The 55,101-nt window shown below is 70.0% G+C and carries 59 protein-coding genes and 2 pseudogenes (2 of these 61 running past the window's edge); 29 read left to right on the top strand and 32 right to left on the bottom strand.

Annotated features, from left to right (window positions below; all coding sequences use genetic code 11):
- The 8 genes from AB0K07_RS11910 to AB0K07_RS11875 form a co-directional block, all read right to left on the bottom strand.
- Positions 1-729, bottom strand: partial view of an adenosylcobalamin-dependent ribonucleoside-diphosphate reductase gene (locus tag AB0K07_RS11910; RefSeq protein ID WP_363753707.1) — the beginning only. It extends 1,140 nt beyond the left edge of the window; 729 of the gene's 1,869 nt are visible here — the first part of the coding sequence; it begins with the start codon at positions 727-729; its stop codon lies beyond the left edge, outside the window.
- A gap of 111 nt (positions 730-840) precedes the next feature.
- On the bottom strand, positions 841-1,392 hold the full coding sequence (locus AB0K07_RS11905) for a GTP cyclohydrolase I (RefSeq protein WP_363753705.1): 552 nt from the start codon (positions 1,390-1,392) through the stop codon (positions 841-843).
- A gap of 54 nt (positions 1,393-1,446) precedes the next feature.
- Positions 1,447-1,848 (bottom strand): NUDIX domain-containing protein, encoded by a 402-nt coding sequence (locus AB0K07_RS11900; RefSeq protein WP_363753702.1) that lies wholly within the window; start codon positions 1,846-1,848, stop codon positions 1,447-1,449.
- Positions 1,833-2,885, bottom strand: coding sequence for a hypothetical protein (locus AB0K07_RS11895; protein WP_363753699.1), 1,053 nt, complete (start codon positions 2,883-2,885; stop codon positions 1,833-1,835). The genes AB0K07_RS11900 and AB0K07_RS11895 overlap by 16 nt, the downstream gene beginning before the upstream one ends.
- Entirely contained in the window at positions 2,882-3,466 is a 585-nt protein-coding gene (locus AB0K07_RS11890; RefSeq protein ID WP_363753697.1) for a hypothetical protein, read from the bottom strand. The genes AB0K07_RS11895 and AB0K07_RS11890 overlap by 4 nt, the downstream gene beginning before the upstream one ends.
- Entirely contained in the window at positions 3,466-3,972 is a 507-nt protein-coding gene (locus AB0K07_RS11885) for a hypothetical protein (protein WP_363753694.1), read from the bottom strand. The genes AB0K07_RS11890 and AB0K07_RS11885 overlap by 1 nt, the downstream gene beginning before the upstream one ends.
- Before the next feature lie 5 nt (positions 3,973-3,977).
- The gene (locus tag AB0K07_RS11880; protein WP_363753692.1) at positions 3,978-4,283 is read right to left on the bottom strand and encodes a hypothetical protein; all 306 of its coding nucleotides are present in this window, start codon (positions 4,281-4,283) and stop codon (positions 3,978-3,980) included.
- Between the two features lie 73 nt (positions 4,284-4,356).
- Complete coding sequence (locus tag AB0K07_RS11875; protein ID WP_363753689.1) at positions 4,357-5,280, bottom strand: LLM class flavin-dependent oxidoreductase; 924 nt, start codon at positions 5,278-5,280, stop codon at positions 4,357-4,359.
- 350 nt (positions 5,281-5,630) lie between these two features.
- Here AB0K07_RS11875 and AB0K07_RS11870 point away from each other — a divergent pair, with 350 nt between their 5' ends.
- Complete coding sequence (locus tag AB0K07_RS11870; protein ID WP_363753686.1) at positions 5,631-5,783, top strand: Trm112 family protein; 153 nt, start codon at positions 5,631-5,633, stop codon at positions 5,781-5,783.
- A 71-nt stretch (positions 5,784-5,854) separates the two neighbouring features.
- Here AB0K07_RS11870 and AB0K07_RS11865 read toward each other — a convergent pair whose 3' ends face one another.
- The 4 genes from AB0K07_RS11865 to AB0K07_RS11850 all read right to left on the bottom strand — a co-directional run bounded on the left by AB0K07_RS11865 (position 5,855) and on the right by AB0K07_RS11850 (position 8,414).
- A complete protein-coding gene (locus tag AB0K07_RS11865; protein ID WP_363753683.1) occupies positions 5,855-6,538 on the bottom strand; it encodes an HAD-IA family hydrolase in 684 nt (227 codons plus the stop codon).
- Positions 6,539-6,702: 164 nt separating this feature from the next.
- A complete protein-coding gene (locus AB0K07_RS11860) occupies positions 6,703-7,110 on the bottom strand; it encodes a cupin domain-containing protein (RefSeq protein WP_363753680.1) in 408 nt (135 codons plus the stop codon).
- 133 nt (positions 7,111-7,243) lie between these two features.
- Positions 7,244-7,708 (bottom strand): DUF1707 domain-containing protein, encoded by a 465-nt coding sequence (locus tag AB0K07_RS11855; protein WP_363753677.1) that lies wholly within the window; start codon positions 7,706-7,708, stop codon positions 7,244-7,246.
- A gap of 61 nt (positions 7,709-7,769) precedes the next feature.
- Positions 7,770-8,414 carry a methyltransferase domain-containing protein gene (locus AB0K07_RS11850; RefSeq protein WP_363753675.1) on the bottom strand — a complete coding sequence of 215 codons (645 nt, stop codon included), beginning with the start codon at positions 8,412-8,414 and terminating at the stop codon, positions 7,770-7,772.
- Between the two features lie 217 nt (positions 8,415-8,631).
- On the opposite strand from AB0K07_RS11850, the gene AB0K07_RS11845 reads away from it, so the two are divergent.
- Entirely contained in the window at positions 8,632-9,003 is a 372-nt protein-coding gene (locus tag AB0K07_RS11845; RefSeq protein WP_363753673.1) for a GNAT family N-acetyltransferase, read from the top strand.
- A 148-nt stretch (positions 9,004-9,151) separates the two neighbouring features.
- Here the strand turns inward: AB0K07_RS11845 and AB0K07_RS11840 are convergent, their stop codons facing one another.
- Both AB0K07_RS11840 and AB0K07_RS11835 read right to left on the bottom strand, forming a co-directional pair.
- Positions 9,152-9,625, bottom strand: coding sequence for an SRPBCC family protein (locus tag AB0K07_RS11840; RefSeq protein ID WP_363753671.1), 474 nt, complete (start codon positions 9,623-9,625; stop codon positions 9,152-9,154).
- 201 nt (positions 9,626-9,826) lie between these two features.
- Positions 9,827-11,350, bottom strand: coding sequence for a non-reducing end alpha-L-arabinofuranosidase family hydrolase (locus AB0K07_RS11835; protein ID WP_363753669.1), 1,524 nt, complete (start codon positions 11,348-11,350; stop codon positions 9,827-9,829).
- A gap of 332 nt (positions 11,351-11,682) precedes the next feature.
- Between AB0K07_RS11835 and AB0K07_RS11830 the strand changes: the two genes are divergently transcribed.
- Positions 11,683-12,291, top strand: coding sequence for a class I SAM-dependent methyltransferase (locus AB0K07_RS11830; protein WP_363754325.1), 609 nt, complete (start codon positions 11,683-11,685; stop codon positions 12,289-12,291).
- A gap of 81 nt (positions 12,292-12,372) precedes the next feature.
- Here AB0K07_RS11830 and AB0K07_RS11825 read toward each other — a convergent pair whose 3' ends face one another.
- The 4 genes from AB0K07_RS11825 to AB0K07_RS11810 all read right to left on the bottom strand — a co-directional run bounded on the left by AB0K07_RS11825 (position 12,373) and on the right by AB0K07_RS11810 (position 14,941).
- Positions 12,373-12,732 (bottom strand): hypothetical protein, encoded by a 360-nt coding sequence (locus AB0K07_RS11825; protein WP_363753667.1) that lies wholly within the window; start codon positions 12,730-12,732, stop codon positions 12,373-12,375.
- Positions 12,733-12,842: 110 nt separating this feature from the next.
- Positions 12,843-13,133 (bottom strand): hypothetical protein, encoded by a 291-nt coding sequence (locus AB0K07_RS11820; protein WP_363753665.1) that lies wholly within the window; start codon positions 13,131-13,133, stop codon positions 12,843-12,845.
- A gap of 173 nt (positions 13,134-13,306) precedes the next feature.
- Positions 13,307-14,122, bottom strand: a complete 816-nt coding sequence (locus tag AB0K07_RS11815; RefSeq protein WP_363753663.1) for an alpha/beta hydrolase — start codon at positions 14,120-14,122, stop codon at positions 13,307-13,309.
- Positions 14,123-14,275: 153 nt separating this feature from the next.
- A complete protein-coding gene (locus tag AB0K07_RS11810; RefSeq protein WP_363754323.1) occupies positions 14,276-14,941 on the bottom strand; it encodes a DUF4097 family beta strand repeat-containing protein in 666 nt (221 codons plus the stop codon).
- A 239-nt stretch (positions 14,942-15,180) separates the two neighbouring features.
- Between AB0K07_RS11810 and AB0K07_RS11805 the strand changes: the two are divergent.
- Both AB0K07_RS11805 and AB0K07_RS11800 read left to right on the top strand, forming a co-directional pair.
- Positions 15,181-15,387: pseudogene (locus AB0K07_RS11805) on the top strand (helix-turn-helix domain-containing protein); the annotation flags it as partial.
- A gap of 93 nt (positions 15,388-15,480) precedes the next feature.
- Positions 15,481-15,936: a MarR family transcriptional regulator gene (locus tag AB0K07_RS11800; RefSeq protein ID WP_363754321.1), complete on the top strand. Its 456-nt coding sequence runs from the start codon at positions 15,481-15,483 to the stop codon at positions 15,934-15,936.
- A gap of 188 nt (positions 15,937-16,124) precedes the next feature.
- On the opposite strand, the gene AB0K07_RS11795 is transcribed toward AB0K07_RS11800, so the two are convergent.
- Together AB0K07_RS11795 and AB0K07_RS11790 are read right to left on the bottom strand one after the other, a co-directional pair.
- Positions 16,125-16,472 (bottom strand): MFS transporter, encoded by a 348-nt coding sequence (locus AB0K07_RS11795; RefSeq protein WP_363753661.1) that lies wholly within the window; start codon positions 16,470-16,472, stop codon positions 16,125-16,127.
- On the bottom strand, positions 16,448-17,374 hold the full coding sequence (locus AB0K07_RS11790; protein ID WP_363753659.1) for a YbfB/YjiJ family MFS transporter: 927 nt from the start codon (positions 17,372-17,374) through the stop codon (positions 16,448-16,450). Before AB0K07_RS11790 ends, AB0K07_RS11795 begins: the two co-directional genes overlap by 25 nt.
- Before the next feature lie 16 nt (positions 17,375-17,390).
- On the opposite strand from AB0K07_RS11790, the gene AB0K07_RS11785 reads away from it, so the two are divergent.
- Together AB0K07_RS11785 and AB0K07_RS11780 are read left to right on the top strand one after the other, a co-directional pair.
- On the top strand, positions 17,391-18,038 hold the full coding sequence (locus AB0K07_RS11785; protein ID WP_363754319.1) for a TetR/AcrR family transcriptional regulator: 648 nt from the start codon (positions 17,391-17,393) through the stop codon (positions 18,036-18,038).
- A 2-nt stretch (positions 18,039-18,040) separates the two neighbouring features.
- Entirely contained in the window at positions 18,041-19,111 is a 1,071-nt protein-coding gene (locus AB0K07_RS11780) for a serine hydrolase domain-containing protein (RefSeq protein ID WP_363753657.1), read from the top strand.
- A gap of 221 nt (positions 19,112-19,332) precedes the next feature.
- Here AB0K07_RS11780 and AB0K07_RS11775 read toward each other — a convergent pair whose 3' ends face one another.
- A complete protein-coding gene (locus AB0K07_RS11775; protein ID WP_363753655.1) occupies positions 19,333-20,115 on the bottom strand; it encodes a hypothetical protein in 783 nt (260 codons plus the stop codon).
- 100 nt (positions 20,116-20,215) lie between these two features.
- On the opposite strand from AB0K07_RS11775, the gene AB0K07_RS11770 reads away from it, so the two are divergent.
- Together AB0K07_RS11770 and AB0K07_RS11765 are read left to right on the top strand one after the other, a co-directional pair.
- On the top strand, positions 20,216-20,653 hold the full coding sequence (locus tag AB0K07_RS11770) for an ankyrin repeat domain-containing protein (protein WP_363753653.1): 438 nt from the start codon (positions 20,216-20,218) through the stop codon (positions 20,651-20,653).
- Positions 20,654-20,756: 103 nt separating this feature from the next.
- Positions 20,757-21,491, top strand: a complete 735-nt coding sequence (locus tag AB0K07_RS11765) for a VOC family protein (protein WP_363754316.1) — start codon at positions 20,757-20,759, stop codon at positions 21,489-21,491.
- 191 nt (positions 21,492-21,682) lie between these two features.
- On the opposite strand, the gene AB0K07_RS11760 is transcribed toward AB0K07_RS11765, so the two are convergent.
- The gene (locus AB0K07_RS11760) at positions 21,683-22,510 is read right to left on the bottom strand and encodes an SAM-dependent methyltransferase (RefSeq protein ID WP_363754314.1); all 828 of its coding nucleotides are present in this window, start codon (positions 22,508-22,510) and stop codon (positions 21,683-21,685) included.
- A gap of 538 nt (positions 22,511-23,048) precedes the next feature.
- Between AB0K07_RS11760 and rph the strand changes: the two genes are divergently transcribed.
- The 7 genes from rph (at position 23,049) to AB0K07_RS11725 (ending at position 32,360) form a co-directional block, all read left to right on the top strand.
- A complete protein-coding gene (rph, locus tag AB0K07_RS11755; RefSeq protein WP_363753651.1) occupies positions 23,049-25,646 on the top strand; it encodes a rifamycin-inactivating phosphotransferase in 2,598 nt (865 codons plus the stop codon).
- 179 nt (positions 25,647-25,825) lie between these two features.
- Positions 25,826-26,509 carry a DUF4386 domain-containing protein gene (locus AB0K07_RS11750; protein WP_363753649.1) on the top strand — a complete coding sequence of 228 codons (684 nt, stop codon included), beginning with the start codon at positions 25,826-25,828 and terminating at the stop codon, positions 26,507-26,509.
- 152 nt (positions 26,510-26,661) lie between these two features.
- Entirely contained in the window at positions 26,662-28,116 is a 1,455-nt protein-coding gene (locus AB0K07_RS11745; RefSeq protein WP_363753647.1) for an alkaline phosphatase PhoX, read from the top strand.
- 370 nt (positions 28,117-28,486) lie between these two features.
- Positions 28,487-29,158: a DNA alkylation repair protein gene (locus AB0K07_RS11740; RefSeq protein ID WP_363753645.1), complete on the top strand. Its 672-nt coding sequence runs from the start codon at positions 28,487-28,489 to the stop codon at positions 29,156-29,158.
- Between the two features lie 187 nt (positions 29,159-29,345).
- Positions 29,346-30,281 (top strand): hypothetical protein, encoded by a 936-nt coding sequence (locus AB0K07_RS11735; RefSeq protein WP_363753643.1) that lies wholly within the window; start codon positions 29,346-29,348, stop codon positions 30,279-30,281.
- 147 nt (positions 30,282-30,428) lie between these two features.
- Positions 30,429-31,517 (top strand): hypothetical protein, encoded by a 1,089-nt coding sequence (locus tag AB0K07_RS11730; RefSeq protein WP_363753640.1) that lies wholly within the window; start codon positions 30,429-30,431, stop codon positions 31,515-31,517.
- A gap of 159 nt (positions 31,518-31,676) precedes the next feature.
- Positions 31,677-32,360, top strand: coding sequence for a hypothetical protein (locus tag AB0K07_RS11725; protein ID WP_363753638.1), 684 nt, complete (start codon positions 31,677-31,679; stop codon positions 32,358-32,360).
- Positions 32,361-32,442: 82 nt separating this feature from the next.
- Here AB0K07_RS11725 and AB0K07_RS11720 read toward each other — a convergent pair.
- The 4 genes and pseudogenes from AB0K07_RS11720 to AB0K07_RS11705 all read right to left on the bottom strand — a co-directional run.
- Positions 32,443-32,574: pseudogene (locus AB0K07_RS11720) on the bottom strand (tripartite tricarboxylate transporter substrate-binding protein); the annotation flags it as partial.
- Positions 32,575-32,630: 56 nt separating this feature from the next.
- Positions 32,631-33,200, bottom strand: coding sequence for a hypothetical protein (locus AB0K07_RS11715; RefSeq protein ID WP_363753636.1), 570 nt, complete (start codon positions 33,198-33,200; stop codon positions 32,631-32,633).
- Positions 33,201-33,430: 230 nt separating this feature from the next.
- Complete coding sequence (locus AB0K07_RS11710) at positions 33,431-34,576, bottom strand: hypothetical protein (RefSeq protein ID WP_363753634.1); 1,146 nt, start codon at positions 34,574-34,576, stop codon at positions 33,431-33,433.
- Between the two features lie 974 nt (positions 34,577-35,550).
- Positions 35,551-36,651, bottom strand: coding sequence for a CapA family protein (locus tag AB0K07_RS11705; protein WP_363753632.1), 1,101 nt, complete (start codon positions 36,649-36,651; stop codon positions 35,551-35,553).
- A 625-nt stretch (positions 36,652-37,276) separates the two neighbouring features.
- Here AB0K07_RS11705 and AB0K07_RS11700 point away from each other — a divergent pair.
- The 6 genes from AB0K07_RS11700 (at position 37,277) to AB0K07_RS11675 (ending at position 43,019) form a co-directional block, all read left to right on the top strand.
- Entirely contained in the window at positions 37,277-38,005 is a 729-nt protein-coding gene (locus AB0K07_RS11700; protein ID WP_363753629.1) for a hypothetical protein, read from the top strand.
- 91 nt (positions 38,006-38,096) lie between these two features.
- Complete coding sequence (locus AB0K07_RS11695; RefSeq protein ID WP_363753627.1) at positions 38,097-38,807, top strand: class F sortase; 711 nt, start codon at positions 38,097-38,099, stop codon at positions 38,805-38,807.
- Between the two features lie 352 nt (positions 38,808-39,159).
- Positions 39,160-39,489 carry a hypothetical protein gene (locus AB0K07_RS11690; protein ID WP_363753625.1) on the top strand — a complete coding sequence of 110 codons (330 nt, stop codon included), beginning with the start codon at positions 39,160-39,162 and terminating at the stop codon, positions 39,487-39,489.
- A gap of 463 nt (positions 39,490-39,952) precedes the next feature.
- Complete coding sequence (locus AB0K07_RS11685; protein WP_363753622.1) at positions 39,953-40,165, top strand: hypothetical protein; 213 nt, start codon at positions 39,953-39,955, stop codon at positions 40,163-40,165.
- 162 nt (positions 40,166-40,327) lie between these two features.
- Positions 40,328-40,897: a DM13 domain-containing protein gene (locus tag AB0K07_RS11680; protein ID WP_363753619.1), complete on the top strand. Its 570-nt coding sequence runs from the start codon at positions 40,328-40,330 to the stop codon at positions 40,895-40,897.
- 322 nt (positions 40,898-41,219) lie between these two features.
- Positions 41,220-43,019 carry a hypothetical protein gene (locus AB0K07_RS11675; protein WP_363753617.1) on the top strand — a complete coding sequence of 600 codons (1,800 nt, stop codon included), beginning with the start codon at positions 41,220-41,222 and terminating at the stop codon, positions 43,017-43,019.
- Between the two features lie 79 nt (positions 43,020-43,098).
- On the opposite strand, the gene AB0K07_RS11670 is transcribed toward AB0K07_RS11675, so the two are convergent.
- From AB0K07_RS11670 to AB0K07_RS11660, 3 genes are read right to left on the bottom strand one after another with little or no spacing between them, the layout of a single operon-like run.
- Entirely contained in the window at positions 43,099-44,043 is a 945-nt protein-coding gene (locus tag AB0K07_RS11670; protein WP_363754312.1) for an acyltransferase domain-containing protein, read from the bottom strand.
- 2 nt (positions 44,044-44,045) lie between these two features.
- On the bottom strand, positions 44,046-44,717 hold the full coding sequence (locus AB0K07_RS11665; RefSeq protein ID WP_363753615.1) for a response regulator: 672 nt from the start codon (positions 44,715-44,717) through the stop codon (positions 44,046-44,048).
- The gene (locus AB0K07_RS11660) at positions 44,714-46,369 is read right to left on the bottom strand and encodes an ATP-binding protein (protein WP_363753613.1); all 1,656 of its coding nucleotides are present in this window, start codon (positions 46,367-46,369) and stop codon (positions 44,714-44,716) included. Before AB0K07_RS11660 ends, AB0K07_RS11665 begins: the two co-directional genes overlap by 4 nt.
- A 99-nt stretch (positions 46,370-46,468) precedes the next feature.
- Between AB0K07_RS11660 and AB0K07_RS11655 the strand changes: the two genes are divergently transcribed.
- The 5 genes from AB0K07_RS11655 to rraA all read left to right on the top strand — a co-directional run bounded on the left by AB0K07_RS11655 (position 46,469) and on the right by rraA (position 50,748).
- Positions 46,469-47,476, top strand: a complete 1,008-nt coding sequence (locus tag AB0K07_RS11655; RefSeq protein ID WP_363753611.1) for a tripartite tricarboxylate transporter substrate binding protein — start codon at positions 46,469-46,471, stop codon at positions 47,474-47,476.
- Positions 47,477-47,655: 179 nt separating this feature from the next.
- Positions 47,656-48,210: a tripartite tricarboxylate transporter TctB family protein gene (locus AB0K07_RS11650; protein WP_363753609.1), complete on the top strand. Its 555-nt coding sequence runs from the start codon at positions 47,656-47,658 to the stop codon at positions 48,208-48,210.
- Positions 48,210-49,712: a tripartite tricarboxylate transporter permease gene (locus tag AB0K07_RS11645; protein ID WP_363753607.1), complete on the top strand. Its 1,503-nt coding sequence runs from the start codon at positions 48,210-48,212 to the stop codon at positions 49,710-49,712. Before AB0K07_RS11650 ends, AB0K07_RS11645 begins: the two co-directional genes overlap by 1 nt.
- Positions 49,709-50,107, top strand: coding sequence for a universal stress protein (locus AB0K07_RS11640; protein ID WP_363753605.1), 399 nt, complete (start codon positions 49,709-49,711; stop codon positions 50,105-50,107). The genes AB0K07_RS11645 and AB0K07_RS11640 overlap by 4 nt, the downstream gene beginning before the upstream one ends.
- A gap of 140 nt (positions 50,108-50,247) precedes the next feature.
- On the top strand, positions 50,248-50,748 hold the full coding sequence (gene rraA, locus AB0K07_RS11635) for a ribonuclease E activity regulator RraA (protein ID WP_363753603.1): 501 nt from the start codon (positions 50,248-50,250) through the stop codon (positions 50,746-50,748).
- A gap of 57 nt (positions 50,749-50,805) precedes the next feature.
- Here the strand turns inward: rraA and AB0K07_RS11630 are convergent, their stop codons facing one another.
- The 3 genes from AB0K07_RS11630 to AB0K07_RS11620 are packed head-to-tail and all read right to left on the bottom strand — an operon-like array spanning position 50,806 to position 53,818.
- Positions 50,806-52,311, bottom strand: coding sequence for a tripartite tricarboxylate transporter permease (locus tag AB0K07_RS11630; protein WP_363753601.1), 1,506 nt, complete (start codon positions 52,309-52,311; stop codon positions 50,806-50,808).
- Positions 52,312-52,332: 21 nt separating this feature from the next.
- On the bottom strand, positions 52,333-52,794 hold the full coding sequence (locus AB0K07_RS11625; RefSeq protein WP_363753598.1) for a tripartite tricarboxylate transporter TctB family protein: 462 nt from the start codon (positions 52,792-52,794) through the stop codon (positions 52,333-52,335).
- Between the two features lies 1 nt (position 52,795).
- Entirely contained in the window at positions 52,796-53,818 is a 1,023-nt protein-coding gene (locus AB0K07_RS11620) for a tripartite tricarboxylate transporter substrate-binding protein (RefSeq protein ID WP_363753595.1), read from the bottom strand.
- Between the two features lie 145 nt (positions 53,819-53,963).
- Between AB0K07_RS11620 and AB0K07_RS11615 the strand changes: the two genes are divergently transcribed.
- Both AB0K07_RS11615 and AB0K07_RS11610 read left to right on the top strand, forming a co-directional pair.
- The gene (locus AB0K07_RS11615) at positions 53,964-54,647 is read left to right on the top strand and encodes a response regulator transcription factor (RefSeq protein ID WP_363753592.1); all 684 of its coding nucleotides are present in this window, start codon (positions 53,964-53,966) and stop codon (positions 54,645-54,647) included.
- Positions 54,648-54,653: 6 nt separating this feature from the next.
- On the top strand, positions 54,654-55,101 hold the start of the coding sequence (locus AB0K07_RS11610) for a HAMP domain-containing sensor histidine kinase (RefSeq protein ID WP_363753590.1). Its footprint extends 1,034 nt past the window's final position; 448 of the gene's 1,482 nt are visible here — the first part of the coding sequence; it begins with the start codon at positions 54,654-54,656; its stop codon lies beyond the right edge, outside the window.

The raw sequence follows: 55,101 nt of genomic DNA, 5'->3' as shown, positions 1-55,101 counted from the left end.
CCGGACGGCCGCACCGGTACGCCGGTTGACCAGGGTCCACCCGGCGTCCGCCTCGACGGCCCGCATGAAGGCGTCGGTCACCCCCAGCGAGATGTTGGTCATGCTGAGCAGGCCGTCCACCCGCTTGGCCGTCACGAAGTCGAGCACGTCCGGGTGATCCACGTCGAGGATGGCCATGTTGCCGCTCTCGTACCGGCCGCGCTGCCGGAACAGTTTTGTGGCGTCGTCGAAGAGCTTGAGCAGCGCCACGGGGCCGATCGCCAGCCCGGGGTTGCCCCGAACCTCGTCGCCGCGGGGCCGGATGTTCGAGTAGTTGAAGCCGCATCCGCCGCCGTAGCTCTTCACGATCGACGACTCCGAGAAGGTTCGCAGGACGCTCTCCTGCGAGTCCTCCACAGGGAAGACGAAACAGTTCGCGAGTTGCGGCTGGCGGGTGCCGGCGTTGGCAAGGGTACGGCTGCCCGGGTGGAACTCCAGGCGTGCCATCACCTCGTAGAACGCCGCCTCCCAGTGGTCGGCGACGTCGGCCTGCTCTGCTCGGGCGAGGGCCCGCGCCACCCGCCGCAGCATCGCCTCCGGAGTCTCCGTGACCTGCCCGTCGGCGTCGCGGGCCAGGTAGCGCTCCTGAAGCAGCAGCTGGGCGTTCTGGCTGAACGCGGCCTGCCGGGTCCGGGTGGAACGGAGTTCGTGCAACGCTGATTCGAAGAGTCTGGACGTCTGGACGGGCATGGGGCTGACCTTCCCTGAAGCGGCGGCACGGAGATGCGCATGGAAGTCCGTGACGGCGGGGCGCGAACGGGTGGCGGGGCAGCGACGGCGGGAACGGAGGCGGAGACCCGCTCAACCGCGACGGACGACCGACCGGGGCGCGCCGAAGTCGGTCAGCAGCGCGGCGTCTCCGGCGACGAACGAGGTGTCGGTGATGACCGTCTGGTCCGAGGGGCCGCGACTGCACATGCACATGTGCCGACCCGTGGACGAGACCCGGACGGCCCGTGCGCCGCCGCTGTTCATGATCTCCAATGCGATGTCCTTGACCAGGTATTCCTGGATCTGGAACCGCTTGCTGTACGCCTGCACCAGCCGGGGGAACTTGCCGAGCCCGAGGATTCGCTGGCCGGGCACGTAGGTGATGTCCACCTTGCCGAAGAAGGGCAGGAAGTGGTGCGCGCAGATCGAGAAGTAGTTGATGTTGTGGACGTCGACGACGCCGGTGTGCTCGTCCTCCACCACACAGGTGGTCTTGAGAATCTTGGACGTGTCAGTGTCGTAGCCGCTGAGCAGTTCCTTGTACGCGCGGACGATGCGGGGTTCGCACTCGGGTCCGGTGTACCAGTCGAGCGCACGCTTGTCGGTGGTGATGTTCTGCTCGAGCCATTCGGCGATGGTCACGTCTCCTCCTGAGGGGGTGGGCCGCGCGCCCGGTGGGCGCGCGGCGGGTCTGGTCTAGAGGCGTCCCTGGTCGTGCAGGTGGTCGAAGATGATCTGGTCGACGGGTGAGGTCAGGTGTCGGTCCGCGTAGGTCAGCCAGGCCACCTCGGCGATCTCCGCCGAGGCCTGGATGCGGCCCTGGTACGCGGACTCGTAGCAGCGCATCCGCACCTCGACCCCGTCCGGGTGGGCGTCGGCCTGGGCCTGGAACTCGCCGAGGAAGGTGGCGGTGAGCGGGTCGAGGTCGATCGTCAGTTCCTCCTTGGCCTCGCGGACCAGAGTGTCGAGGTCGCTCTCGCCGGCCTCCCGCTTGCCACCCGGGAGGTAGTAGCGCTGGCGGCCATGTGACCTGGTGGAGAGGACCCGCCCGTCGGCGAGGTGGATCCATGCGATCTTGTCGATCAGGCGACTGGGCATCGTTGGGTTCGTCCTTTGGCGAGCTGTTCGTTCACGTGGTCGGCGGTGGCGGTCCTCTCGGCGTAGCCCAACGCGCGTGCGCCGAGGTCATGGATGAGGTCCAGGTCCACGCCGGATTGCGAGGCCCAGGGTAGGTGCCGACGCCACCGGGACGGCGGAAGCGCATAGTCGGACAGTCCCGCTGTCTGCCTCGCCAGGACCGACAGCGGGACGGCCCGGTCCACCACGGTCGCCCACCAGGAGGCACGGTCATCGACGTGGGCGGACGGGGTGAAGGCCCGCACGCCGCCGTCGTAGACGGCACAGCGTTCGAACAGGCTGCCGACCGAGGCCAGCCGGGCCGCCTCGTACTCCGGTGTCGAGCCGGCCGCCGACCGGAGCAGGTCGAAGGAGAACCGCGGGAACGGTGCGGTGGTGCCGGGGGCCGGCAGCGCGAACGAGGCTTCGAGCAGGATGATGGTGACCTCCGGCCGCTCGGACGGATCCCAGGCGGCGACGAACCGCTGAACGGCGTCGACGCCCGCGGCCGAGCCGATCGCCACCAGCACGACGGCGGTGGGCCGACGTCGCCGCGGGACGGCGGCGGCCCGGAGGCTCGACAACACCGCGGTCACCGTCCCGCCGGTGGCCAGGATGTCGCCGGCGAGGACCGGGCCGGAGCCGAGTTCCCAGCGCTCGTACACGATATTCGGGAGAGCCGACGCGGACCGTTCGGTGCCGACGAAGCTGACGTCCGCCTCCACGTCGCAGGCGGTCGTGACCGCTTCCTCGACGCCGAAGCTCAGCCCGCCCCGGAGGATGGTGACCACCGACATCTCATCGGCCGACAGCACCCGGGCGCCGGCCGCGTCGGCGCGGAACATCGCCAGGGCGTCGGCCACGGCGGAGCGCACCAGGCGGCGGTACGCGCTGCCGGTGACGGCGGGATCCGTCAGCAGCTGCCGAGACGGTTCGGTCGAGCAGAGCAGCACGCGGGCCGGCCCCGGATGGGGGTGCTCGTAGAGCGTGCCGCCGTCGCGGGTGATGATCAGTCTCATGTCTTGACCGCCGGTCGCCGGTACGCCACCCCACGCTGGCGGGCGACATACTTCTCGATCAGGTACGCGGACTCCACGCCGTCGATCGGCTTGGCCGCTGGCGGGGCGGGGTCGTCGTTCGTGACGTGACCGACCACGACCACCCCGGGTTCGGGGAGCTTCTCCGGCAGGTCCGCCGGCGTGCGGACGGTCACCACGGTGAGGCCTACCGCCCCGAAGAGCTGGCGCCAGTCCAGCGGGACGCCCCGGCTCGGCATCCCGCCCGCCGACTCGTAGAGCCCGTTGTCGACGATCGCCAGCGTGTGGTTGTCGAGCGTGGGCAGGCACGCGCCCAGTGCGGTCACCACCGAGAGGTTCATCAAAAAGCTGCCGTCGGTGTCGATGCCCGCGACGGTCAGCGGGCGGGCGCCGATGGCCAGGCCGGTCGACAGCGCGGCGACGTCGCCCATGGTGTCCGTGACCAGCGTCCTGGCTGCCGCGAGCCGGTACAGCTCCTCGCTGGTGCGGCCGAGGGCGGAGACGAGCAGGCTGTCCGGCGGGAGCCGGTCGAGCAGGGCGGCGAGGAACTCGGAGGTCTGCACTACCGGCCCCGCAGTTCCTCGACGAACGACGGATTCGCCACCAGCGCCACGGTTCGCTGACCGGTGTCGAGTGTGTCGTAGGCCCGCCGGAGCAGTCCGGGAAACGCCTCGACCGAGTCGACCTCCGCCGCCGCCACGGACAGCATCCGCAGGTGGGGATGCATGGTCTCCTCGTGGGGCAGGCCCCACCAGTTGGCCTCCCCGAAAGCGCCACGGCGGGCCAGCAGCAGCACGGTGTGCAGGCGGTGGCTGAGAGTGAATCGTGCCAGGGTCTCGCAGGCCCGGCGCAGCCCGGAGTTCTCCATCAGCACCAGGCTCCGGCTGCCCGCCAGGCGGGCGCCGGCGGCGATGCCGACGGCCGTCGCCTCGTCGCAGACCGGGAGGTACGCGATGTCGTCGCGCTCGGCGGCGCAGCGGTGCAGGGGGGCCAACAGGGAGTCGGGAACGGCCGTGATCAGGTCGACGTCACTGTCCACCAACGCCTGGTACGCGCCTACGGCACCCACGACCGTCACCGCCCGGTGGAGACGAGTTCGACGATGACGTTCGCGTACGGCGTGGTGCCCACGTTGCGCAGCAGGTGGGGCAGTCCGGCGTCGTGGTAGACCGCGTCACCGGTCTTGTCGTCGCCCGGCAGCACCGTCCCGTCGGTGCAGATGGTCTCCGTCTGGCCGGGGCTGAGCACGACGTACACGTAGTCGCAGGGGTGCTGGTGGACGATGGTCTCCTCCCCCGGGGCGAGGTCGAGCGTCCAGATGCGGACCCGGTCGTCCTGGTACACCAGGTTGGTGCCCACCTGAACAGTGTTGGATTGCATGAGGCTCCTCCGTGGAAGCGATGGCGGTTGGTCGAGGGCACCGCGGGAGAGCGGCCCGGGCGCTGCGGCCGCGTCAGAGCCGGGGAGGCCCGAGGGCGACCCGGCGGCGCATCTGCGGCAGGTCGCCGCGGAAGCCGTGCAGGTTCTCGACCCACCAGGTCAGGCCGGCGTCCGCGTACGTCTTCACCCGCTCGCGGTCGGCAGGCCCGCCGTCGCCGTCGGTGTAGCCGCCGATGGCGAAGTCGAAGGGCGCGTCAGTGGTTCGCCGGTCGGAGACGAAGGAGGCGATCTCCCGGTACTGGTCGACGGGGATCATGGTGGGCGTCCAGGTGCGTCGCCGCTCCAGGGAGAGTCGGCCGGGCAGTACGCCGTCCCACCGGGCCGCCCGCCGGAAGGGCGGTTGATTCGGCCAGTAGCCACCCACCCAGATGGGGATTCGGGGTTCCTGTATCGGCCGGGGCAGGAATGTGCAGTCCCTGACCTGGAAATGACGACCCGCGTAGCTGAACGGCTTTCCCGACCACAGTCCTTCGATGACGTCGAGGGCTTCGTCGAGTTTTTCGGCGCGAATGCGTTCGTCGCCGTCCTCGCCGAAGTCCTCGAATTCGGAATCGCGCGGATAGCCCAGCCCGACACCGAGGATCAGCCGCCCCTGCGACAGGTGGTCGAGGGTGACGGTCTCGCGGGCCACCTTCCACGGGCGACGTCTCGCCAGCGGCGTGACCATGGGCCCGATCCGTATGCGGGTGGTCGCCGTGGCAATGGCCGCGAGGCTGATCCAGGGGTCGACGATGGGGCCGTCGAACCCGCGCATGAAGGCGAGATGGTCCCAGAGGAAGAAACCGTCCCAGCCGGCATCCTCGGCTTCGCGGGCGAGTGTCGTCAGGAATCGCGGGTCACCGTAGTCCCCGTGCGGTGGAACGGAAATCGCGTACCTCAGCGAGCCGTCGGATCGGTTTTCCGGCATACGGTTCCCCCAATCATAGGCATGCGCCATAACGGAGACTGGGCGCACTAGCGGCGAGACCTGCCGCGGAACTTCCAGCGCCGGACCGACCATATCGATGATATTTACCACGGTCAACTCGCAGAACGCGGAGAGGTCGCACCTCCGGGATTTCCCATGGGATTCCCGGCGAGCAATATTTTTAACGCGTCAAAGTTCGGCTACGGCCGCCGCAATGGTTGGAAAGCGGGACGCGACTGCTAGCCAACGGCATCCGTCTGCCGCTACCGTTGCCCAGTGGCGGGACGGCCGAGGGTCGCCCGAATACGCGTCCAGCGCCGGGGGCATCAGGCCCGTCCGGCATGGCGCGACAACGCGCACGCCACCCCCTGGGAGGGACCATGCACCTCGATCAGGAGCTTCTCGACGTCCTGTGCTGTCCGGCGGACCACGGCGACCTCAGCTACTCGCCGGAGGCGGAGGAACTGCGCTGCGACCGGTGCGCCCTGGCCTATCCGGTGCGGGACGGCATCCCGGTGCTGCTGATGGATTGACCCGTCCACGGGCAGGGCCGGCGGGAAGACGAACCGGGGAGACCCGCCCCGCGACCGACCCGGTTCGCCCGCTACCGGTCGGACGTCGACAGTGAACCCTGCTCGAGTCGGTGGACCGCATCGACGATGTCAGGAAAGGCATCGATGAAGGCATCGACATGACGGTGGTCGAAGTCCGCCGGTTTCCGCACCCCGCTCTGCAGGCAGCCGACGAAGTGCATACCCGCGCCGCCCGCGGCCAGGGCGTCCCCCGGTGAGTCCCCCACGTACACACACTGGTCCGGTGCCAGTCCGGTCGTCGCCAGAAACTCGTCAAAGGCCCGTGGATCCGGCTTCCGAAAACGTGTGTTGCCGGCGTGGTAGATGCCACTGACCCGCTCGGCCAGAACGTGATCCGGCGCCAACATGTGGCGGACCTCGTCCTCGGTGCGCGACGTCAACAGGAACACCTCCCGCCCGGTCAGGACGAACTCGTCCAGCGCCAGCAGGTTCTCCGGCGGAATCACGTCCAGAAGACCATCGGCGATGTACCGTTCCAGCACGCTCTGGTAGAGAGCCGAGAACCGGTTCAGGTCGATGCCGGGCGACCGTTTGGGCATCGCGTCCAACAGCGGCTCGCCCCACGTCGCCAGATGCAGGGCCCGTGGTATCGGAGGCCGGCTCATCTCGGCCAGGACCTCGTTCTCGAGTGCGAACGAGGCGGCCTGCGTCAGGCACAGAGTGTCGTCGACGTCCACGATTACAGCCCGGATCACGAGGCCAGCTTAACGACCGCGAGCATGAATCTGGATGTCTGGTGGCCCTCGGTCGAGTTTTGATCGATACCACGGCGGGTTGCCCTGCTGGTGGTGCCGCGCTCCGGCCGGTCGGGCTGCGGCGACGGCCCGGTGCTCGGCAACCACGGTGGGCGCGGCGGATGCTAGTGCTGGTTCGCCCGGTCGTACTGCGCGCCGGGAACCGGCTCGAGCCAGCTGGTGGGGTCGCCGCCGTCGGGCAACGCCTCGAGCAGGGCGAGGTGGCTCATGAAGGTGTCGTCGGTGGCGCCGTGCCAGTGCTCCTCCCCGGGCGGGCAGATGACGGTGTCACCGGCCCGGATGCGCAGCACGGTGCCGTCGCGGGTGCCGACGACTCCGACGCCCTCGGTGACGTGCAGGGTCTGGCCGACGGCGTGCGAGTGCCAGTTGGTCCGGGCGCCCGGAGTGAATCGGACGAGCGCGGCGGTCATCCGCGACGGTTCGGTGCCGGTGTAGATGGGGGTCAGGTAGACGTCACCGGTGAAGTTCTGCGCGGGTGTCTTCACCGTCGGGTTGACCGGCTTCAGTTCCATAATGTGCTCCTCGATACGGTGCGTCGGTCAGGAGCGGGCGGCAGTGTCGTGATCGCGCGACGCTCGGCCGCTGGGACACTCCCGCACGCCACCCATCCAACCGCCCCAGGGAACCTCCGGTAGCGGCTACCGGTCAATCGGAAGGCTGCGGGTGGCTGCTCTCGATCGGGCTACGGTGTGCCGTGCGGAGGTGCTCGACGTAGGCCATCGCCACGGTCACCGCCACCGGTACCGCGAGAGCCCACCAGGTGCCGTAGACCCACCCGAGCACGATGGCCACCGGCAGTCCCAGCCCCAACGCCAGACAACCCGCTAGCGCAAGCGGTGGGATGTCGTCGTCAAGCTCGGTCGAGGGAACGGCAGAAGACGGCAATTCGGGGTGGGGCACCGGAAGATCAGCGAACACCCGTAGAAGCTCCCCCTGGTTGCTCGCCTGCTCGCACGCCTCTGTCCGCCGCTCGAACTCGTCGGAATCCAGTCGCTTCTCGCTCAGGTGAACCTCGAGTGCCACCTCGGCTGCCCGACGTTCCGGTGTGCCGATGCGCACCTCAGCTGAAGGTCCGCCGAGGTCCGATCCGCGGTACTCGCCGCCGCTCATCGCGAGAGCCTAGCCCCGATGATCCGGCCGGAGCGAGCAGCCTACGTACGCCATCCGGGTGTCAGATCACCGCGGCCGAACCAACGACCAACTTGGTCCTGACGGGCCGGACCCGTGCCGACCAGCCCAACCCTTCGAGCGTCTGGGTCAGACGATCAGGGTCGGCGAACGTCTTCACGATCCGGTGCGCGCTGCCGTCCTCCAGGCGGCGACGCACCGCTGGAGCGGCCTGGCCAGCGAGGACCTCCTCGGCCGCCTGCTGACCAGGACCGTCATCGACGAAGCAGGCCCGACCTCCCGGCCGCAGCGCGCCCTCGACGAGCCTCCAGAACGCGGCGAGCTGCGCGGGTGGAACGTGCGAGAGCCAGAAGGCGAAGAACACCGTGTCGAACTGACGTGGCGGCCGCCAGGTGAACAGGTCAGCCTGGACGAACTCCACGTCCAGACCAGCAACCCGTTCCCGGGCTATCGCCAGCATCTCCGGCGCAGCATCCACCGCGGTCACCCGGTGCCCGCGCGCTGCCAGCATCCTGGTCCACTGGCCCGTACCGCATGCCAACTCCAGAACGTCACCGTGAATCGGCAGCCCCTCAGCGAGCTCGTTCAACGAGCGCAGATCCTCACTTTCGTACGCCCGGTCGTACTCGCCAGCCACGGCACGGTAGTACGCGGCCTGGTCGCGCAACAGCTCGTCGAGATCACCCATCCCAGCACGCTAACTCGCGGCCGCCCGACCTCGCCGTCCCGTGGGGTTGTCGAAGCGTGGTTGCCTGATGCTTTCGATGATTCGCGCGAAGCCTTCTCTGCGCCCCACACCTCGAGCGCTACCGGCGCTTGGTCCAGGAGTCCGCCAGCACCTCGCCCAGCGCGTGGGAGACCTGCCGGATCATGCGAGTGTTGGTGTCCCTGGTCCACAGCAGCGGGTGCGGCAACGACTGCGCGACGGGTTCGCGCCTGCGCACACCTGGGTGATCGAGGTGGGCGGGGCGTTCGCCGGCTGCGTGTCGCTGCGGCCGGCCGAGGACGCCCACTGGCTGGAGCATTTCTACCTGGCCCCGCACCTGCAGGGCAGCGGCATCGGTACGGCGGTGCTGCGCGGGCTGCTCAAGCGAAGTGACCGGGACGGCGTCGCAGTCCGGCTGAACGTGCTTCAGGGCAGTCCGGCCCGGCGGCTGTACGAGCGACACGGGTTCACGCTCGAGACCGAGGATCCGGTGGACGTGTTCATGGTGCGCGAGCCGGGCGCGGTCGGTCGAGGCCGGGCCGTCGCTGACCCGACGGCGCTGCTTGGGTAGCTGTCCGCTGATCGGCGCCTTGCCGGCCGGAGCGCTTATGCCGATCGGTTCGATGAACGTGACGTCGGCCTGGACCCGGTTGCCCGGTAGCTGCTTCTCGTAGCGCTTGTAGCGTTTCTCCCGGCGCTGGTGGTGCTGAGAGGCGTCATCATCCTGCGCTATGACGCTCTGCCAGGGTGGCCGCGAGGTAGGCGTTGCGGCGTGCGACAAGTCGTTGCAGGTATGGCCGCAGGATGAGGCTGGCGACGAGGCGACCGACGAGGCCCATCGGAGCGGCGAAGTCGATGACGTCACGCATCAGCGTGGCCGAGGGGTTGGCCGGGTCAGGCGTGAACACGTGCTCGTGGCGCCATCGCTCGAACGGGCCGCGGATCTGCTCATCTGTGAAGCCGTGGGGCCGCCGGTGGTCGCTGATCCCAACGGTCATCCGCCAAGGCAGGCCGAAGTGCCTCGCCTCCCACGTGACGGCATCGCCGGCGGTCAAGCGGCCGGTGGTTACGCCGCCGACAGCCCGTTCGGCGCTTGCCCCCATGGACGTGGTGTGCATATCGACATCAAGGCAGGCGTCGAAGACGGCTTCCCGGACTGCCTGAACCTGCGTGGTCAACTCAATGCGCAGCACAGAGCCACCGTATGCCCCTGGCCACGAGCCCTCCGGTGGGGTTCATCGCTGCCGCCGGGCGAGTCCCGGTCCCGTACACCCCTGACCCGGGGCGGGCTCGGCCTTGCACCGAGCCCGCCCCGTCAACTCCGCTCGACCCTGATCGCGAACCGCGACAACGTCCACCTGGTCGGCATCTCGTTGCCCCCCAGGGTCGACCCGTCAGCGCTGCAGTGTCAGCAGACCCGGCCGGTAGGGCAGAAGGCCGTAGTCGCCGCCGGAGTTGGGGGAACGCCCCTGGTAGAGCAGTTGCAGATTGCAGGGATCAACGGTCATCGTCTGGTCGGCGTTGCCGCGGATCAGCTCCCCGTGGCTGATGTCGTTGGTCCAGGTGGCGCCACTGTTGGCCTTACCGGCGAAGGGGTTGCTCTCGGTCGCGGCCTGCGGCGTCCACGACCCGGACAGGCTGGTGGCCGTGAACGAGCGGAAGTAGCGACCCTGCGAGCCGATCGCCTCCACGAGCATGAGGTACCGGCTCTGGCCTTGCAGCTTGTAGACCTGAACGGCCTCGAACAGGTTGTTCGTCGTGTCGCTCATGATCACGGTCGACGTCGAGCCGAAGCTGCCCGGGAAGTTCCCGAGGGGCATGCTGGCCCGGTAGATCTTGCCGTTGTCGCCGGCGAAGAACAGGTACATGTTCGTGCTGTCACCGATGAGCGCCTGGTCGATGGGGCCCGTGCCGGAGCCCGAGATGCTTCCGGAGAAGAGCACCTGCTCCGATGACCACCCGTTCGGATTGGTCGGGTCGCTCGACGTCCGGTAGGAGAAGGCGGTCCCACCCCACTGATACGCGAGCACCCAGATGTTCCTCGGGGCGAAGTAGAACAGCGAAGGCGCGACAGTGGCGAAGGACATCGTGTTCTGGCTGGCCGAGGCCATCTCGGACCAGTTCGAGAAGAGGCCGAAGTTCATCGAACCCCACCTCGTCCCGGTGTCGTGGGTCGTCGCGTAGACGAGGTGCCTGCCGTTGTAGGGGGCGTAGGTGAAGTCCTTGAGCGAGACCCACCCCGACTTCGGGTTCGCCAGCGAGCCCGTGGACGTCCAGCGGTACGTAGACGGCAGAGCACACGTGCCGGGCGGCGGCGTGGTCGGGTTACCCCCGCCGTCGACGCGGACGAGCTGCCACTGCTGGTTGGCGCCGTTCCAGTCGTCGTACTGCACGATGTTCCCGCCGTCGGCGGTCGAGGCACCCTGCACCTCCACCACCTTGCTGCTGTTCCGATTGATCAACCGGACGTAACCACCATCGGAGTCAGCCAACCGGAACTGCTGATTGGTCCCGTTACCGTCACTCCACTGCACGACGCTCGCACCGTTGGCCGTCGAGAAGTTGTAAACGTCCAACACCTTGCCCGACAGCCGCGACTTCAACCGGTAGTAACCACCACCGGAATCCACGAACTGCCACTGCTGCTGGCTGCCGTTGTTACGCGCCCACTGCGTGATCCGCGCACCATCATTCGTGGCCAGGTTGTACACGTCCAACGCCTTGCCACTGTTCCGATTCAGCAGCACGTACCACGCGGTCGTGTCGACCGTGGCCGCGGCGGCCGGTGTCGACACCACCGCCGCGGCGGCACCACCGACCACCGCCGCCATCACGCCGCCGGCGAAAACCCGGAGCAAGCACCCACGACGCCTCGACGGCGGCGGCGGGATTGATGGAGACCTACCAAAGGCAGACATGATCCTCCTCCTATGACCAAGAGCCGAGCGATCTACCCGAAGATGGGCGCACCGCGACGCGTGGCCGGGCGCAGCGTCGGAAGATTGTCAGCGCTAACAAGACTTCTGCATGCCCTGGCGCACGCCTGATTCCAGGTCGACGAAGCTGGCTCGCCCGGTAAGCCACAGTTGTCGTCGTCCTTAGCCATCGACTGTGAGCGATAACATGCCCTTCGTCAAGTCAGCAGTACGCGCCGGGCGTACGACCTTCAGCGGCGGCAGTGCGACACCAGCCGGGACGCATGGGCCCGTCGCTCCGGTCGAGTCAACGCGAGAGCTCGTATAGTCATGCGGTGCACATGGAGCAGGTCCGGCAGGCGTACGGGTCCGTCGCGGATCTCTACATCGAGCTGTTCGGTACGCGCCAGCAGGTGCACGCCGACGACCTCGCCTTCATCGGGCGACATCTGGCAGGCCGACCTGGCAGGGTGCTCGATCTGGGCTGCGGGCCTGGCCACATCACCGGCTACCTCCGCTCGCTGGGCGCCGACGCAACGGGGATCGACGTGGTCCCCGAGTTCATCGCTCATGCGCGGGCGACCCAGCCGGGCGTCGAGTTCCACCTCGGGTCGATGGAGAGCCTCGATGTCGCCGACCACTCCATCGCCGGCATCCTGGCCTGGTACTCGTTGATCCACCTACCGCCGCAGAAGCTCGACGGCATGCTCAGCACGTTCCGGCGAGCCACGGCCCCGTCCGGAACGTTGGTGCTGGGCGTCTTCGTCGGCGACGAGGTCGAGGCCTTCGACCACAAGGTCGTGACCGCCTATCGCTGGCCCATGGACGAGATCTCCGCGCGACTGACGCGCGCCGGCTTCACGGAGGTTGAGCGCCTCGAGCGGCCCAGCGACGGCACGCATCGGCCGCACGCCGCGATCGCGGCGATCGCAACCGGAGGGTGAGCCGCGTCGGTGAGCCTCCGTGCGGCGCTTCCTTGCCGGTGAGGTCACCCGTGATCAGGCCGGACGCTGTGCCCTGCTGGCCTACCGCAGCCACCGCAGTGCGGCGTCGGCCGTGTCCTCGGGGCTGCTGTTGAAGGCGATGGCCGCCCCGGGTGCATGCTGCCGGACAAGGTTGACCACCTTCTCGAAGAGTTCGAGCAGAGGCTCATGCTTGCGGATGCCGCCCCCCACCACCACGCAGGCGTAGTCCTTCCCGGTCAGCGCCTCAACGATCGCTCCCTCGGCGTCCTCGTCAGGTACCACGAGGCACAGGTCGGCCTCGATGCCATGTTCGCCGAAACGAGCCTGGCCGCGTGCGATCGCCGCGACGACCGGCTCCGGATCCCAGCCCGGAATCCGGACGGGATCGAGACCGATCACGAGCACCGGACCCAGTGCCATGCGTCCTCCTTCGTGCAGAAGCGTCCGCGCCAGCAGCCGCTGCCAACGGGCCCCGCGTCCGCCGAAAGGGCCGACAGCCGACCGCGGACGCCGAGGTCCCGGAGGGATGCTCAGCGGACGCGGGCGCCCAGGACGAATCCCACGGCGATTATCCCCAAAGTCAGGACGATGTAGAGGATCACCAGCGCTCTGCCACGCCGTAGCTGCCGCACCGGGTCCGAGCCGGCCCGCTCCGAGTTGCGGGCAACGGCAGCACCCAACCGTTCGAAACCCGCCACCTCCCCGGCCGGAGTCAGCCAACTCGTCTCCTCCACCTCCGGCAACGGCGGCGGACCGGAGACGTCCTGTGTCTCGTAGAGAGGTTCGATCCGCGGCGGCAGCCTGCGGAAACGGTTGTCCATACCGACACTGTCGCAGGCGCCGCACAGGCGACCCCGGACCAAGGCCCTGAGGTCCGGTGGCAGGCGGCACGGCGGCGAGGTGATCGAGCCGTTGACCACCGGCCCCGAACTGCCCGTGGTCAACGGCTCCCACCTGCCGGTCCCCCGCCTGGGTCCGGCCGCTGGTCGTGTGCTCAGCGCCGCCCACGGTCGAGGGCGGCGACCTCGCGTACGGCGTCGGCGATGGCGGGGAAGTTCTTCTTGAGGATCGCTCCGTGGTTGCTGGCGACCTTCGCGGCGATCTGGATGTTGGGGTTGTTGGCGGTCACCGCATCGAGGCTGGTACGGATGCGTTCCTGCTCGTCGCCGCGGCTTCCGAAGGACGTCCCCGACGCGACCACGTACCGCACCGGGACGGTGATGCCGTCCAGCACGGGGCCCAGCTCGCTCTCGCGGGAGAGCCTGCCGAGCTCGATGTTGCTGTTCGCCTGCTGTGCGGCGGTCATCCTCGGGGCCAGGCCCGTCGGTCGCAGCAGCGGCAGGAACCAGCTCATCCGCCGGAACAGCTTCCGGATCCGCTGCTCCATGGCCTCGTCGAGCCAGTCGTACGGGAAGGCGCCGTCGACCAGGACCGCGCCCAGGGCTCGCTCCGGATTCCGGCTGGCCCAGTGCGCCCCGACGACCGCTCCGTAGGACCAGCCCACCACCAGCGCGCGGTCCACACCCCTGGCCGCGAGAACGGCATCGACATCCCGGACGGCCACCTCGAAGGAGTAGTCCGCCGAACGCTTCGATCTGCCGCGGGCGCGCTCGTCGTAGGTGATGTGCCGCCAGCCGGTCCCCAGCTCGGCGATGACCCGTCGCCAGTAGCCCTGCGTGGCGAACTGGCCGTTGAGGTAGACCACCGGGATGCCGGGACCGCCGGTGTCGGTGACGGCCAGGGCGGTGTCGTCCACCGCGATCATTCCGGTCCACTTCGAACTCGTCGAGGAAGGGTTGTTGGTCGTCATGTTCCGCTCCTGGTCGTGTCGGTTGTCTTGTGCCACTTCTCCGAGCCCTGCGCGTGGATCGCAGGCCCCTCGGGACGGACGGCGGCGTCATCGGCGACGACCGAGAGGATCTCGATCGCCGGAGCCGGGCCGGCCAGTCCCTGTCTCGCTCCGTCAGAGGCTGCGGGCGGTGATGTCGCCGTGGGAGGTGGTAGCGCGAATGTCGAGTTCGGTGGTGCCATCGTTCTTGAGGGCGTTGCTGACGCGGCCGTAGCCGGTGCCGGCGTCCAGGGCGGCCGAGACACCCGCAGCAGCGGCGACCGCGATGTCGCCGGACTGGGTGCGGAGCACAACCGTGCCGCGCACCGCCTCGGTGATCCGGATGTCGCCCCGTGCGGTGCTGATCTCCGCCGGGCCGTTGAGCCGCCCGACCTCGACATCGCCGTCGATCGCGGTGAGGCGGACGCTCGCTGCCTCGTCGATCTTGATCTGGCGGTACGCGCCCTTGAAGGCGACGTCGCCGAGGCGTCCGACGCCGCGGAGTTCGGCGCTGGCGGCCTTGGCCTCGATGTGGGAGCCGGCGGGCAACTGGACGGTGACCTCCACGGATCCGGAGGGACCGAGGATCTGGCTGGTGGGGCTCGCGGTCGTGATCCGCAGGACGCCGTCGGCGTAGGCGACGGTGGTCTGCTCAGCGGTCTTGGTGTCGCGGCGCTTGGAGGCGTCGGCGGGCAGGACCTCCACGGTGGTGTCGACGCGGTCCGCGGCGATGAACTGGACGCGCCCGGCGGGGATGTCCAGGACGGCGGAGATCGGGGCGGGGGTGTCGAACTTCTGCATCGTGCTCTCCCGTGCTCGCTCGGTGTTTCTGACACCGGAAACGCTACGTTGCTTTCCATAACCTGGCAACGAGGTCGTTGCGCCATAGGAGAGTTTACGCAGGCCAAGCGCCGGATATTGTTGCAACAAGCCTGGACAGTAATGCAACAGCGGTGCTCCTGCCATTGCAATGGATGGGAGGTGAACGCTATAGTGAGGCGGTCAGGGACACGCACGAATGATCAGCGAGGAGAACCGCGATGCCGGGAGGCAGGCTCACCCAGCAGGAACGCCAGCAGATCGCGCTGGGACTGGCCGACAGCCTCCCCTACGCCGAGATCGCCCGACGCCTCGACCGTCCGACGTCGACCATCACCCGCGAGGTGATGCGCAACGGCGGCCCCACCGCCTACCGCGCCGATCTGGCCCACCGCGCCACCGAACGCCGCGCGCACCGGCGCAGGCCCGCCTCCTCCCGTGGCGCGGAGTCGGTCCCCCAGCCGCACGGACGCAACCCCGAGGCCGTGGCCGAGTACGAGGAGACCTTCACCACCGTTCTCATGGCTTCGGGCCTGAACAAGATGGGCGCCCGGGTGCTGACCTGCCTGTTCACCACCGACGCGGGCAGCCTCACCGCGTCCGAACTCGCCCAGCGCCTCCAGGTCAGCCCGGCGTCCATCTCCAAGGCGATCGCCTTCCTGGAGAGCCAGAGCCTCGTCCGCCGGGAACGCGACGAACGCCGGCGTGACCGCTACGTCGTCGACGACGAACTCTTCTACCAGGCGACGATCGCCAGCGCCCGAGCCAACGACCAGCTCGTCGAAACCGCTCGCCAAGGCGTCGCCATCCTCGGCTCGCACACTCCCGCCGCCATGCGCCTGACGAACATCGCCCGCTTCCTCGACTTCATCAGCGAAAGCATCACCCGCGCCGCCGAACAGGCCCGCGACGTCCTCCACACCAGGCCCGAGACGATCTCGACCGATCCGGCGGGAACGAGTCCGGGTCAGGGATAGGCAGCCGCCTCAGTCCGGACAGCCGCGCTTGGTCAGCTCGACGAACTCGGATCGCCGAGGGGGCGTTCGAGCCGGGTCAGGAAGCTGTCGAAGATCTCCGGGATCGCCCGTCGGCCAGTTCGGCTGGGACGGCGGTACCGGCACCACCGCCTACGCGGACAGGGCCAACCAGCTCACCGGAGTCCTGCTCACCCGGGTCGGGATGTCGACCCCGGATGCGCCGCGTGCCATCCACGACTTCTGGGCGACGCTCTACCAGGCGCTCGGCGAGTGACAACGAGCTCGGCCGGCTTCGCCGATCGCCGGAGGACCAGGATCGCGGCCAGCGTGCACAGCAGCGCTGTCACGGTCAGGGTCGCGCCCGCGCCATTGTGATCGGCCAGCATCCCGGAAATCCATGGGCCGAGCGACTGGCCGATCGCGAACACCACCGTGAACGCCGCGAGGGTGGCGCTGATCGCCTCGGGTGGCACGTGTCGGGTGACGTGGGCGGTGACAGCGGCCGGGACCATCATGAACGCCAGGCCGAACAACACGGCGGACGCCGTCGTCCCGGCCGCTGTCGGCGTCCTCTGGCCAGCGCGGCTGCCGCGGCGACACCCAGCAGCATCACGCACAACGGGCGGTTGCCGCCCCAGGTCACGATCGGACGGCTCCACAGGACGGGTGCGACCATCGCACTCGCTCCGACCAGGACCCACGTGACGCAGACCATGGCCAGCGAGGCATGCCGCCCGGCCAGGTACGCCGACAGGAACGTCAGGTAGCCGATGTAACCGGCGCCGAAGAGCAGGTATGCCGAAGCGATCCGCCATTGCCGCCACAGGTGCCGTCCGCTCACTGCCGCGGTCGGCCCGGTGGCGTTGGAGATGGCTGCGGCGCGCCAACTGGCCGCGCTGGCCAGCGCCGCCGCGCCCGCCAGTGCCCACCAGCCGACCGCCCAGCGCTCAGGGTGGAGGTGCAGGAGGAGCGGGACGCTCGCGCCGGTGACCGCGATTCCGCCTCCCGCGCCGGCGAAGTAGACGCTGACGGGGGTCAGGGTTGCGGCGCGGTTGGCGAGCTGGGTTGCCAGGGCGGCGCCGGAGATGAACGTCAGCGCTCCGCCGAGGCCGGCTGCGGCGCGCCCCCAGGCCAACAGGTCCAGGCCGGTGGCGGCGAGCGCCAGAGCAGTCAGGACCATCCCGGCGCGGAACGTCGCCGTCAGTCCGGCACCGCGGATCACTGCCGGGGAGATCACGGCGCCGAGGAGATAGCCGGCGCCGTTCGCGGCGGTCAGCGCACCGGCTCTGCTCATCGTCCAGTCCAGGTCCTGGGACATGGCCGGGACGAACAGTCCGTACGCGAAACGGCCGAGTCCCAGAGCGGACGCGGTGCCGAGGGCGAGGCCCATGGACTGCCACCAGGGCGCCGAGGCGGCGGCGCGTGTTTCGAGGGTCATGCCACTCCCTGCGGTGATGGTACCGAGCGTTTCGATGACACTAGCGAATCATCGAACCGAGCGGTACCATCTGCTCGTGCCAGTGGCCAAAGGAACCTCACTCGACCCGGCGCGCACCCGGGAATCGATGCTTGCCCGCGCCACCGACCTGCTCTACGAGCGAGGGCTCGATGGCGTCGGGATCGCCGAGCTGTGCGCCGCGGTTGGCGCGTCCAAGGAGACGCTCTACCGTCATTTCGGCTCGAAGGAAGGGCTCATCGATGCCGTCCTCGCTGCCCGCAGCGATCGGGTCATCCGCTGGCTCGCCGACGTGGCACGGGCGGCGGGGCCGGATCCGGAGGCAGAGCTGGGCGCGATCTTCGACGCCCTCGGCACCTGGTACGCCGAACCGGCGTTCCGGGGCTGCGCCATCGTCAACGCCGCCACGCAGCACCACACCGACCCCGCCCGGCGGGTTGCCGTCCGGCATCTGGACCGTTACCTCGAACTGCTGACCGATATCGCGCAACGCGCCGGAGCGGGTGACCCGCAGATGCTGGCCCGGCAACTACTGATCCTGATCGAGGGGGCCACAGTCGTTGCCGACCATCACGACACCGGCCACGGCGCCGCGGAGCACGCCAAGCAGGCCGCGCTGACGCTGCTGGCCACCACCAATCGCTGAGGATGGAACATCGCATGGTCGAAGGATTCACCGCTGCCGGATTTGAACCCCTGGCCGACGCATTCGAGCGAAGCTTCACCGAGTTCGGCGAAACGGGCGCCGCCTTCAGCGCTTACCACAAGGGAGCATGCGTGGTGGACCTGTGGGGCGGCCTCGCCGACCCGGACACCGGACGCCGCTGGCAGGCCGACACCCTGCAGCTGATCTTCTCGGGCACCAAGGGCCTCGCCACCGCCTGCGCACTGCTGCTCATCGAGCGCGGCGTGCTGGACCTCGAAGCGTCCGCCGCCCGGTACTGGCCCGAGTTCGCGGCGGCCGGCAAGCGCGACGTCACCGTCGGAGACATCCTGTCGCACCAGTCGCGGCTGCCCGGCGTGCGGCAGCCGGTCACCGTTGACGACCTGCTTGACCACGCCACGATGGCCAAGCTGCTGGCCGAGCAGCCACCCGAGACCGATCCACGAGCCGGGTTCATCTACCACGCCCTCACCTGGGGCTGGCTCGTCGACGAACTTGTCCGGCGGGTGGACGGGCGCACGGTCAGTGCCTTCTTCGCCGACGAGTTCGCGCGCCCACTGGAACTCGACGTCTGGATCGGGCTCCCGGACGACCAGCACGGTCGCGCGTCGACCATGCTGGCCGCCCCCGGTTTCCTTCTCGACGCGCAGCCGGCCAGCCACGACCCGCTCGTGATCCTCACCCACAATCCGCTCGTCGTGCCCGGCGCACCGGCGCTCTGGAACAGCCCGGAGTTCCGTCGCGCCGGGATGGCCGCGGTGGGCGCGTTCGCCACCGCAAGGTCGATGGCCCGGTTCTACGCCTGTCTGGCCGCCGGCGGTTCACTGGGCGGCGTACGCGTACTCAAGGAATCCACTGTGGAGCTTGGCCGACGGGAGAGACGACGGGCCTCTCCCCCTTGTGGGCCAGCCCGATGGCTTACGGCGCCGGGTTCGAGCTCGCCACCGCGGCAGAGGTCTTCGGACCGGCGACCGACGCGTTCGGCCACGCGGGCGCGGGCGGTTCCCGGCACGGAGCCTGGCCGGGCACGCAGGTCGCCTTCTCGTACGTCATGAACGAGGCGCGAGCCGAGTATCCCGATCGCCGTCCTCGCAGCCTGCTCACCGCTCTTCATGAGGCGGTCGACGTCATTCCCGACTGACCGCGACGCACGCCCAACTCGCGGCACCGATGCTGAGCACGGGTGCCGCGAGCGGGCAGCTCAGGCGGTCGGCCGAGGGTGTCCGGCGCGACCGACAGTGCCGGCCGTTCAGCCGGCCAGCGCGGTAGCGAGCCTTCATGCCTCGGTCACCAACCGGCTCGTGCCGCCACGCGCCGCCACGTCGGTCAGCCCCGGCACCCCGACGCGTACGCCGGTCGCGCTGGCCGTCTCGGCCGCCAGGGTGAGCAGGTCGGGTGTGCCACGGGGCGGGGTGGGCGCGGCCAGCAGCGGCGGCAGCGCGGCGGCGAGCAGCCGCCAGACGCTGAGCCGGGCGCCGGCCGCGACCGCGTCGCGAAGGGGTGTGGTCGCCCGGGTCAGCGTCACCTGGCCGTCGGCCGCCAGCGCGCCCAGGTGCCGGCCGACTGCCGGGGCGTCCAGGTCGCCGGCGGCCGCCAACATCAGCAGGGCGTCGAGCGCGGCCGCCCGGTCCACCTCGTGCCGGGCGCACAGCCCGTACGCCAGAGCCAGGTCGAGCGCCGGGCCACCCGCCCCGGTGCACTCGGCGACCAGCGGCAGGACCATGGCGCCGTCCTGGACGTCCTCCTGCACTGCCCTGGCGACCCCGGGCAGGAGGTGCGCGGCGACCAGACCCCGATGTCCCGGCAGCACCGCCGGCCACAGATCGCTCCAGCCGCCGTGCCCCCGGCCGATCAGTTGTGCCGGCACGGTGAGCATCCCGAGCGGATCCGCCACGCCCTCGGGTGGGGCGCTGGTGACCATGGTGCGCCGGATCGGCAGCCGGTCGTAGCCGAAGTCGTAGGTGCCCGCCCGCTCCCGCCGCTGCACCGTCACCAACTGCTGGACCGGCGCCGGCAGGGCGTCCCCGCGCAGCCAACTGGCCAGTTCGTCGCCGGCCACGGTGCCGATCCTGGCATCGCCGACCGTGACGCGTCTCAACGCGGCTTTCCGTCGTCGCGATCAACGAGTGGCACCGAAGGACCCACCTACCCTGAGGACCGTGAACAAGCGACAGCGAAAGAAGCTCGCCAAGCGCCTGGTGGAGGCGGTGCTCCGCGAAGACGCAGCGGTCGCCAGTGCCCTCCTGCGCGTCGGAGCGGACCCCGACGCGGCCGACCGCGAGGGCACGACTCCGCTGTACCAGGCATCCGTGCACGGCGCGGTCGATCTCGTGCGGCTTCTTCTCGCCGCCGGCGCTGCACCGGACACCGAGAGCGGGCACGGACAGCAGGGAACACCCCTCTGCGCTGCGGCGGCCTGGGGATACGCCGACGTCGTGCAGGAACTCCTCGCCCACGGTGCAGACCCGAACCTTCGCGAAGACCGAGGAACCGGCTACTCGCCACTGGAGTGGGCGCGACGAGGCGATCACTCCCAGACAGCGGACCTGCTCCTGGCCGCTGGCGCCTCCTCCGCCGCTGCTGCTGCTGACAACTGAAACGCGGCCGAGGAGACCTTGCCGTATGCCGATCTTCGACGCGCCGAACGATCACTCCAGTTCGGGCACCACGGCCGACTCGACAGGCCCTAGCATCACCGGCATGGCAACACGGCTCGTTCAAATCAACATGAAGGCTCGGGACGACTCCGCGCTGGGCGGTTTCTGGGCGGAGGCGCTCGGCTGGGAAGTCTCCAGCGAGGGACCCGGCGTGACCAACCTCGAACCCGAGGGCTTCGTCTACCCCGACCCCGTCGCCGTCTGCGTCGACCTCATCGTCTCCCCGGAACCCAAGACGGTGAAGAACCGGGTGCACGTCGACCTCGCCACCACCTCGGCAGCCCATCAGGCGGAGGTGGTCACGCGCCTGAAGGATCTCGGCGCAACACCCGCCGACGTAGGCCAGGGCGACGTCCCATGGACGGTCATGGCCGACCCCGAGGGCAACGAGTTCTGCGTGCTGGACCCCCGACCGCTCTACCGAGACACCGGACCGATCGCCGCGGTAGTGGTCGACTGCGCGGATCCGCGAGCGATGGCCCGCTTCTGGGGCGAGGCCATGGACTGGGCCCTGCACGAGGTGACCGACAACAAGGCGGTACTGCGCTCCGCCAAGGGCGTCGGCCCATATCTGCAGTTCCTCCGCACACCCGACGTGAAGACCGGGTGGAACCGCGTCCATCTCGACGTCCGCCCATACCCGGGTGACGACCTGGAAGCCGAGGCGGCCAGGCTGCGAGCTCTCGGCGCCACCGCCATCGAGCTGGACCACGATGTCCCGTGGAGGGTCCTCGCCGACCCGGAAGGCAACGAGTTCTGCCTCCTCACCCCAAGCTGACCCGAACCCTCGTCAGCCACTCAGCCCGGGCCTTGCGACGTGTCCTGGTGCAGCCCTTGACCCCGTCGAATGGGCCGATCCAGCCCGGCAGGCCGGATCGCCCACCACGTACCTGCAGAAGCACCGGCCGCGCGCCGGAGATCCTCCGAGTCGCCGGCCTGCACTCTGCTTCCGCAGGCCGTCAGCTGGTCTCAGTGCTTGCGGCCCACCCCGCCGAACGCGTCGATGTCGGCGGGCGTGTCGACCGCGTCGTCGGGTCGCCACTGCGGGCACGGCACGACGCCCGGCTCCACCAGGTCCAGGCCGTCGAAGAACCCGGCGATCTGGTCGGGTGAGCGCAGCGTGTACGGGGTCGCCCCGGTGTCGTTGTAGTCGTCCTGCGCCTGCTGCATCTCCGGGCTGATCAGGCTGGTGCCGTCGTTGAGTGAGAGGTAGCTGCCAGTCGGCAGCGGCGCCAGCAGCTGACGCGTGATCGACCGGGCCGTCTCGTAGTCGGGCACGTGGCCCATGACGCCGCTGAGAATGAGCCCGATCGGCTGTTCGACGTCGAGCGTCTTGCCGGCCTCGGCGATGACCGCGGCCGGGTCGTGCAGGTCGGCGTCGATGTAGGCGGTCCTGCCCTCGGCCGTGCTGACCAGCAGCGCGCGGGCGTGCACCAGCACCAGCGGGTCGCTGTCGACGTAGACGATCCGCGCTTCCGGCACGATCCGTTGCGCCACCTCATGAGTGTTGTTGGCGGTCGGCAATCCCGTGCCGACGTCGAGGAACTGGCGGACTCCCGCCTCGGCGGCGAGGAACGTGATCGAGCGGATCAGGAACTGCCGGGAGGCGCGGGCGACGTCGACCACGCCGGGGAAGACCTGCCGGTACTGGTCGCCAGCCTCGCGGTCGACCGCGAAGTTGTCCTTGCCGCCGAGCCAGTAGTTCCAGATCCGCGCCGAATGCGGCACCGACGTGTCGATCTTCTGCTGCACGTCGACCTTGCCAGCCTCCGGCCGTTCGGCCGCCTGCGAGTCCATGGTCACGCCGAACCTCTCATGTCGACTGCGTACGTGAACCCGGCGCGGCAGAGGCCCATCGAGCCGTAGCCGGCCGCGATCGTGTCACGGTATAGAAGGCAGAGAATCCGCGCCACCAGCCGGCCAGCGGCCGGAGTTGGGGAGGTCATCGCGCCTGGTCGAGAGAGTTTCAGCGCGCACTGGACGACAAAAGAAATTGTTCCCACCTAAACGTATATCGCACGGGGAGGCTTGCCGCAAGGCCCGGGTCGTGGCGCAGAATCGTCGGCCGGAGCCACAAAAGGACGAAAGAAATGGGGCACCACGTGCGCGTGTTGTTGTCGGCCAGTGACGCTGAACCGTTGATGGCGTGGGGAGTGCGACTGCGGCCGGTCGGCGCGGAGATGCCGGTGTGCGCGTCGCCCGACGGGGCCCAGCGGCCGGCTGGCGGCATGCGGGGACGGCACGGTGCGGTGAGAACGCCGCCGGGAGGTTCGCCCGATCCCGAGACGCCCGTCAGTGAAGAACAGCGGCGGACGGCCGCTGGGGAGGTATCGCGATGACCGAGCAGTACGTGACAGGTTTCCACGAGGTCGACGAGACGCAGGGCGCGATCGTCGGTGGCAAGGGCGCGCACCTGGGCGCGTTGTCGCGGATCGACGGCATCCGCGTGCCGGCCGGCTTCTGCGTGACGACGGACGCCTTCCGACGGGTCATGGCCGAGGCGCCGTCGATCGACGAGCAGCTCGATCAGTTGTCGCGCCTGAACCCGGACGACCGGGAGGCCGTCCGCACGCTCAGTGCGGAGATCCGCCGGACCATCGAAGGAATCGTCCTCCCCGACGACGTGGCGGTGGCGATCACCCGGGCTCTCGCCGAGCACGGTGAGGGAGTTGCCTACGCCGTCCGGTCCAGCGCGACGGCAGAGGACCTGCCGACGGCCTCGTTCGCTGGCCAGCAGGACACGTATCTGAACATCGTGGGGCTGGCGGCGATCCTCCAGCACGTCAGCCGGTGCTGGGCCTCGCTCTTCACCGAACGCGCCGTGACCTACCGCCAGCGCAACGGCATCGACCACCGCACGGTCCAGATGGCCGTGGTCGTGCAGAAGATGGTCTTCCCGCAGGCGGCCGGCGTTCTGTTCACGGCCGACCCCGTCACGTCCAACCGGAAGGTCGCCTCGGTGGAGGCCAGCTTCGGCCTCGGCGAGGCTCTGGTCTCCGGGCTGGTGAACGCGGACGCTTACCGGGTGCGCGACGGCGAGATCATCGACAGGGCGATCGCCACCAAGCGGATCGCCATCCATGCCCTGTCGGCCGGCGGGACGGAGGAGCAGGCCATCGACCCGCAGCGGCAGGAGCAGCCGGCGCTGACGGACGCGCAGGTCGTGCGGATCGTGCAGCTCGGCCGGCGGATCGAAGCCCATTTCGGCCACCCGCAGGACATCGAATGGTGCCTGGTCGACGAGGACTTCCACATCGTGCAGAGCCGGCCGATCACCACGCTGTTCCCCGTCCCCGAGGCCGGCGACGGAGAGAACCACGTCTACGTCTCCGTCGGCCATCAGCAGATGATGACCGACGCCATGAAGCCCCTGGGCGTCTCGATGTGGCAGCTGACGGCCATGGCGCCGATGCACGAGGCCGGCGGGAGGCTGTTCGTCGAAGTCACCCCGCGCCTGGCCTCGCCCGCGAGCCGCGCCGGCCTCCTGGAGATGGTGGGGAGGGGCGATCCGCTGGTCAGGGACGCGTTGGAGACCGTCATCGACCGCGGCGACCTCATCCCGTCGCTCCCCGACCAGGGCCCGGCCGGGCCGCGCCCTGGCGGCGCGCCCGCCCCGATCGAGACCGATCCGGCCATCGTCACCGAGCTGATCGAGCACGGCCAGGCCTCCATCGCCGCCCTGCGGCACGACATCCGGACGAAGACCGGACCGGCGCTCCTCGACTTCCTGCTGGAGGCCTTCCAGGAGCACAAGCGAGTCCTCGGCGACCCGTTGAGCATGCAGGCGATCATGGCGGGGATGGAGGCCACGTGGTGGCTCAACGACCAGCTTGAGGAGTGGCTGGGCGAGAAGAACGCGGCCGACACCCTCACGCTCTCCGCCCCCGGCAACATCACGTCGGAGATGGGGCTGGCGCTGCTCGACGTCGCGGACGTGATCCGCCCGCACCCGGAGGTGGTGACGTTCCTGCAGGGCGTCGAGGACGACGGCTTCCTGAGCGAGCTGCCGAAGCTCGCGGGCGGGACCGAAGCGCGGGACGCCATCGAGGCCTACCTCGACCGGTACGGCATGCGCTGCGCCGGGGAGATCGACATCACGAGGCCGCGCTGGAGCGAACGCCCCACCACGCTCGTGCCCCTGATCCTCGACAACATCAAACTCTTCGAGCCGGGCGCCGCCGAACGGCGCTTCGAGCAGGGACGACAGGCGGCGCAGAAGAAGCAGGAGGAGCTGCTGGAGCGCCTGCGGGCCCTGCCGGACGGAGAGCGGAAAGCCGACGAGACCAGGCGGATGATCGACCGGGTCCGAACCTTCATCGGGTACCGGGAGTATCCGAAGTACGTCATTGTCAGCCGCTACTTCGTCTACAAGCAGGCCCTGCTGGAAGAGGCCGAGCGCCTCGTGCGGGCCAACGTGCTTCGGAAGAAGGAAGACATCTTCTACCTCAAATTCCAGGAACTGCACGAGGTCGTGCGTACGAACCGGGCCGATGATCAGCTCATCCACCGGCGCAAGGACGCGTTCAGGTCGTATCAGGCGCTCACACCTCCCCGGGTGCTCACGTCGGAGGGTGAGGGCATCTCCGGGGCGTACCGACGCGACGACGTGCCGACCGGCGCGCTGGTCGGCCTCCCGGTCTCCAACGGAGTCGTCGAGGGGCGAGCTCGCGTCATCCTGGACATGGCCGAGGCCGATCTCGAAGCGGGCGACATCCTCGTCACCGCCTACACCGACCCGAGCTGGTCACCCCTGTTCGTCGCGATCGAGGGGTTGGTGACGGAGGTCGGCGGTCTCATGACCCACGGGGCGGTGGTCGCCCGGGAGTACGGCCTGCCCGCCGTCGTCGGGGTGGAGCATGCGACCAAGCGGATCCGCGACGGGCAGCGGATTCGCGTGCACGGCACCGACGGGTACGTCGAGATCCTGCCCTGACGTCACCCCAGCGTGATCAGCAGCGCCTGGGCGTGGCCACTGTGGATCTGGACCGTGGTGCCTCGCGTGTTGACAGGTGTACGCCGTACACCTACCTTGGGACATAGGTGTACGGCGTACACCACAACGAGAGGTGGTTCGCCATGAGCTCAAGGAGCAGGACCGCGACCATCGCGGGTGTGTTGTTCCTGATCACCGAGATCGCCGCCATAACCGGGATGACGCTGTACCAACCCGCCCTGTCGGACGTGAGCTACATCGGCGGCGCCGGGGCCGACACCCGCGTGCTGCTGGGAGCGCTCAGCGAGCTCATCGTCGTCATGGCTGTCATCGGCACCGCAGTCACGCTGTATCCGGTGATCAAAAGGCAGAACGAGGGCATCGCCCTCGCCCACGTCTGCGGTCGCCTCCTCGAGGCCGCCGTCATCACCGTCGGCATGGTCAGCGTCCTGTCGATCGTGACGTTGCGCCAAGACGGTGCCGGCCCGAGCAATGACGATGGCTCGCTCGCCGCGGTCGGGCAGTCGCTCGTGGCCATCCACGAGTGGGCGTTTCTGCTCGGTCCCAACGTCATTCTAGGCATGAACAGCCTGCTCTTGGCCTACCTCGTGTACCGGTCCCAGATGGTGCCACGGACCATCGCCGTGCTGGGTCTCATCGGAGGACCGCTCGTCACCACCTCCGCGGTTGCGGTGATGTTCGGGCTGTACAGCCCGGTCGACCACGCGATCGCCGCGGTTCCCGTGTTCGCGTGGGAGGTCAGCCTCGCCGTCCACCTCATCATCAAGGGATTCAGATCCTCTCCCCTCGCCACCCGCAACACCGGTTCAGGAGCGGCACCCGCCACGCTGTCCCACGCCTGAGCAGGCAGCACGCCGCGGGCTTGGCGATTCTTGACTGGCCCTAATTCTTTACGCCGACGTCACCCACAGGCCCCGCAGGTGACGTGTCGGTGTCTGTCCGCAGGGGTTGGCTGCCAGTCGTCGCACTTGCCTTGACCAGGAGCTGATTCCACGTGCCTTCCTCTCGTCGTACCTTCCTCGCTGGCGGCGCCGCCGCCGGCGTAGGCCTTGCCATCACTGGTGGCCTGCCGTCGCTGGCCCAGGCCAAGCCGGGCCGGCCTCACCCGCCGGTCAAGGCCGGCCACGTGCCCTTCCCGCCGCTCGTGGACGACCCCGACGGCATCCTGGCCCTGCCCGAGGGCTTCAGCTACACCGTGGTCACCCGGACCGGCGTCACCCGGCTCGACCGCGGCCAGGGCATGACCCCGGCCGACCACGACGGCATGGCCGTCTACGACGCCGGCCACGGCCGTTACAACCTCATCCAGAACCACGAGATCGACCCGGGCGCCGAGTTCGGCGTACCGCACGTCAAGGGCACGGTCTACGACTCGGGCGCCGTCGACGCCGGCGGTTGCACCGTGATCAAGACTGACCGCGCGGGCCGCAACCTGGGTGAGTTCGTCGCCCTCTCCGGCACCATCTCCAACTGCGCCGGCGGGCCGACTCCCTGGGGGACCTGGCTCACCTGTGAGGAGACCGAGGACCGGGCCGGCGACGAGTGGGAGGAGAGCGGCCGGTCCGGCGTCTACCAGAAGGATCACGGCTACGTCTTCGAGGTCTGGGCCGACGGCAGCGCGGACCCGAGGCCGATCAAGTGCCTCGGCCGCTACTCCCACGAGGCCCTGGCGATCGACAACGACCGCACCAGGATCTACCTCTCGGAGGACGCCGACGGCCCCAATGGCCTCTTCTACCGCTGGACGGCGCCGAGCGGCGTCAAGCTCGGCCCCGGCGTGCTCACCCGCCTCGCACCGAACGCCGGCGTCCTCGCCGCGATGCAGATCATCATGGACGACGGCTCGGTGCTGCCGGACGTCGCCTACCTGACCTCCGCCCAGCTGGGCCGGCCCTTCCCCGTACGGTGGATCGAGGTGCCTGACCGCGACGCGCGGAACAAGCCCGTGCGCGAGCAGTTCACCGACGGCCAGGTCACGCGCGGGCGCAAGTTCGAGGGCGTGTGGGGCACTGACGAGGGCGTGTACGTGGTCAACTCGTACGCCTGGGACGACGGTGACCTGCCGGCGGACGCGGCTCCGCACGACGGCATGGTCTGGTTCTACAACTACAAGGCCCAGACCATCCAGCTGGTGACGTACTTCCCGCACCAGACCGCCTCGGAGGAGGGGACGCCGGTCAAGTACAACGACCTCACCTTCGACGGCCCGGACAACGTGACCGTCACCCCGTGGGGAAGCCTCGTGCTCGCCGAGGACGGCTCGGGCGCCTCGCACGTGCTCAGCGCGATCCCGGGCGGCCCGACGTACGCGATCGCCCGCAACCAGCTCAACGACTCAGAGTTCTGTGGGCCGATCTTCAGCGCCGACGGCACGGTGCTCTTCGTCAACATGCAGGACCCGGGCCTCACCCTCGCCATCACCGGTCCGTGGGAGAAGTACCTGGGCTGACACGACCAGACCGACCGGTGGGGGCAGGCGATCCGCCTGCCCCCACCGCATCGCGGCATCCCCGGAGCGGGGACACGGCGAGTTCGCCGATACCGGGCTTGGTCACTCCCGGATCCGGCCGGCCGGGGGCGAGGTTGCCGGTGAGCGCCATACCTCACAGGCATACTTATGACTCTTAGGTATGTCGCCAACGACAACAACAACCGCCCCAGCGGCGGACGGGCGACCACCTCCTCTCCGGGATGCGGCCCGCAAGACCACGGCCCTCGCCGGTCAGCAGCCCCCCGCACGCCGCCGGATCGGCGCGTACGACAGGTGGCTGGCTTCCGTCGTACCCTGCATTCCGCGGGGTGATGGACAGGAGGCTGAGGTGGCCGAGACGACGGTGGCCGAGGTGCTGGCCGAGGTGGCCGAGCTCGAGGACCCGAAGATGCGCGCGGTGAACGAGAAGCACGGTGATGATCACGGTGTGAACCTCGGCAAGCTGCGCGCGCTCGCGAAGCGGCTGAAGACGCAGCAGGACCTCGCCTGCCAGCTCTGGCAGACTGGTGACACCGCGGCGAGACTGCTGGCGATTCTGATCTGCCGCCCGAAGGCGTTCGAGCGTGACGAGTTGGACGTCATGGTGCGCGAGGCGCGCACACCCAAGGTGCACGACTGGCTCGTGAACTACGTGGTGAAGAAGAACCCGCACTCCGAGGAGCTGCGCCTGGCCTGGTACGCCGATCCGGATCCGGTGGTCGCCAGTGCCGGCTGGGCGCTGACCACCGAACGTGTGGCGAAGAAGCCTCAGGGCCTCGACCTCGCTGGACTGCTCGACGTCATCGAGGCCGAGATGAAGGACGCCCCGGATCGCCTGCAGTGGGCGATGAACCACTGTCTGGCTCAGATCGGGATCGAGCACGCCGAGCACCGCGCCCGTGCGATAGACATCGGCGAGCGCCTTGAGGTGCTCAAGAACTACCCGACTCCCCCGGGCTGCACGTCTCCGTTCGCGCCCATCTGGATCACCGAGATGGTGCGCCGACAGGACGACAGGTAGGAAGGGTTCACGCTCGCTCGGCTGGGTCAGGTGATCGCCGAGGACATGCCGGCCTTCCGTCCGGTGGCTGAACCGGAACGGGTCCTTCCGCACGGCTGCGTGTGCTTCGGTAGGTCCCTCCTGCGAGGGAGTGCCCTCCCCTGTCGGCGGGGGTCGCCCACACCGGGGCGCCGGGAGGATCGGGTGCATGACGGCAACGGCATCGACCGCTCGCGGGGACCGCCACGACCTGACGTACGCAGTGCTCGGCTGGGCTGTGGCATACGGGGGTGTGCGTCTGGCGTGGACGCTCGGCGAGGCTCCGGACTTCGGACGGTTCGGGTTGGACCTGCTCGGCTTCACCGGCTGGCGGTCGGTGGCGTTGTGCGTCGCCGCGGGCGTTCTGGCGGTTGCTCTGGATCGGGCTACGACGTGGCGGCCGGTGCTCGCGGGAATCGCCTGGACGGTCGCCGGGACGCTGATCGCGGCAGCCGCGATCCTGCTGCCGGAGGTGGTGGGCTTCCTGCTGTTCACGGTCGGCCCGTACTTCGACCCGGTGGCGTTCGCCAGCCGCCTCGGTTGCGTCATCGGAGCGATCCTGCTCGGGCTCGCCACAGCTCGGTACCAGCGGCGCACCCGAGGCGACTGTCCGGACTGTTGCCGGACGATCCGACCCGGTCCGCGGCGCTCAGCACCCGCGCGGTGGGCGCGCTGGGCCGCGTACGCCGCGGTAGCCGGTCTCGTCACCCGCTTCGCGGCCCAGGCCGTGGTGGGGTTCGACAGCCTGACGCACGACGCCTTGGTGATCCGGTTGGAGATCGGCCTGTTGCTGGCTGGGGTGCTGTTGCCGCTGGCACTGGTACACCGCTGGGGTGAGATCTGGCCGCGGTGGGTGCCGCTGCTCGCCGGCCGCACGATCCCTCGCCTGCTGCTGCTGGTGCCCGGCTTCGGGATCGGGGTCGGCATCGTGGCCTACTTCGGCATGGGGTTCGTGCAGGTGGCGTCGGGATCGGGCAGCGAGTTCTCCGACACGTTCCTGTGGGTGGCGATGTCGTCGTACTGCGTCATGGGGCTCGGCCTCGTCTCGGCCTCCAGCGACTATCACCTGCGCACCCGCAGCGCGTGCGGGGCCTGCGGCCGGTGACAGGTTCTCCTCGGGCCGCTACCAGGGGGATACCTTCGGGTGAGCATGCCGGAACGGGATCCGCGGCAGGCTGTGATCAACCGACCGCATTCGGTAGAGTGCGGACGTTGATCGTCGGCGATGGCCGGGGGTCGGAGGGGTGCCGGGATGACTCGACGGGCCGGGCGGGTGACACGGTTCGCGCTGCGCCTCGGGCTGCTGGTCGGCGGGATCGTCGCGGTCTGGGGTGCCCACGAGATCGGCACCACCGCAGCCGCCTATGCCGCGGAGCCTCCACCGGCCGCGCCGGTGGAGGCCGCAGTCGACCTCCTGGGCGGCGTGCTCGGCCCGATCCTCGGCACGTCGACACCACCGCCGGCCCGGGAGGGGACCGCCGACGCGACGGCCCCCGGCATCCCGCCGAGCGGAGCCGCCCCGAGCCGCACGCCAGCACGGGCTGAGAGCCGGCCGGCGAATCAGGTCACCCCACCGCCCGCCCACCCCGTCCAGGTCGGCACGCCGGAGGCGGCCGCCGACGGCGTGCGCCGTCCGGCCACCCCGCCGCGCGGCGGACGGGTGCTGGCACCGGTGGTGGACGTTCTCCGTCCGGTCACGGAGCCGATCCGGGCTGGGGTGATCACCCCCGCGAGCGAGGTGCTACGGCCGGTTACCGATCCGGTGCGGGCCATCGTGCTCGCCCCGCTCGTCGACGCCCTGAACCCGGCGACCCAGCCGCTCGCCCCGATCCTCTCCCCCGTTTGGCGAGAGCTGGAGCCGCTGCTCACGCCGCTGGCTCCCCTCCCCGGAAGCCAAGCCCCGGTGACCGACCGCCCCGACCCGCCCACCGGCCCGACGGCCACCGCACCAGCGCCGTCGGCGTCGATCGGCACGGTCGACGATCTCGTGAGCGACGCCGGTGCCGGCTGCTGCACCGGATCGGTCGGTGAACTCGCCAGACCCGCTTCGGGCCCTGCCCTCCCGAGCACGTCGGCGGCCCGGCATTCGCCGACGGAGCTGTCGTCCCCCCTCGTCCGTCCGGATCTTCCGTACCCGCCGCGGCCCGACATGGACTCCACGCCTGCCATGCCGGCCCCTGGCAACAGCGGACCCGGCCACTCCGGCACCGTCCACGGGGACCCATCCGACGCCCCGACGGCGACATGGGCGCCTCCCACCATGGCAGGGAGCCGCTGCCACCCCACCGACGGCGACAGTCTCCCGTCCCACTCGGAACGCCCGGGCACCCGGCCCGCCTGACAGGCGAGCCGGTGCGTGCCCTCCGCGCCGCACCGGCGGTCTCCGCGTACCCGTATCTCTGACGGCCCCTGGTGGCCCGCGCCGGCACGCGGCGGTCCCGCGACGACCCCGGCATCCTGCCCCGACACACCCGATCACGATGGTGACCAGGAGTTACCCATGAGCGTCAGCATGCCCGTCGTCCGAGCCCGGTGGTGCGACATCAGCCGGATCGCCGATCTCGTCACCGAAGCCCTCTCCCCCACCGCCCTCGGCGCCTGGCTCGTCCCCGACGAGCGACGCCGACCGGTCGTCCTCGCCGCTGTGGCCCGGATCTGGACCGAACACGCGCTGCTCTTCGGCGACGCGTTCCTGCTCCCGGACGGCACGGCCGCGACCGTCTGGTTCCACCGCTACCGACCGATCCCGCCACCCGCCGGGTACGTCGACCGGCTCGCCGTCGCCTGCGGTACCCACCAGAACAGGTTCCGCATGTTCGACCAGGCCCTTGCCACGCGGCGACCCACCGAGGCGCACAACCACCTGGCACTGCTCGTCGCGCGGGGCCCGGCGACCTCGCACCGCGCCGCGGCGGTCCTCACCGGAGCGCAGCACTGGATGGACACCCTCAACCTGCCCACGTACGCGGAGGTCTTCAACGACGCCGACCGCGACCTCTTCCAGCGGCACGGCTACACCCACCGCGACGCCATCCCGATCCACGGCCACACCACCACGCACGCGATGTGGCGGCTGTCGCGGTCCCGGACCGGCCAATCCCGCCGCAACACCCGCTCACCCCTGCAACGTCCACTCGTCGCACCCCAGAACACACCTCACGGTGCGCTGATCCACCCGACCTGACCGGAGCGCCCCCGGTCAGCGGGCCGCAGGAGAACCAAGGGCACCTACTCCTCCTCGGCGAACACGATCTCGCGGTCAGCGCGGGGCCGGTGCCCTGATACGGGACCTCTTGGAGCTTGACGCCGGCGGTGGTCTGGAACAGAAGGCCGCACAGGTGGGATGCGGCGCCGATGCCGGCGTTGGCCAGGGTGACCTTGTTGGCGTTCGCCTTCAGTACGGACGGCAGCCGCCGGTCGCCGATGACATCAGTCGTCTCCCGACGAGCTGATGTCAGGCGGACGCCAGGTCGTACTCGCGGTCGGTGAACAGGTCCACGTCGCGGGGTCCCAGCTTGGCCATACGGCGGGCGTGCAGGGCGAGCTGCCCGCGTGCCTCACCGAGGCGACGGCTGGCGACCAGCATCCCGTCGGTAGCGTCGAACGGCTCCTTGCCGCTGGATGTCATGGCAGCGTCCATCACCCCGGTGAACGCGGTCATGAGCCCGTTGGCCAGGGCGATGCCGTCCTGGTCACCGCTGGTCCAGATCTCCGACCAGGCGGCCTCCACGGTGACCATGTCCTTGGCCAGCCAGTCGTGCAGCACCATCGGGTCCAGAGGCTTGTGCCCGCCGAGCAGCTGGTTGCTGACCTCCCGCAGGCCCGAGCGCCAGTACCTGGTCTGCCGCAGCGCCTCGGCCTTGTGCGCGAGGCGCAGGGCGCCAGACAGCATGAGGATGTACGCGCGCTGAAGGTCAGCCCGCTCCCGGTGTCGCCGCCTCAGCCGACTTTGCAGCATGACCACGAACAGCGATGCGAAGGCGGTGATCGCGGAGCCGAGCAGAGCGGCGACGGTCGAATTCACGCCGACATGATGCCTGCCGATGGATTGGCTCCGGTTCGTGGGGGTCGGTAGAAACATCAACTGGTTGATCCGCCTGGGGCTGCGGGACTCGACAGAGGTGCTGCACGGGGTCTCGACCCCGCCCGAGGTCCACCGGCAGCCAGGTCTCGCGAGCGCCCCGCGGCCGTCGCGGCCGAACTCACCGGCCCCACCCACCGAAGTCGGCGGTGTAGTCCGGTCCGCCGGGCCTGTCAACCGGTGGCATTGCGGATCCGGTCGGCCGTCATCTGCCACGCCTGCGCCTCGTCGACCAGGCAGCCGGCGAGCAGCTCGCGGCCCCGGGCGAGGACCGCGAGGGCGTCGGGGTTGCCCGGCAGCCACTGCTCAGCGTCCCCGACGGTCAGCTCGGCCCGCCGGCCGGGCAGCGGCGTCGCCCCGGGTGGCAGGCCGCCGAGCCGGTCGAGGTGCCCGGCGGAGAGGATCTGGTACCACATGGCGTCGGGGATGAGCTCGTTGGCGAGCATCTCCACCCCGGGCCGCCGGGTCACCGGCTTTCCGTCGCTCGGGAGCCGCTGCGACCACTGAGGCGTGGTCACCCGACGGCTGTCCGGCTCCGCGTTCACTCCGGCCCAGGCCAGCAATCCGCTGTGCGCGCGCAGCCTGTCGCGCAGCCGGTGCATCGGACCGGCCAGGTCGGCGGGGTCGGCGTGCGGCGGCGCGACGGTGAACGCCGCCGCCGGCAGCACCTCGTGGTAGCCGCCGACGGTCGCGGCCACCAGCCGGTTGGTGAGGTCGCCGGAGAGCAGGGTCACCGCGGTGGCCGTGGGCAGGGTGGACAGTACGGCGGCGGTGGCCGAGCCGGCCGCGTCGGCGGTGAGCGGGACCCGTACGCCGAGCACGACCGCGCTCAGCTCGTCCGCGGGCGCACGCTCGGCGTGCAACCAGTCGAGCGCCACGTCCAGCAGGGGCGGGGGCAGTCGGCACGGGGCGTCGCCGAACGGCGCGCCGAGTGGCCCGCGCAGGTAGGCCCGGGCGGACGCGCCGAACTCCTCGATGTCGCGGCTCGGGCCGCGCCGGGCCACCGAGACCAGGGCGTCGCGCACACCGGCATCGCGCAGTTGCTGTACCAGCAGCTCCGGTATGGCGAGGACGTGCTCGGCGGGGAGCGGGCCGAAGTCGATCACGAGGAGCTGCGCGCCGGGCAATGTGATCGGTGTCGAGACGAAGGCCGGGCCCACCGGCTCCCCGGCGGCTCCCGTCGCTTCGAGCCGGAGCAGCGTCCGCCGGATCGCGGCCACCGCGACGGGCATTCCGGCGTCGTCCGAGCGGACTTCGATCGTCAGGCTGTGTTGCTCGCGCAGGGTTTCATCGATATCGAGCACTACCACGACGGCCATGTGTCCCCCAATAGTGGTGCATCCGCGCTCCGCGGCCGGACCCCTTCTGAGCTCCACTTCGCACGGCATATTTATTTTTGTCTATTGATAGCGGAAGGGGTCCGTCGGGAGCATATTGCCGTCGTCGTTTCCGGGGGGCCTTGCCAGGCGCGCGGCGCTCCAAAATGGCCACTCTGTCTCATTGGCGCGAATACCCGCAGCATGAAATAGGGGACCCGGATTCCACGATGTAACATAATCAAGGAGGTCGGCGCTGTTTGCGAATCCCAACGACTACCGCCGCAGTTTTCCCGACACTTCGAAAACGGCCGAGGCACCCGGCGCAACGGTGAGCGTCGTGGCCGGCTCGGGTCCACTCCGTAAGCTACCCGCTCGAAACGCCGCAAGCCCGGGACCGCCGAGCCGAACCCACGGCGGATCCTCGACTCGGTGCTGGAGCCCATCCGGGTGACCGTCGCCGTGGAGCCCGTCCGAGCGAGGCCGAGGGCCCAACGATCGACGTCAGCGATAGCATCCCCCGGTCGATCGTCTATATAGGTCCATTCTCGCAATCGGCTCCAGGTGGCTCGGGGCGGGAAAAGAGTGCTGGGTTGTCACACCCCTCCTATCCGTACGGTCAACCGTCGACACCATCAGCACCTCCCGCCTACCAGGCGCCACCCGCACCGGTGATGCCCCCCATGCCGCCCCCGGCCTATCAGGTGCCGCCAGCGCGGGACGACACCTGCGGCGCAGCCCGCGACGCCCAGCGCGGAGGATGGGCGTAGTGGCCGGAAGCGCCGGGTCCTCGGCAACACGGCCGGCGCCGTCGGTACCGCATGTGCGGTCACGACGGCGCCGGCCGGTACGGACGCTGGACGCGGCATTCGACAACGCCGGCGCCGGCGTTGTCGAACTTTCCACGAACGGACCGCTGCGCCCCTGTCCACCGGACCCGACGGTGGGCGTCCGGTAGGTGGCGCCGGCCACCTGGGTCAGTCGCCGGCCAGCGTGAGCAGTCCGTCGGCGGCGACCTCGAAGCGGGTGCCGAAGCGGCTGAGCAGATCGGCGAGCCAGCGCGCCTCGTCGGGGCTCGCGGTCTCCAGGCGCATCCGGCGGATCCGCACCGGCGCGGCCCGCAGGCCGCGCAGCCGGCCGGTGTCCGGGTCGAGGGCGGGCAGCCAGAGCAGCCGCAGTTCCGGCCGGTACACCTCCTGCCCGCTGATGCCCTCGTAGTCGTCGACCAGGTCCCCGCAGCCATAGAGGATCAGCCGGTCCCGGTAGACCTCGACCGGTCGGAGGTGGTGTGACGAGTGCCCGTGCACCACGTCCACGCCGACGTCGAGCAAGCGGTGCGCGAACTCGACGTGCTCGGCCGGCACCTCGTACCCCCAGTTGGTGCCCCAGTGCACGGAGACCAGCACCCGGTCGGCGGGCTGGACCTTGGCGGCGATACGCCGCGCCACCTGCTCGGCGATGGCGGCGGAGGTTTCCGGCAGGTACGCCACTCCGGGCCCGTCGGGGGTGGCCGCCCAGGACGGGGGCACCCCGCTGGACGGGGCGGCCACCGAGAAGACCAGCAACCCGCGACCCCGGCCGAGGTGCACCCGGGCCGGTTCCCACGCCGCTGCGGCGTCCCGGCCGGCGCCGGCGGCGGCGATCCCCGTTTCGGTCAGCGCGTCGAGGGTGTCGGTGAGCCCCACCGGGCCGAAGTCGAGCACGTGGTTGTTGGCCAGCGTGCAGACGTCGAGCCGGGCAGCGGCCAGGCAGGAGACGTTGTCCGGGTGCATCCGGTAGTGCACCGCCTTGGCCGGCGCGTGCTCACCCCGGCCGGTCACCGCGGTCTCCAGGTTCACGATCCGCGCGTCGGGCCGCAGCTGCTCCAGCAGTGACAGGGCGACGCCCCAGGGCCACTGCGGTGGCACCGGCCGGGGGATCGGACCGCTGACCGACTCGGCCAGCCCGACGTAGGTCTCCGCGTCGCGGACCGCGCCTTCACGCAGGTCGGACGGGCCCGGCCGGGGCAGGACCCGGTCCATCCCCCGGCCGGTCATCACGTCGCCCGCGAGGAAGAGGGTCAGCGTGCCGTCGTCCATCCGGCCGCTTTCCCCGCTGTGTACGACCCTCACCTGCCGTGGGGCGGCGACGCGGGGCGCCGGTCTGACCGCTTCGCGGCGGTGGCGTCCAGCGGCGCCGCTCGCCGGTTGCGGTGGAGGCGAACGGGTCGACCCACAAGCTCCAGCGCCGGTCTGGCAGAGCGCCGCGCCGAGCACCCCGGCCGCGCTGACCCCTGCTGAGGCGAAGAGCCGCTACCTGGCGATCGTGGCGCCGTACAACACCGCGTTGGAAGAGCTGGAGAACGCGGTCAACGCTGGGAAGCCGTGGAGGACGGTCCGTTCGCTGGCCGCCGACGTGGCCCAAACGAACGCGGCGCACGCGGTTGAGCTGCGCGAGGCGGTCTGGTCCCCACGCGAGCGGGACTGGGCCGGAGAGCGGCTCCGTGCGCCGGCACCCGGCAGCACCCAGTCGCTACCAAAGCTAGGCGGACAGAACGGCCAGAAGGCCCCAGGGAATGAGAATTAACTTCTTGTGGCGTCTCAGGTGCCTCATGTTACGAAACCTGGAAACTCCTCTCGTTTCGTATGAATCAGCCTAACGTTTCGTCATGGCTCGTCCTCCTGAGCCGACTAGAAGGAAGTGAGGAACATGACGATGAGGTTTTTGACCAAGCTCGCCGGCGGGGTGGTGCTGGGTAGCGCCGCGCTACTGCTCGCCGCGCCCGCCACCGCGCTCGCCGCGGCCGACGACGGGCCCACCAAGGAGCCCACGGCCTCGGACCAGGGGCAGGAATCGAAGAAGTCAGACGACGGGCCCACCAAGGCGCCCAAGGCCTCGGACCAGGGGCAGAAGTCGAAGAAGTCAGACGACAAGCCCAAGACCTTCAGCCTGAAGGACAAGAACGGTAACGGGGTCACCTGCGCGACCACCAAGCAGATCAACGAGCAGAACATCTCCAATATCGTCAAGGACAACACCATCACGGACAGCGTCGTCACCTTCAACCTGAGCGCTGCGCAGGCGGCGTCGAACACCAACAGCACCCAGCCCCACACCATCGTCGTCTGCATCCGCGACCTCGATGTGGAGGTGGACGTCGAGACCGATCTGCTCAGCGACCTCCTCAGGATGGTCGAGGCAGGCGTCAACGAGGCTGGTTCGCCGGTGGGCAAGGTTGCCGGCAATGCCGCCCCGGCTGGCGGCGCGTACGCGGGTCCGGACGGAGCCTGGGTGCTCCCGCGGACGGCTGGCGTCGCGGCCGGTGACGGTGGTGCCTTCTCCGACACCAACACCGGTGCCCTGACGGCGGCCGGCGCCGGCATGATCGGCGTGGGCGTGCTCGGTGGCATCGCACTGCTGCGTCGGCGGTCCGCCGATGACACTGTCGCCTAGGGCGGCCAGGAGCGCCAGCGGCCGCCGCGGTTTCCCGTGGCGTGCCGCTGGCCTCTTCCTGGTCGTCCTAGTCACGCTCGCCGGAGCAGGATTGATCGGGCTCGCGGCCACGGCTCCTGATCCTGTCGGGCCGCCGCCACAGCCCGACGCCGCCGCCGCACCGCCGTCCCTGCTGTCACCGTTGGCGGACGAACCCACCACACCAGACCCGACGCCGAGCGGAGCCGACGCGTCGCCGACCACCGGGGCGGATCACGGCAAGGCGCGCAGTGCTCGCAGCCTCCATAACGGCGAACTCGGGTCCGCCGCGACCCGCCCGTCCCCCTCACCGACGTTGGCCGGGATGCCCCGATCGCAACCCGCCCGCATCAAAATCCCGCGGATCGGCGTTGACGCGCCGACGGCTCCGGTCGGGCTGGACCGGAACCAGCAGATCGCGGTCCCACCGCTCAACCAGCCCAAAACCGCCGGGTGGTACCAGCTCGGACCAAGCCCCGGCGAGGTGGGGACCGCGGTGGTGGTGGGCCACGTCGACTCACGCGCCACGGGTCGGGCGGTCTTCTTCCGCCTCGGCACGCTGAAACCGGGCGACACCATCGAGGTGCCCCGCAAAGACGGCAAGACGGCACGTTTCATCGTCGACGGAGTGGCACGCTACCCGAAGAAGAAGCTACCGCTGAAGGCTGTCTACGGTCACACCGGCAAGGCGCAACTCCGCGTGATCACCTGTGGTGGCGACTACGACAAGGCAGCAAAGTCGTACAAGGACAACATCGTGGTGTTCGCGACGCTTGCGCTCTGACCACAGACGTTCGCGGTGCCGGTGACACGCCGGCCTGACTGGCGGGTCGGCAGGTACCGGCGGCAACCGCCACGACGGCAGCGAACTGCTCGGGCTGGCCGACGAGATCCCGCCCGTACGCAGCCGGCGCGGCCGACCCACTACAGCGCCGGCTGTACGGCGAGCGCGCAAACGACCACGACAAGCACCGCCGCGCGGACCGATACGTCGCCGACCTCGTTTAAGGACCTCATATAGCAGCCGAAGGCATGTTCGCCTCAGAAACCTGGAAAGCGCTCCGACCGGACATGAACGTTTCTTATGTTCATCATGGCTCGTCTTCCGGAGCCGACCACCAGAAGGAGTGAGGGACATGTCGAAGAGGTTTCTGACCAAGCTCGCCGGCGCGGTAGGGCTGGGCAGCGCCGCCCTGCTGCTCAGCGCGCCCGCCGCCGCGCTCGCCGCACCCAACGGACAGGCCACGGATTACGAGGCCTCGGAACGCAACTCGATTTCCTGCGCGAACAGCGAGCAGACCAACGAGCTGACCGTCGTCAACGTCATTCGCGACAACACCATCGAGGAAAGCGACGTGACCTTCGAGCAGGCCACATCGGTTGAGGCGACGAACGACAACCAGACCCAGCCCAACCACGTCATCGTTTGCATCAACAGCGTGAACGTGGAGGTGGAGGAGGACTAGCAGTTGCTCGAGCCGATCGGGGGGTGTCGCTGTCAGCGAGGCAGGCTCGCCGGTGGGCCAGCATGCCAGCAACATCCCCGCGATTGGCGGCCCGGACGCATGGCCCGGCCCGGTGGCATCCCACCGCTGATCCTCGGCGGTCCGCACATGGCACCGTCGCCCGAAGTGGCCAGGAGCGCCAGCGGCGGTCATGGTTTTCCTTGGCGTGCCGCTGGCCTCGTCCTGGTCGTACTTCTCATGCTCACTTGTGCAGGATTGATCCGGCTCGCGGTGAACGACGCAGTCATTGTTACCCGACTGTGGCAACCGCGCTTTAGCACGTGTCTCCCGTGCTGAGCTCGAGATAGTGCCGAGTTGACCCAGTGGCGGGGGTGTGCAGGCACCGCCACAGCGTGCCTAGCCCTGTCCACCGACCCGGATCGCGGGTTCCCTGGCGCGACGGCTCGGAAACGAGCCCCTCGGGGTGCTGGGCCCAGACGACATCGAGTTCAGCGGATCCAGCGTCGACTCCGGCACGACCAGGCAGTTCACCAGCTTCTCGCAAGCGCTCAACGAGCTCATCGGCGCGCGCGTGTGGGGCGGCGTCCACTTCCGCACCGCTGACGTCGAGGGGGCGAAACTCGGTGAGGACGTCTACCGGTACGCGGTCCGGCAGTACTTCCGCCCCCTGAGATAGCTGTCCCGCGGTACCCGCACCACCTGTCCACCGACGACAGCTGACCCAGGCTGGAACGTACGACACCACTGGCCAGCGGGGCCGGCGCGGCGGCGCACGTCGTAAGAGTTCCGAAAGGGTTCGCGGCCAGTTCGACGGCTGCGGTGGTCGTACTCTGCGGGGATGGGAAGACGGGTGCTCCGGTCGCCGGTGGCATGGGCTGGTCTCGCCTCGGCTGTCGTCGTGGCGATTCTGGTTGTCTACTGGTTCCAGCCGTGGAAGCTGTTCACCGATACGTACGTCGACGAAGCGCTGCCCCCCGTGGCGACGACATCGGCTACCCCCACCCCGGCGTCCACGACGCCGTCCCAGGCGGCCTCGGCCGCCGTACCAGCGGGCAACGAGATCCTGGCCGCCGGCGAGTTCGTCGCCCACGAGCACAAGACGACCGGCAGTGCCGCGGTCGTCCGGCTCGCCGACGGGCGCCACCAGCTCGTCATCCGAGACCTGAACACGTCGAACGGTCCGGACCTGCGGGTGTGGCTGACCGACCAACCGGTGACCCGGGGCACAGCCGGCTGGCGGGTGTTCGATGACGGCGAATGGGTCGAGCTGGCAAGGCTCAAGGGCAATCGGGGCGACCAGGTGTACGAGCTGCCGGCCTCCGTCGACCCACGCGACTTCCGGAGCGTCTCCATCTGGTGCAAGCGATTCGCCGTCTCCTTCGGCGCGGCCGATCTCAGGACGACCTGACCCCGCCGCCCGGTCTCATACCCTCGGTGGCCGGCTGAGGTGCGGTCGAGGTAGCCGAGCGCCGCCTGGCCGCCGTCGTGCGCGATGATGGCGCGCACCTCAGGATCACGCAGCAGAGCATTGAATTCCCTGGCGATCTCCGCCGGCGTGGCCGCGCTCCACCAGTGGGTGCGTGAGCGGCCCGTCCACATGCTCACCACTGTGGGCGGCACCGCGTGCGTCGCGCGCCTGGTCGAACGGAGGTGACCGCTGACGCGGCGGTCCGACATGGAATCCGGCATTTCGGTGAAAAGTGGTGTAGTAGGTGCGTAACGTGCCGGACATGGTCTTTCGCATCTGGCGTAACCTGTTGCTCACAGCGCTCGGGATGGGCGTGCTCGCCGGTGCCGGTCAGCTCGGCATCGCGTTCGCCTTCGGCATCGTCCAGCTCACCGGCGCCTCCACCGGGACCGCCATCAACCAGTGGCCCGCCCAGCTCGTCTGGGTGGGCTGGTTCGCGGCACACGCCGCCGTAGCCGGCACCGTCGTCACCGCACGCCTGGCCCGCAGGTACGGGGGGCTGGGGAGCACGGGCAGACTGGTGACGGTCGCCGCCGTCGCCGCGCTGGGCGCCACCGTCGTCGCGCCGCTCTGCGTCCGACCGGCCCAGGCCGCCGAGCAACTCTCTGTCGACCCGATCTGGGCCCTCGGCATCTGCGCGACCGTCGGCGCGCTGGTCGGCGCGGGTGCGGCGATCGCCATACTGGTGAAGCCGCCGCTGGGCTGGAACGTGGCGGCGGTGGGCGTCGTGGTCTGGCTGCTGGCGCTCGTCTCGGCCGTCCCCTCGCTTGCGACCGCCGGGCCGTTGCCCGCCGTACGGCTCGGTGTGCTGGAACCGACCGGGCTCCACGCCGACGCGGCACACGGGCAGGCGATCCTGATTCTGCCGGCGGTGGCCCTGCTCATCGGCGCGGTGACCGGCGGGCTGGCCCGTTGGCGCGGGCATCCGCCGCTGGTCAACGGCGCGACCGGCGCGGCCGGCACGGTGCTGGTCGCGTTCACCTACCTGACCGCCGGTCCCGGCGACGCGGTCGACCGGTACCAGATCACGCCGTACTACTTCGCGCTGCTCGCCGTCGCCGCCGGTGTGCTCGGGTCGGCCGCCGCCGCGTGGTTCCGCTGGCCGCTCCTGCCGCGCACCACCGAAACGCAGGCCGTCGAGCCGACCGACATCCTCCGTCCGCTGTCCGCCGACGCCGCCGTGCCGCAGGCGATGGCGCTGGCCGCCGGTGGTACGACCGACGAGCCGGAGCCGGTCGACCTGACCGGCACGGGGACGTTCGCCGGCGCGACCGCAGCGAACCTCACGAGCGCGGCCGAGCCGCCGGGCTTCGGTACGCCCACTGGCGACCGGGACGCCGCTCGCGCGGTACCGGACTCCGCGATGCGGACCACCGCACCGGCTGTTGCCGCCACGTCCGCCGTACCCGCCGACCTCGCCACACCGGCCGACCTCGACGGCATCCCGGAGACCTCGGAACCGGCCCCCGCGACGGCGGCCCACCTCGCCGCGGGACCCGGCGGGGACGGCTCGGGGACGGCGGAGACGGAGGTCGACGACAGCGAAGCCGACGGGGCATTCGTCGCCCCGGGGACCCGCCGGATGTACCAGCCGCCGAAGGACCGGACGGGGGTTCCGGCGACCAGGCCGGTCGTGCCGGCGCGGCGGGTGCCGCCCCCGAGCGAGCCCGCTCCGGGCGCCGAGGCGACCCACTCGGGCGGCACGCAAGAGCGGCTCGAACCCGCATTCCGGCCTCCCCAGGCCAACCCGAACCTGGCCGCGAACTGGGATGCCCTCGCGACCGCCCACCGCGCCGGGCCCCCGTCCACGCCGGCATCCGTCGTCGCGGCGGGACGGGCCAGCGGGCGGGCCAGCGGCCGGCTGGGCCTGTTCCGGCGCAACAAGTCCCGGACCGACGGGGACGGCGCGGGCACCCTGGCGGACGGCGAGACGCTGCCGAGGCAGGACGCGGAGTTCGTCGACTGGGTGACCCGGCTGGGCAAGCCGGTGGCGGGCAGCGAGCCGGATCAGGAGGGCGATCGCGGGTCGATCCGCTCCACCGGTCGCCACCACAACGGCTGACCTGCACTGTCCGGCCCGCCGCTTCGCCAGGATCGGCGGGCCGGGCGGCGACGTTGAGCGGCACGCCCTGGACACCGCACTAGATCGGGAAGCGGCCGCGGCGGATCTGCCAGTGGCGGCCGGCCTTCAGGTGGTCGACGATCGCGCGCTGGAGCACGGTGCGGCGTGGCAGCTCGTCGAGCGGCGTGGTCAGGGTGCGGAACACGAACCGCAGCACCTCGACGTCGGCGTCCAACCCTTCCGGCTCCTCATAGGGCTCCAGGTGGAACCTCCGCTGGAACCGGACGATGTTGGAGTCCCCGGGCAGGTACTCCAGCAGCTGCGGGTCGAGCAGCCACGAGCCGCAGGAGAACGCCGTGTAGCGCTCGTCGGGAAAGTGGCGCGGGAAGAACTCGCGGGCCTCGTCGAGCGACGCCGTGACCACCTCCGGGGTCATCGGCCCCGACTCGGGGATGTGCAGGTCGATGGCGGTGCCGCCGCGCTGGTGCTGCAACCGGCCCAGCTCGTAGAGGCCGCCGCGCGCGTGCAGCGTCAGCCAGCTCTGCATGACCGGCCAGCCCTCGCGGCGCATCCGCCGGTCGATCGCGAGGTTGCGGCCCAGGTCGGCGAGGGTCGCCCACGACACGGCGTCGGCGATGCCGTGGTCGCGGTGGTACCCCCTGACGACGTCGACCAGGGCCAGGTACGCGTACACGTAGAGATGCCGCCAGGCGAGGCCCCGTTCGCGCGGCAGCGCCGGACCGGGCGACAGCCAGCCGTGGCCGCCGAGATCGGCGCGGATCAGGGCGATCGAGCGGTCGAGCAGCCAGCGCAGTTCCGGAGTCCACAGCGGAGAGTCGGGGTCGGGCCAGCCCGCCATGATCTCGGCGGCGTCGTCCGCCCGCACCGCGAGCCGGTCGAGGAGCGCGGGCGCGTCGGCCTTGGCGGGCAGCGGAGCGGAGGGCCGGTCGCCGGCGAGTCGGTGCACGCGGTCGACGTCCTCGACGGGTACGCCGAGCCGGGCGGCGGTGTCGTTGAGATCCATCGTCATCCGCCCCAGCTGTAGCGGCGTTCCGGCCGGCCGGCCGCGCCGTAGCGCAGGGTCACCGACGCCCGTCCGGTACTCGAGAAGTGCTCCAGGTAGCGACGGGCGCTGACCCGGGAGATTCCCACCTGGTTCGCGCATTCGGCTGCCGAGAGGCTGCCGGAGTTCTCCCGGAGTGCGCGTTCCACCAGCTCCGCGGTCTCGGTGCTGAGACCCCGGGGCAGGGTGGAGGTGATGTGGGAGCCGTCGCGGGACAGCACCCGGTCGACGTCGGCCTGGTCGCTGACCACCGTCGCGCGAAGGGAGTTTCGCCGTGCTGCGTACTGCTCCAGCCGGGTGCGCAGCTCGTCGAACCCGAAGGGTTTGAGCAGATAGTTGACCGCGCCGTAGCGGACGGCCCGGCGAACCGTCTCGGCCTCCCGGGCGGCGCTGATGACCAGGATGTCGCAGTCGTGCCGGGCGGCGCGCAGCCGCGTCACCACGTCGAGGCCGAACATGTCCGGCAGGTAGAGGTCGAGAAGCACCAGGTCTGGCCGGAACTCGTCGACCGCGGCGACGGCCTGTTCGCCGGTGCCCGCGGTGCCGACGACCTGGAAGCCGTCCATCCGCTCGACGAACCCCCGGTGGATCCGGGCCACCATGAAGTCGTCGTCGACGACCAGGACGTCGATCAACGAACTCCCTCCAGCATGGTGGCCACCGACATCCGTGCGGTGAACATCGCGCCCTCCTCGGTGTTCGTCACCGCGATCTCCCCACCGCGCCGGTTGCAGACCAGCCGGGTGAGCGCCAGCCCGATGCCGCGCTCGCCGCCCTGCGCCGCCTTTGTGGTGAAGCCCTGGCTGAAGACTTCCTGGGCCAGCTCCGGGGCGATGCCCGGCCCCGAGTCCCGGACGATGATCTCCACGGACGAGGCGTCCTGGCGCAGCTCAACCTCCACCCAGGCCGGTCCGTCCGCCGCGCCGGTGCCGTCGGCGTCGCGGCCGTCGGCGACGGCGTCCAGGGCGTTGTCGACCAGGTTGCCCAGCACCGTGGCGACGTCCGCGGTGACCTCCGGCTTCATCCGGTCGAGGCTGGTCCGTTCGGAGACCCGCAGCTCGACCCGACGCTCGGCGGCCACCGCGGATTTCGCCATCAGCAGCGCGGCGACCGCGGTGTCGTGGATCCGGCTGGTCACGGTCAGGTCCAGTGACGCCCGGTGCCGGCTCAGCGCGTCCACGTACCGGACCACCTCGTCGTGCTCGCCGATCTGGATCAGCCCGGAGATGGTGTGCAACTGATTGGCGAACTCGTGGGTCTGCGCGCGGAGTAGCTCCGCGGTGCTGCGGAACGACCCGATCTCGCGTTCCAGCCGGGCCAGCTCGGTGCGGTCCCGCAGGGTGGTCACCGAGCCGAGCCAGCGGCCGTCCTTGTTGACTGTCATCCGGTTCATCACCAGCACCCGGCCGGCGCGGACGACAACCTCGTCGCGGGCTTCCGGACCGTCGTCGGTGCCGGCCAGCACGTCCCGCAGCCGGCCGGAGATGCGCAGGTCAGCGAGGCTGAGCCCGAGGCAGTTCTCGGGCAGGTCGAGCAGCCGCCGCCCGACGGCGTTCACCAGGGTGACCCGCAGGTGCGGGTCCAGCGCGATGACGCCCTCGGCGATGCCGTGCAGCAGCGCCTCCCGGTGCTCCGCCAGCCCGGCGATCTCCCGCGGCTCCAGGCCCAGGGTCTGCCGCTTGATCCGCCGAGCCAGCAGCCAGGACCCGACCACCCCGAGAGCGCTGGCGATGCCGAGGTAGGTGAAGAGATACGAGGAGGCGCCGACAATGCGCTCCGACCAGGTCAGCGAGGTCTCGCCGATCATCACGACACCCAGGTAGCGGCCGAGGGTTTCCTTGCGGTCGTCGAGCACCGGAACCTGGGCCACGAGTTCCCGCGATCCGTCGACCTCCAGCTCGCCGAACCAGCTACGGCCGTCGTTGACCCGGGGATCGCCCAGCACCACCTCGCTGCCCACCAGGGTGGGGTTGGTGGAGCTGACCACCCGGCCGCGCGCGTCGGCGACGCTGACCGTGGTCACGCCGGCCTGGGTCAGCACGTTCTGCACCAGCGGCGCGATCGTCTCCGCCGGGGCGGGCTGGGTGAGGCGGTCGCGCAGCAGCCGGTTGCCGGCGAGCTGTTCGCCGAGGGCGGCCACGCGGCGGCCCTCCACCCGGTTGAAGGTCGCCGCCGACTGAGCCAGGGACACGGCGGCCACGGCCACCAGCACCACGACGATGATCGCGAGCTGAAGCACCAGCAGCTGCCCGGCCAGGGTGCGGCGGCGGGGCGTGATCGCGACCACAAAGACCTCAATTTCCGCTGGTGACAGAAGGCAGACACGGAGTCCGCCCGGAGGCCATCATCTTGCCGCCGGACTCCTTCGAAACGGAAGAGAAACATGATGGCAACTCGGAGAAACGTGCTGGTCATGGGCGTCGCCGCCGCGACGGTGCTGGCGCTGGGCGCCTGCGGCGCCACCGCCGGACAGGACGAGGGCGGGTCCGGCGACGACGGAAAGCCGGTCGCCGGCTTGCGGATCATGGTGCCGAACACCCCCGGCGGCGGGTACGACACCACGGCCCGCACCGCCGCCAAGGTGATGGAGGACGCGAAGATCGCCACCGGGGTGCAGGTGTTCAACCTGCCCGGCGCGGGCGGCACCGTCGGCCTCCAGCGGATGGTGAACGAGAAGGGCAACGGCAAGCTCGCCATGCAGATGGGGTTGGGCGTGGTCGGTGCCTCCTACACCTCCAAGTCGTCCGCGACGCTCACCCAGACGACCCCGCTGGCCAAGATGATCGAGGAAGCCGGCGCCATCGTGGTGCCGAAGGACTCGCCGTACAAGACGATCGGTGATCTGGTCGCCGCCTGGAAGTCGGACCCGAAGAAGATCGCCGTCGGCGGCGGGTCCTCGCCGGGCGGCCCGGACCACCTGCTGCCCATGCAGCTCGCCAAGACGGTCGGCATCGACCCGCGCCAGGTCAACTTCGTCTCGTACGACGGCGGCGGCGAACTGCTGCCGGCGGTGCTCGGCGGCAAGGTGGCCTTCGGCGCCAGCGGCTTCGGCGAGTTCCTCGACCAGGTCGAGGCGGGCCAGCTCCGGGTCCTCGCGGTGACCAGCGAGCAGCCGATCGCGGCGCTCAAGGAGGTGCCGACCCTCAAGGCGTCCGGAATCGACCTGGTCTTCACGAACTGGCGCGGCATCGTCGCCCCGCCCGGCATCAGCGACGGCGACAAGAAGGTCTGGATCGACGCGCTGACGAAGATGCACGAGTCCGCGGAGTGGCAGGCCGAGCTGGCCAAGCGGGGCTGGACCGACGCCTTCGTGACCGGCGACGCCTTCGCCACCTTCCTCACCGACCAGGACAAGTCTGTCGCCGACCTGCTCAAGCAGCTCGGGCTGGCGTGACCGGCATGACGACCCGACCGGAACGGGGCGGAGACCGGCCGCCCCGCCCGGCGGCGCCGGACGCGGACGCTTCCGTCGTACCGCCGATCCCGGCGCAGCCGACCGCGGCGCCCGCCGATCCGGTGTCCCGCACGACGGGAGCCGAGACGGCCGCGGAGCGTACGCCGAACCTGCCTGCGGTGACGCCACCAACAGCGGCCGACGACCGGCCGCCGGTCGCGGACGCCCTCGACGGCGCGGCCCGGACGGCGAAGCCGGACCGGGCGCAGTACGGCGTCTGTGCATTCCTCGCCGTGGTCGGCGCCCTGGTCATCGTCGACGCGCTGCGGATCGGGCACGCGATCAGCAGCGCCGACCCGATCGGGCCGAAGCCGGTGCCGATCCTGCTCGGCGCGCTGCTGCTGGTGGTGGCCGCGATCTACGCGGTGGACGTGGCCCGCGGCGGCGCGGGTGAGCCGGAGGCCGGCGAGGACGTCGACCTGAGCAGTCCGATCGACTGGCGGACGGTTCTCCTGCTGATCGGCGCCTTCCTGGTCAACGCGGTGCTGATCGACCGGCTCGGTTGGGTGATCAGCGGCACCCTGCTGTTCTGGGGTTCGGCGTTCGCGCTGGGCAACCGGCACCACATCCGCAACCTGCTGATCGCCGTCGCCCTGTCGCTGATCACCTTCTACACGTTCGCCATCGGGCTGGGTGTCAACCTGCCCGCCGGCGTCCTGCAAGGAATCCTCTGATGGACAATTTCGGCCACCTGCTCGACGGGTTCGCCAATGTGCTGACCCCGATGAACCTGCTGATCGCGCTGCTCGGCGTGACCATCGGCACCGCCGTCGGTGTGCTGCCCGGCATCGGCCCGGCGATGACGGTCGCGCTGCTGCTGCCGGTCACCTACGGGATGGAGCCGACGCAGGCGTTCATCATGTTCGCCGGCATCTTCTACGGCGGCATGTACGGCGGCTCGACCACGTCGATCCTGCTGAACACCCCTGGCGAGTCGTCCTCCGTGGTGACCGCGATCGAGGGCAACAAGATGGCGAAGGCGGGTCGGGCCGCGCAGGCGCTGGCCACCGCCGCGATCGGCTCCTTCGTCGCCGGCACCATCGCCACCGTGCTGCTGGTCGTGGTCACCCCACCGGTGGTGGCGTTCGCGATCAGTCTGGGCGCGCCGGACTACTTCGCGCTGATGCTGCTCTCGTTCGTGGCGGTGACCGCGGTGCTCGGCGCGTCCCGGGTGCGCGGCTTCGCCTCGCTGCTGATCGGCCTGGTCATCGCTGTGATCGGGATCGACCAGACCGGCCAGCAGCGGCTCACCTTCGGCATCCCCCAACTCGCCGACGGCATCGACGTGGTGGTGGTCGCGGTGGGCATCTTCGCCGTCGGCGAGGCGCTCTGGATCGCCGCGCACCTGCGGCGCAAGGCCGCCGAGGTGATTCCGGTGGGCCGTCCCTGGATGGGCCGGCAGGACTGGAAGCGGTCGTGGAAGCCCTGGCTGCGCGGCACCGCGTACGGGTTCCCGTTCGGGGCGCTGCCCGCGGGTGGGGCGGAGATTCCGACCTTCCTGTCGTACGCGACCGAGAAGAAGCTGTCGAAGCACCCGGAGGAGTTCGGCAAGGGCGCCATCGAGGGTGTCGCGGGGCCGGAGGCTGCCAACAACGCCTCCGCCGCCGGGACGCTGGTGCCCATGCTGGCGATCGGCCTGCCGACCAACGCCACGGCCGCGGTCATGCTGGCCGCCTTTCAGCAGTACGGGATCCAGCCCGGCCCGCTGCTCTTCGAACGGGAGTCCGGCCTGGTCTGGACCCTGATCGCCAGCCTCTTCGTCGGCAACCTGCTGCTGCTCGTGCTCAACCTGCCCCTCGCGCCCGCCTGGGCCCGGCTGCTGCGGGTTCCGCGGCCGTACCTCTACGCGGGGATCATCTTCTTCGCCTCGATGGGCGCGTACGCGGTCAACGCCCAGCCGTTCGACCTGTTCCTGTTGCTGACCCTCGGTCTGATCGGGTTCGGGATGCGGCGCTTCGGGCTGCCGATCCTGCCGCTGATCGTCGGGGTGATCCTGGGCCCCCGGGCGGAACTTCAGGGCCGGCGGGCGCTGCAGCTCGCCGGCGGCGACCTCTCCGGTCTGCTCGGTGGCTGGGTGTCCTGGCTGATCTACGCCACCGTGCTGGTGGTGCTGCTCTGGCCGCTGCTCGGCCGGTTCCTCGTACGACCGCTTCGGGAAAGGTTGGTGACCGGATGACCGTGCTGGTGGGGTACGTGCCGTCGGCGTTGGGCGAGGCGGTCCTGGGGGCGGCGGTCGAGCAGGCCCGGTTCCGCGACGAGCCGGTGCTCGTGGTCAACACCTCGCGCGGCGACGCGTACGTCGACCCGCGGTTCGCTCAGGACCACGACCTCGAGCGTGTCCGCCGGGAGCTGACCGGGCTGGGCGTGCGGCACAGCGTCCGGCAGTTGGTGCGGGGCCGCGACGCGGCCGAGGAGATCGTCGAGTTGGCCGAGTCCGAGGACGTGTCGCTGGTGGTGATCGGGATCCGGCAGCGGACGCCGGTGGGTAAGCTGATCATGGGATCCACGGCGCAGGAGATCCTGCTCGGCGCCCGCTGCCCGGTGCTCGCCGTCAAGATCGACGGAGTGTGACGTTTCGTGCCGTCCACGGGGCCACCCTCCTGCGCCAGCCGGAGCGGATGGGAGCCCCCGTGCCCGCCTCGAACCGCACCCAGCGGCCGACGCCGCCACCGGCCTACACCCGTTCGCCGCCCCTGGATCCGATACCCGACGTGAGAGCAGGACGAACCATGCAGACGCCCACCTCGGACCTCCACGACCGGTACACGGACGAACTCGGCTCGTGCGACACGCAGCTGCGCCAGTTCGGCGGCGTCCACGCCTTCCACGGACCGGCGGTCACCGTGCGGTGCTTCGAGGACAACGCCCTGCTGAAGTCGGTCGTCTCCGCACCGGGTGAGGGGCGGGTGCTGGTGGTGGATGGTGGCGGGTCCGTGCACACGGCCCTGATGGGCGACATGATCGCCGGTATGGCGGCGGAGAACGGCTGGGCGGGTGTGGTGATCAACGGCGCCGTCCGCGATGTCGCCGCCCTGCGTGTCCTTCCAATCGGCATCAAGGCGCTCGGCACCAACCCGCGCAAGAGCGCCAAGACCGGGGCCGGCGAGCGGGACGTGCCGGTGGCATTCGGAAACTGCACCTTCGATCCCGGCGCCGAGGTGCACAGTGACGACGACGGTGTCGTCGTCCTTCCCCTGGGCCGGCGGGCGTAGGCCGATAGGGCCAGGTTTCCAATGACTCGATCATTGGGCCCGCTCCGGTAAGGGCTCCTACTCCTCCTCGGCGAACACGATCTCGCGGCGCTTGCGGATCGTCGGGAGGGCGGCGACGACGAGCGCTGCCACGGCCAGGGCCAGGAGCCCTGCGGAGATCGGTCGGGTCAGGAAGACCGACGCGTCGCCGCGGGAGATGATGAGCGCCCTCCGCAGGTTCTCCTCAAGCAACGGGCCGAGGACGAAGCCGAGCAGCAGTGGCGCCGGCTCGCAGCCGCACTTGATCAGGATGTAGCCCAGGATCCCGAAGAATGCGATCGCGTAGACGTCGTACGCGTTGGAGTTCAGTGAGTAGGTGCCGATCGCCGCGAAGAGGATGATCATCGGGAACAGCACCTGGTACGGGATGCGCAGCATGCGCACCCAGATACCGATCAGCGGCAGGTTCAGCAGCAGGAGCAGCACGTTGCCGATCCACATCGACGCGATCAGGCCCCAGAACAGCGCCGGTTCGTCGTTGATGACGTTCGGGCCGGGGGTGATGCCGTGGACGATGAACGCGCCGATCATCAGTGCCATGACGGGGTGGGCGGGCAGACCCAGGGTGAGCAGCGGGATGAACGACGTCTGCGCGGCGGCGTTGTTCGCCGACTCGGGGCCGGCGACGCCCTCGATCGCACCGCGCCCGAACTCCTGCGGCCGCTTCGAGACCCGCTTCTCCACGGCGTACGAGGTGAACGAGGCCAGCACGTGGCCGCCGCCGGGCAGGACGCCGAGCGCGGCGCCCAGACCGGTGCCCCGCAGGATCGGGCCGACGATCCGGCGGCGGTCCTCGCGGGTCGGCCAGAGGTTCCGCACCTTGCTGACGATCGCCGAACTGGTCTGCTCGTTCTCCAGGTTGCGCAGGATCTCGGCCACCCCGAACAGGCCGACGGCGACCGACACGAAGTCGATGCCGCCGTACAGCTCGCGCTGGTCGAACACGAAGCGGGGCGTGCCGGTGTAGATGTCCTGGCCGACCGTGCCGAGCAGCACGCCGAGCGCGATCATCGCCAGTGCCTTGAGCGCCGATCCACGCGCCAGCGCGATCGACACGATCAGGCCGAGCAGCACGAGCGAGAAGTAGTCGGCCGGGCCGAACTTCAACGCGATGCTGGCCAGCGGCGGGGCCGCGGCGGCCAGCACGACCGTGGCCACCGTACCGGCGATGAAGGAGCCGATCGCAGCGGTTGCCAGGGCAGGGCCGGCTCGGCCCTGGCGGGCCATCTCGTGCCCGTCCAGCGCGGTGACCGCCGCCGAGGACTCACCGGGCAGGTTGATCAGGATGGCGGTCGTCGAGCCGCCGTACTGCGCGCCGTAGTAGATGCCGGCCAGCATGATCAGCGCCGTCACCGGCTCGAAGCTGAACGTGATCGGCAGCAGCATCGCCACCGTCGCCGTCGGCCCGATGCCGGGCAGCACGCCGACCGCGGTCCCGAGCAGCACTCCCACGAAGCAGTAGAGGACGTTCTGGACCAGGAGAGCGGTCGAGAAGCCGAGCGCGAGGTTGTCGAGAAGTTCCATGCCTCAATCCGGATGCCCGCGTCAGAACCCCAGCCACGGGCCCCATAGCGGGATCCGCAGCTGAAGTCCGACGACGAAGATGAGCGTGCTGGCCACGGTCAGGCCGGCGGCCACGGCCACGGCCGTGCGCAGCCGTACGCGTGAGCTGGCCAGCGTGGTGAGCAGGGCGGTCACCGCCGACGTCGGTACGAATCCGAGGCGCCGGACGGTGAATCCGAAGAACAGGACCGCGAGCACGATGACGGCGACCGCACGCCACGGGATCGGTCCGAACGAGACCACCTCGCCGGCGACGAGTCCCTTGATGATGATCGCCAGTCCCAGGACGGCCACGGCCGCGCCGACCAGCAGGGGGAAGGCGCCCGGGCCCATCCGCAGTGGGGTGCCCAGCTCGTAGCCGAGCGACCCCAGCACGAATGCACCACCGATCAGGACGAAGACTCCCCCGGCGAGGACGTCCGGGAACGATCGACGGCGCTCCACCTCAGGAGACCTTGACCCCGGCGTCAGCGATGATCTTCGCCCAGGTGGCGAGCTGCTCCTCGAGCTTGGCCCGGTGCGCCTGCGGGGTCGCGTCCTCGGCCGGGACCGGCGCGGTGCCGAGCTTGGCCATCTGGTCGATGACCCCTTGGTCGGCCAGTGCGACCTTCAGCGCCTCGGACAGCTTCTGGACGACCTCCTGCGGCGTGCCGGCCGGGGCGTAGAGACCGTGCCACACGCTGACCTGAAGCTGGGGCAGCCCTGCCTCGGCCGTGGTGGGCAGGTCGGGAAGGCTCTTCACCCGCTCCGGCGTGGTGACCGCGTACGCCTTCACCTTTCCCGCGGCGATCTGGCCGCTGGTGTTGGTCGTCTGGTCGCACATGAAGTCGACCTGGCCGCCGACGAGGTCGGTCAGCGCGGGGCCGGTGCCCTGATACGGGACCTCTTGGAGCTTGACGCCGGCGGTGGTCTGGAACAGAAGGCCGCACAGGTGGGATGCGGCGCCGATGCCGGCGTTGGCCAGGGTGACCTTGTTGGCGTTCGCCTTCACGTGGGTCACGAGGTCCTGGAGTGTAGCGGGCGCGAAGTCCTTGCGGGCGACGACGGTCATCGGCACCTCGGTGACGAGACCGACCATCTCGAAGTCCTCGAGCGGTTTGTAGCCCAGGTTCTTGTAGAGGGCGGGCGCCGTCGACATGCCGATGTGGTGCATGAGCACGGTGTAGCCGTCCGGATCGGCCCGCGCGACCTCGCCGGCGCCGACCGTGCCGCCGGCGCCCTCGACGTTCCGGACGACGATCTTGCCGCCGAGCTTGGCGGCCATCGGCTCGGCGATCATGCGGGTGACGGTGTCAGTCGGGCCCCCCGCACTGAACGGCACGACGATCGTGATGTTCTGGTCCGGGTAGCTTGCGGCATCGCCTCCGCCGTTGGCGCCTCCGTTGCCGGAACACGCGGCGACGAGCGAGACGACGCCGATCGCGGCGGTCATCCGCGCGGCGGCCCGGTACCTTCTGGTCTCTCTCACAGCGGCCTCCCCATCAGCGCATGCACATCTGTCGGTGAGTGAGTGGCCCCCAGTCTCGACTGGCCGGGACGCGGATGGTGTCAGAGGAATCCCAAGAACTCGAGGGCTGACACGAGGGCCGGTCCGGGCCGTACAATCCGCCGGTATGCGGATAACCGTCATCGAGGATGACGACCGCGTGGCGCTGGGTCTGGTGACCGTCCTGACCCAGGCGGGCTTCGAGGTCCACCGCATCGCCACAGCCGCGGAGGCCGTGCGTGCCGCGCCGTCCGACGTGGTCCTCGTCGACCTGGGTCTGCCCGACGGCGACGGACTCGACGTGATCCGGAAGCTGCGTGACCACCCGGAGACCGCCGTCATCGCGGTCACTGCGCGGTCCGAGGAGCACGAGCGGGTCCGTGGCCTGCGTGCCGGCGCTGACGACTACATCGTCAAGCCGTTCGGCATCCCGGAGTTGCTCGCCCGGATCGACGCCGTCCTGCGCCGTACCCGGGCGGCTCGTGCCCTGAGCCATTCGGGCGAGCCGCTCCTGCTCGGCCCGATGCGGATCGGTGTCGGCACCCGCGAGGTCACCGTCGACGGCACGCCCGTGCCGTTGACCCGCAAGGAGTTCGAGCTGCTCCTGCTGCTTGCCCGCCGGGCGCCCAACGTGGTCAGCCGCGACGTCATCCTCGACCAGATCTGGGGCGCGACCTGGGAGTCGTCGAGTCGCACCCTGGACACCCACATCGCTGCGTTACGGCACAAGCTGGGGCCGGACGTGGTCATCCGCACGATCCACGGCGTCGGCTATCGGCTCCTGGCCGACCAGCCGGAGCTGATCGGCTGACGCACCGTGCGCCGCCGCCTGCTCGTCGTCCTGGTTCCCCTCGCGGTGCTGCTCGTCGCGGCGCTCGGGGTGCCGCTCAGCGTCACGGTTGCCGAGCGGGAGATGCAGGAAACGTACGTCAACCGGCTCAACGACGTCGGCCGGTTCGCCTCGCTGGCCGAGACCGCGCTGTCGACCGGGCGGACCGAGGCGCTGCAGCAGGAGCTGACGCGCTATCACGAGCTCTACGGCATCCCGGTCGCGCTGGTCGACACCTCCGGCGAGGTGTTGCTCGGACCGGCCGGCGCGTACCAGGAGGCGGCGCGGGCCGAGCCGACGTTGCCCCGGATCGTGACCGCGGCGCTGGCCGGAGCGCGATCCGAACCGTCCTGGGAATGGGCGCCGTGGGACGACTCCGCACTCGTGGTGGCCGAGCCGGTGGGTCGGGACAGTGAGGTCGTCGGCGCCGTCGTAA

Source organism: Micromonospora sp. NPDC049301 (assembly GCF_040678715.1).
Lineage (GTDB): Bacteria > Actinomycetota > Actinomycetes > Mycobacteriales > Micromonosporaceae > Micromonospora.
The sequence above is the reverse complement of the archived record's forward strand: the minus strand, read 5'-3'. Positions and strand labels throughout refer to the sequence as shown.

What these genes read in the sequence shown, in the direction of transcription:
- AB0K07_RS11900 (WP_363753702.1), bottom strand. Translation starts at nt 1,848, where the DNA reads ATGCCCAGTCGCCTGATCGACAAGATCGCATGGATCCACCTCGCCGAC.
- AB0K07_RS11895 (WP_363753699.1), bottom strand. Translation starts at nt 2,885, where the DNA reads ATGAGACTGATCATCACCCGCGACGGCGGCACGCTCTACGAGCACCCC.
- AB0K07_RS11880 (WP_363753692.1), bottom strand. Translation starts at nt 4,283, where the DNA reads ATGCAATCCAACACTGTTCAGGTGGGCACCAACCTGGTGTACCAGGAC.
- AB0K07_RS11875 (WP_363753689.1), bottom strand. Translation starts at nt 5,280, where the DNA reads ATGGCGCATGCCTATGATTGGGGGAACCGTATGCCGGAAAACCGATCC.
- AB0K07_RS11870 (WP_363753686.1), top strand. Translation starts at nt 5,631, where the DNA reads ATGCACCTCGATCAGGAGCTTCTCGACGTCCTGTGCTGTCCGGCGGAC.
- AB0K07_RS11860 (WP_363753680.1), bottom strand. Translation starts at nt 7,110, where the DNA reads ATGGAACTGAAGCCGGTCAACCCGACGGTGAAGACACCCGCGCAGAAC.
- AB0K07_RS11855 (WP_363753677.1), bottom strand. Translation starts at nt 7,708, where the DNA reads ATGAGCGGCGGCGAGTACCGCGGATCGGACCTCGGCGGACCTTCAGCT.
- AB0K07_RS11850 (WP_363753675.1), bottom strand. Translation starts at nt 8,414, where the DNA reads ATGGGTGATCTCGACGAGCTGTTGCGCGACCAGGCCGCGTACTACCGT.
- AB0K07_RS11835 (WP_363753669.1), bottom strand. Translation starts at nt 11,350, where the DNA reads ATGTCTGCCTTTGGTAGGTCTCCATCAATCCCGCCGCCGCCGTCGAGG.
- AB0K07_RS11825 (WP_363753667.1), bottom strand. Translation starts at nt 12,732, where the DNA reads ATGGCACTGGGTCCGGTGCTCGTGATCGGTCTCGATCCCGTCCGGATT.
- AB0K07_RS11820 (WP_363753665.1), bottom strand. Translation starts at nt 13,133, where the DNA reads ATGGACAACCGTTTCCGCAGGCTGCCGCCGCGGATCGAACCTCTCTAC.
- AB0K07_RS11815 (WP_363753663.1), bottom strand. Translation starts at nt 14,122, where the DNA reads ATGACGACCAACAACCCTTCCTCGACGAGTTCGAAGTGGACCGGAATG.
- AB0K07_RS11810 (WP_363754323.1), bottom strand. Translation starts at nt 14,941, where the DNA reads ATGCAGAAGTTCGACACCCCCGCCCCGATCTCCGCCGTCCTGGACATC.
- AB0K07_RS11800 (WP_363754321.1), top strand. Translation starts at nt 15,481, where the DNA reads ATGGCTTCGGGCCTGAACAAGATGGGCGCCCGGGTGCTGACCTGCCTG.
- AB0K07_RS11790 (WP_363753659.1), bottom strand. Translation starts at nt 17,374, where the DNA reads ATGACCCTCGAAACACGCGCCGCCGCCTCGGCGCCCTGGTGGCAGTCC.
- AB0K07_RS11785 (WP_363754319.1), top strand. Translation starts at nt 17,391, where the DNA reads ATGGTACCGAGCGTTTCGATGACACTAGCGAATCATCGAACCGAGCGG.
- AB0K07_RS11780 (WP_363753657.1), top strand. Translation starts at nt 18,041, where the DNA reads ATGGAACATCGCATGGTCGAAGGATTCACCGCTGCCGGATTTGAACCC.
- AB0K07_RS11765 (WP_363754316.1), top strand. Translation starts at nt 20,757, where the DNA reads ATGGCAACACGGCTCGTTCAAATCAACATGAAGGCTCGGGACGACTCC.
- AB0K07_RS11760 (WP_363754314.1), bottom strand. Translation starts at nt 22,510, where the DNA reads ATGGACTCGCAGGCGGCCGAACGGCCGGAGGCTGGCAAGGTCGACGTG.
- rph (WP_363753651.1), top strand. Translation starts at nt 23,049, where the DNA reads ATGACCGAGCAGTACGTGACAGGTTTCCACGAGGTCGACGAGACGCAG.
- AB0K07_RS11735 (WP_363753643.1), top strand. Translation starts at nt 29,346, where the DNA reads ATGACGGCAACGGCATCGACCGCTCGCGGGGACCGCCACGACCTGACG.
- AB0K07_RS11730 (WP_363753640.1), top strand. Translation starts at nt 30,429, where the DNA reads ATGACTCGACGGGCCGGGCGGGTGACACGGTTCGCGCTGCGCCTCGGG.
- AB0K07_RS11725 (WP_363753638.1), top strand. Translation starts at nt 31,677, where the DNA reads ATGAGCGTCAGCATGCCCGTCGTCCGAGCCCGGTGGTGCGACATCAGC.
- AB0K07_RS11710 (WP_363753634.1), bottom strand. Translation starts at nt 34,576, where the DNA reads ATGGCCGTCGTGGTAGTGCTCGATATCGATGAAACCCTGCGCGAGCAA.
- AB0K07_RS11705 (WP_363753632.1), bottom strand. Translation starts at nt 36,651, where the DNA reads ATGGACGACGGCACGCTGACCCTCTTCCTCGCGGGCGACGTGATGACC.
- AB0K07_RS11690 (WP_363753625.1), top strand. Translation starts at nt 39,160, where the DNA reads ATGTCGAAGAGGTTTCTGACCAAGCTCGCCGGCGCGGTAGGGCTGGGC.
- AB0K07_RS11680 (WP_363753619.1), top strand. Translation starts at nt 40,328, where the DNA reads ATGGGAAGACGGGTGCTCCGGTCGCCGGTGGCATGGGCTGGTCTCGCC.
- AB0K07_RS11675 (WP_363753617.1), top strand. Translation starts at nt 41,220, where the DNA reads ATGGTCTTTCGCATCTGGCGTAACCTGTTGCTCACAGCGCTCGGGATG.
- AB0K07_RS11670 (WP_363754312.1), bottom strand. Translation starts at nt 44,043, where the DNA reads ATGGATCTCAACGACACCGCCGCCCGGCTCGGCGTACCCGTCGAGGAC.
- AB0K07_RS11655 (WP_363753611.1), top strand. Translation starts at nt 46,469, where the DNA reads ATGGCAACTCGGAGAAACGTGCTGGTCATGGGCGTCGCCGCCGCGACG.
- AB0K07_RS11645 (WP_363753607.1), top strand. Translation starts at nt 48,210, where the DNA reads ATGGACAATTTCGGCCACCTGCTCGACGGGTTCGCCAATGTGCTGACC.
- AB0K07_RS11640 (WP_363753605.1), top strand. Translation starts at nt 49,709, where the DNA reads ATGACCGTGCTGGTGGGGTACGTGCCGTCGGCGTTGGGCGAGGCGGTC.
- AB0K07_RS11630 (WP_363753601.1), bottom strand. Translation starts at nt 52,311, where the DNA reads ATGGAACTTCTCGACAACCTCGCGCTCGGCTTCTCGACCGCTCTCCTG.
- AB0K07_RS11615 (WP_363753592.1), top strand. Translation starts at nt 53,964, where the DNA reads ATGCGGATAACCGTCATCGAGGATGACGACCGCGTGGCGCTGGGTCTG.